This window comes from Streptomyces niveus (assembly GCF_001723055.1).
Taxonomy (GTDB): Bacteria; Actinomycetota; Actinomycetes; order Streptomycetales; family Streptomycetaceae; genus Streptomyces; species Streptomyces niveus.
Map to the genome: position 1 here is coordinate 1 of NZ_MDCR01000097.1, position 41,501 is coordinate 41,501.

The window sequence follows — 41,501 nt, forward strand, 5'->3', positions numbered from 1 at the left end:
GAAGCGGCCCAGGGTGTCGGGGCGGCGCGTGTGGACCGTTGCCACCGCCCAGGCGGCGTGGCGGCGGTGCATGGACGGGGGCGGGGACTCTTCCCAGGCCCGGTACAACTCCTGCACCAGCAGGTCGCGTTGGCCGGGGCCGACCTGGTCCGTGCAGCTGCGGACCGGGGCCGTCGGGGTCAGTACGGTGACGGGGGCGGGGGTGGCGGCAGGAGCGGCGTCCCCCGCACCGCCGACCGGGACGCGCCAGTCCCACGCCGCCCACGTGCCGAAGAAGTGCCGCAGCAGCTCCTCGCGTCCCAGCGCGCCGGCCTCCGCGACCGTGCGCGCCGCCAGGACCGCCCAGGCCAGGCCGGGCAGCCCGCCGAACGGTGCCGAGTCCAGGCCCCGCGCCGCCGCCCAGGTCTTCACGTCCCTCGCCAGCGCCGCGAAGGCGTCGTGGCGGTCGCCGACCGTGTCCCGTATCGCCGCCGCGTCGCTCACCGCGCTCAGCGCGACGGCAGCCGCCTCGCCCAGCTCCCCGCGACGGTCCACGGCCTGCGTCGGCGACATCGAACCGGTCGCGACCACGGCCAGGTCCACGCCCAACTCGCCCACCGTGAACCGGAGTCCGGGTACGCGTGCGCCGACCACCTCCCGCATGCGGGACACGGGCAGCGCGGCGCCCACCCGGCGCCGTAGCTCGCCCATGTCCACCGTCTCGCCCGGCAGCGCCGCCACCAGGTCCAGGTCCGCCCCGGCGGACGCGCAGCCCATGCGGCGGGAGCCCGCGACGTGTACGGCGCCTTCGGCGAAGGTACGGGCGAGAAGTCGCGCGGTGTCGCCCGCGTCGTCAGCCTCGGCATCGGACGGGCCCGCCGCCGTCTCCTCCGGCAGCCAGGTGACCTCGCCCGTACCGAGCGCGACCGTCGCCCGTACCCGCATCGGCTCGTCACCCCTGCGCGACAGCAGTGCCAACTCCCCCACAGCAGGGGACGCTTCGCCGAGCCGCGCCTCGATCCCGGCCGCGATCCGCTGCGGGTCCCGGCTCCGCCCCAGCGTCAGATGCGGTGTGAAGCCTTCGGCCCGCCGCCCACCGCAGCGCGGGAAGCGCCTCTCCAGCGCCCGCCGAAGCCCCGCCCACTCCGCGTCGCCGTCCGCCGCCGGGTCGAGCCAGAGCGTGGCGTCCTCGCGGTGCCCGAAGGTGTGCACGCCGGCCAGCCGCGCCGTGAAGGGCGCGGTCTCGGCTGCGGCAGCGGCGAGCAGCGGGGCCGCGCGGTCGAAGTCGGACTCCGGGACGAAGCCGAAGAGCAGGTTCACATGCGGCGGCCAGCGGTCGACCTGCGGGTCGTGCTCGCGCCGTACGGCCTGGAGCGGAGCCCACAGCTCAGGGGGCGGTAGCCAGGCGACAGCCGTACGTGCCGTGGCCTCCACCTCCAGCACGTCCGCAGGACCGTCCGCGGGAGCCTCCGCCCCATCGAGAGCGATCTCCGCCTCCACCCCGTAGTGGTCGGAGATGTACAGCCCGCTCCCGTCCGGCGTGTCCCCGCGCAGCACCGCCCCGGTCACCACCCCGCTCCCCCGCACCAGCACCCGGTCCAGCCGCGCGGCGCGGCCCGACAGCGAGGCCACCGCCGCCAGCGGATTGGTGACCGGATCGAAGGTGGGCGTGCTGTCCTCGGAGCCGTACACCTCGCTCCAGGCGTCCCGGAGCCCGAGCGCGGCGGCCGGTCCTTCGTCGCCACCGGAGCCGTCGTTGAAGTCGCCCAGCAGGATCACGTCGGCGTCGATCCCGCCCAACCCCTCGGCGAGGGCGGCCAGTTCGTCACGGCGCCGGTACGCGCCGTCCTTGGAGTGGTCGCTGCTCAGGTGCGTGGCGGCCACGACGAGCGGACCGGCGGCGGTCTCCACGGTGAACGCGGTGACGGCCTTGTGCGAGCCGAGGACATGGTGGCCCGACTCGCGGACGGGAAGCCGGCTGAGGAGCAGCAGTCCGTTGTCGTCCACCTCGCGCCCGCGCGGGTCACTGCTGACGGTGTAACTCGCCCGTACCCAGGGGGCGTTCAGCAGCATCGCGAGCAGGTCGAGTTCGACCTCCTGGAGGGCGATGACGTCGGCGTCGGACTCGGCGAGGGCGGCGAGCAGCATGGGGCGCCGCTCGGCGGTGCGGACGCGGTCGCTGTCGTAGCGGTCCCAGAGGGTGTTCCAGGTCAAGACGCGCGGCGAGCCGACGGGTGAAGGCGACGGCCCGCCCCGCGCCGGGCGCCAGCCTTCGGAGCCGTACGCGTGAGGAGTACCCGCGGTGAAGAACGGCGCCCGCAGCAACCGTGGTTGGCGCACCCGCCCCGCGTCCGTCGCGTCGATGCGGTCGACGCCCGTGGCCCGGTCCCAGACCACCTCACCGTCAGCCTCCACGAACAGCACGCGGTGCCACGGGATGTCGCCGCCGGGCACGAACGCGGGCAGCGGGATCCGCCCGGGACTCGTGCCGCGCCGGCTGACGCCGAGCACGAAGCGCGCCGGGTCGAAGCGCGGGTCCCAACGGACCTGGTGGTAGAGCTGATCGCTGGTCCGCATCACGTTCCCCCGCTCTCGATGCCGTCCGTGTCCTCGATGGCGCCGCTCGCCCCCACGTACCACGTACGGTGCGCGTCCCCCGGATACGGCGGTACGAAGCGGTGCAGCTGCCCCGTGAGTACGTCGGGCGGCACCGGGTGCTGCCGGACGCCGTTACGGCGCACCAGCTCCGCCTCGTCCACGAGCAGCACGGCGTGCGTGACGAACGCGTCCCGCCGGTGCGCTACCGCCCCTACGAGCGACCGCTGTTGGCGGTTGAGTGAGGTGGCGTCCCACACGACCGTCCCGCCGGCGGCGAGAGCCCGGTCGAGCCGGTCGAGGCCGTCGCGCAGGACGTCCCCGTTGGCGCGCTGGTCGGCGCGGGAGCCACGGGACTCCCGCAACTCGTCGAGCGAGACCCGCGTCCCGACCCCGGTCAGCCCTCCTACGAAGGTGCTCTTCCCGCTCCCCGAAGCGCCGACGAGGTGAATCAGCGACGGGAAGTTCCCGGCGCGCCACCGCCACGTCGCGGCCACCGCCTCCTCGACGGTCGTCAGACGCCCGTCGGCCCAGGCGTCACGGGCCTGCGCCCAGCAGCGCGCGACGGCGTCCGCCCCAAGCCCGTCGAGGGCGGCGCGCAGCCCCGTACGCAGCGCCGCCGGCGGCCCGCCGTCCAGCAGGCCCGCGTCCTCGGCGTGCAGCGCGGACCAGTCGACCTGCTCCCGCGCCCCGGCGTCCGCGGCGAGGGCGCCGGCGACGGCGTGCAGCACCCTGAGGTCGGCGGCGAGGGCCATCCGCGCGAGCCCGCTGCGGCGTTCGTCGTCGGGAAAGGGCCGGTGCAACGCCCCGTGCAGACCCACCAGGTCGGCGACCCGGCGCGCCTGCGCCATCCCGAGCGGCCCGGCGAGCGCGCCCGCGAGCCGCCCGCGCGGCACGTCGTGGAACAGCGCCGCGAGGACCCCGCCCAGCCGGTCGTCCCCGTGCCGCCCGCCGGCGTCGAGCCGCCCGACGACCTCGCCGACGGCCCCCTCGTTCCCCGCGACCCCAACGGCGCGTGCCACGGCCGCCGCGTCCACCGGTCCCCCCGACCGCACGTCCCACAACGCGGCACCCGCCCCGAGCCCGTTCTCCACGACGGCGGCGTGCATCCAGTGCGTGTCGGTCTGGACGTGCCGCGGCCGGACCCACTTGGCGAGCCGCCGCCCGAAGTCCTCGCGTACGAAGCCCTCGACGGTCCGTACGACGTACCCCTCCTGCCGCGCGGGGTCCAACTTCAGCCCCCGCAGGGCCCGTTCGTCGAAAGCACCCCGCCACAACACGACGGGCACCGGAATCCCCAGCCGCCGGAGCACCCGCACGGTCTCGTCCCACTCGAGGCACCACTCGCCGTCCCAGACGGAGAAGCCGTAGAACCAGCTCTCCAGGTCCTCGTACGCGATCGAGTGCCGCGCGTACAGGTTCTCCCCGCACACCCGCGTCCCGTCCGGGATCAACGCCCCGATCCGCCCCTGGAGCGCCTTCACCCAGGCCCGCGACGGATGATGCCCGGAATCCAGCGACCGGGCGTGCAGCCCGTCCCGGTACAGGGTCGTGTTCTCGCCGTCCATCTTCTCGGTGACGACGACTTCCCGCCCCCGCAGCCCGTCCAGATCCCCGCCCCGCACATCGTCCGAGGAGACGCCGGGCGACCAGGGCACATGCACGGTCCGCGGATACGCCGTACGCATGCCCCACACTCCCCCACTGCCCCCTGACGACCTGCCCGTCAACCCTAGAAGCGCGACGGAACCCGCCGCACCCGATTTCAGCTGGCGTCGGCAGCGTCGCCATCCGCGCCGTCGCGGAAACACTTGGACACGACGAAGATCGTGATCGACGAACTCCGTTCGGCGCCAGGCGGCTCCAGGAACAGCCGCATATCCGCACTCACCTGACCATCACCGGAGTTCGCCACGATCTGGGGCGCCTTGGACTGGCTGCGGTCGGGGCCGTCCTTGACGATCTTCCAGCCTTCGGCGGGCAGGGCCTTCCGAAGTCTCCCCATGGCCTCTTCGAGACTCTCGTCGGATACCCCGGAGAACGTCCAGGTGTGGTTCATATTGACCACGTTCTCCTCGGACGGATAGCCCGAGCACTTGACAGGAAAGGCATTCCAAGGTCGCGCCTTCCCCTCCAGCCCAATCGCGTCCCGGATCTCACTCGACGCGTCGAGGACTCTTTTCTCCACGACCTGCTCATCACGGACCGGCGCCGGTGCCTTGTCCTTCCCCTCCTCTTTCACTTGCGAACACCCTCCCAGGGAAAGACCCACTACCAGCGCCAAGACAATCGAGGCGCCCAGCCTATTCAACTTCTGTCCTTTCGTACTGGCCGGTGACCACGAACGCCTGCTGGCTCAGGCTCAGGCTGTTCTCGTTCCAGAACCCGCTGTGATCCGCGGAATCCGACTGGAGAACGTTCGAACCGAAAGCAGGGTCGGTCGGAATCGTCCACTTGTCCCCGAGGCCGGCCAACCATCTGCCACCCTCCCGTACGAACCCATCATTGCCGTCACCGGCCATCGCCCACATGTGCCCTTGCCTGATCCCGAGATCGGCCGCACGGTCCGCCTGCATGCCAGGGCTTCCCGCCACGAGAACGTCGTCGACCGGCAGGGGCCCCTCCGGCCAGCCCCCGGACTTGGCCGCGTCTCCGATGACGGTGCTGCCGTAGCTGTGACCAATGGCTGTGGTGTGCCCGGGATTTCCGCTGGCCTCGATGTGGGCGGCACTGCTGCCGTCGAGAAAGCCTCTGAGGATGGGTCCCCCCTCGGCCGCCTGCTCGTCGAACATGGCTTCCGGCAGAATGTCTCCCTTCTCACCGGGTTTCGCCGAGCGCGGGGCGTCGTAGTCGAACCAGGTGACGGTGGAGACGCTGTCACCGTTGCCCAGAGCGTCGCTCTGCCGCCACAGCACCTCCGAGCGGGCCAGGTCGCCATCGATATCGCTCAGTTTCGTCCCCGTGCCGGGCACATAGATCGCGGTGTGATCGGCGGTGTCCGGATTTCCGTTCGCCAGGATCACCCTGCCGTCGCCGCCCTTGCCCTCGGAGTCGAAGCCGAGCAAGTAAGCCTCCGGCAGGCCATCCTTACCCGTCGCGTCGAATCGTTCCTGAATGGTGTCCATCCCGTCGACACGCCCTTGCAGTATTTCCCTCTCCTTGTTCCACTTCTCCCACTCCTCCGTCTGGACCCTCGCCCCCGCACGACCGGAGACATGCGGCCGGAAGCGGGCCGGCTCGTTCCTGAGCAAGGTGTCGAGCTGGTGCTGTGTGGCGCCGCGCTGCTCCGCGAACACGACGCGGTTCGCCTCGTCACGCACATCGGCGGGAAGACCGTTGAGAGCTCCGACGCTCGCAGGGTTCATGGAGACGTAATCGGCACGCTCTTCCTGGGAAAGACTCTTCCACCACTGCGCGTTGGCCTCGCCGGTCGATTCCTTCGGAGGGCCCTTGATGGTGTCGAGAAACGCTTCGGCCGCCTTGCGTACGCCGGCAGTGTCCGAGGTGACATCCGTCCAGTCCCGCGCGGAGACGGTGAGGTCGTCATCAGCCTTCAGGGCCCGGAGCTTCGGCGCCCATTTCTCGTCGGCAGCCGTCGCCTCGTCCAGGGCGACGGCGATACGGTCGGCAATCGCCTGGCGCACGGGCGAAGTAGGGGTTCGGGTCGAAGAAGGCGGCCTGACGATTGATGTCTTGCGCCGACGGAGTCGTCACGCCGCTCGCCGTACCGCCCTGGGGAATCTTGCCGTCGACCTTGTCCGGTCCCGCCGGATAGGTCACCGAGCCACCGGGATTGACGGTGAAGTTCTCGGCACGCGCGTCCGCCACGGCCGCTTCGAGCTTCCGTTTTGCGGCTGCCAGATCGTACGCGAGTGCGTTGAGCGCGGTACTGATGACGCCGCACTCCGTCTGTGTGTACTGGAAGTTGGCCGCCAGCTCACGAAGCTCCTTGTGCGCCACATCCACCGCCACGCCTTCCAACGACTCACGCATCCCGGGGGCGACCACGTTCTCGATGTGATCCTTGGCCGCCTGCGCCATGTTCGCCGTACTGCGGTATCCCTCTGCGGCATCCTCGAAGGCGGACGGTTTGAGGGCCGTCAGCGTGCTGTAGTCCATGCCCGCGTCACCGGCCCTTCCCCGCGCCCGAGCCGCCCACGGCTTCCGTGTCCTGGTAGGACAGCTTCAGACTCTCGACCTCGGCCCGGACCGATTCGTCGGTCTTCAGCTGCTCATGGCCCACCTTCTCCAGGACTTCCTGAAGGGAGCCGCAGCGGCCGCTCACGGCCCGGGTATAGCGCTTCCAGGAGGAGAACACACTCCGCTGCGCTTCGGCACTCAGACAGCCGGACGGCGCTCCCAGCTCCGATTGGCCCTCCTCGAGCTGGGTCAGTGCCGTACTCACACCCTTACGGAGGGAGCCGACGCCCTCACCGGCCTTGAGCCACGCCTTCTTGCTGGACCTCAGACCGTCCGTCAGAGAGCTGCCAGACCCGTCCTGGCCGGCGGGATGCTGATTCAACCGCATCCCCGTGGATTCCCGAGCCGCCACATCCGCCTTGATCTGCTCCCACTCGTCCCAACTCACCTGCGCCCCCTCATCGTTCGCCTGAGCGGAGAATCGCGAACGTATGACGCGCTGCCCCCGGGCATCACAAACGGTACGACCTGCCTCACTCTCAGCACGCAGTGGTGGCACTTACGCCGTCTGAGTATCCGTACTCAGACGGAGCGCGGGGAGAACGCACAGAAGCCCCGCCCCAGCCCGAAAGCTGGTGCGGGGCCCCTGCGTTGACTCGGTTGCTCGTTGCGGAGCTACCAGATCACATGCAGATCGGCGATTACTTGCTGATCTTGGTGACCTGGCCGGCGCCCACCGTACGACCACCCTCGCGGATGGCGAACTTCAGGCCCTCCTCCATGGCGACCGGCTGAATCAGCGAGACCGTCATGAGGGTGTTGTCGCCCGGCATGACCATCTCGGTGCCCTCGGGGAGGGTAACGACGCCGGTCACGTCAGTCGTACGGAAGTAGAACTGCGGGCGGTAGTTGTTGAAGAAGGGGGTGTGACGACCACCCTCGTCCTTCGACAGGATGTAGGACTGGGCCTCGAACTCGGTGTGCGGCGTGACCGAACCGGGCTTGATGATGACCTGGCCGCGCTCGACATCCTCGCGCTTGATGCCACGGAGGAGCAGACCGACGTTCTCACCGGCCTGGCCCTCGTCGAGCAGCTTGCGGAACATCTCGATGCCGGTGACCGTGGTGGTGGTCTTCTCGGTCTTGATACCGACGATGTCGACGGTCTCGTTGACCTTGAGCACACCACGCTCGATACGACCGGTGACGACCGTGCCACGGCCGGTGATCGTGAAGACGTCCTCGATAGGCATGAGGAACGGCTTCTCGACGTCACGCTCAGGCTGCGGGATCGACTCGTCGACGGCCTTCATCAGGTCGAGGACGGTCTGGCCCCACTCCTTGTCGCCTTCGAGCGCCTTGAGCGCCGAGACCTTGACGACCGGCAGGTCGTCGCCCGGGAACTCGTACTCGGAGAGGAGCTCACGGACCTCGAGCTCGACGAGCTCGAGGATCTCCTCGTCGTCCACCATGTCGGCCTTGTTCAGCGCGACAACGATGTACGGCACGCCGACCTGGCGGGCCAGGAGCACGTGCTCCTTGGTCTGCGGCATCGGGCCGTCGGTCGCGGCGACCACGAGGATGGCGCCGTCCATCTGCGCCGCACCCGTGATCATGTTCTTGATGTAGTCCGCGTGACCGGGGCAGTCGACGTGCGCGTAGTGACGCGACTCCGTCTGGTACTCGACGTGCGCGATGGAGATGGTGATACCGCGCTGGCGCTCCTCGGGAGCCTTGTCGATCTGGTCGAAGGCCGAGGCCTCGTTCAGGTCCGGGTACGCGTCATGCAGCACCTTGGTAATGGCGGCCGTGAGGGTCGTCTTACCGTGGTCGATGTGACCGATGGTGCCGATGTTGACGTGCGGCTTAGTCCGCTCGAACTTCGCCTTCGCCACTGGGGTCCTCCTGGAGTGGTTCTGTACGCCTTACTCATCGGCGCCAGGTGATCTTTGCTGGGATGCCGGGGCCCGGGGCACCGGGCACCTCGCGCGGTTTCCCGCACGCGGTGTCCGGCGGCCCCAGGGCTTGCCGGTGACAAGCCTAAAGCGTGCTCGGGACGAGCTACTCGCCCTTGGCCTTCGCGATGATCTCCTCGGCGACGTTCCGGGGAACCTCGGCGTAGGAGTCGAACTGCATCGAGTAGCTTGCGCGACCCGAGGTCTTGCTGCGGAGGTCTCCGACGTAGCCGAACATCTCCGAGAGAGGCACGAGGCCCTTCACGAGACGAGCGCCGTGGCGCTCCTCCATGGCCTGGATCTGGCCACGGCGTGAGTTGAGGTCGCCGATGACATCGCCCATGTAGTCCTCGGGCGTGGTGACCTCGACGGACATCATCGGCTCGAGGAGTACGGGCGACGCCCTGCGGGCACCATCCTTGAACGCCTGCGAACCGGCGATCTTGAAGGCGAGCTCCGAGGAGTCGACCTCGTGGTAGCCACCGTCGAGAAGGGTGACGCGCACGCCCACCATCTCGTAGCCGGCCAGGATGCCGAACTGCATGGCCTCCTGCGCGCCCGCGTCCACCGAGGGGATGTACTCACGGGGGATACGGCCACCGGTCACCTTGTTCACGAACTCGTAGGTCGCGTCGCCGCCCTCGATGGGCTCCAACGCGATCTGCACCTTCGCGAACTGGCCGGTACCACCGGTCTGCTTCTTGTGCGTGTAGTCGATACGCTCGACGGTCTTGCGGATCGTCTCACGGTAAGCGACCTGCGGCTTACCGACATTCGCCTCCACGCGGAACTCGCGCTTCATGCGGTCGACAAGCACTTCGAGGTGAAGCTCGCCCATACCACCGATGATGGTCTGGCCGGTCTCCTCGTCCGAGTGAACCTGGAAGGAGGGGTCCTCCTCCGCGAGGCGCTGGATGGCTACACCCAGACGCTCCTGGTCACCCTTGGACTTGGGCTCGATCGCGACCTCGATCACCGGCGCCGGGAAGTCCATGGACTCCAGGATCACCGGGTTCTTGTCGTCGCTCAGCGTCTCACCGGTGGTGGTCTGCTTCAGGCCCATGACGGCGACGATGTCGCCGGCGCCCACCGACTCGATCTCCTCACGCTTGTTCGCGTGCATACGGTAGATCTTGCCGATGCGCTCCTTCTTGCCCTTCACGGAGTTCAGCACCGCGGTGCCGGCCGTCAGGCGACCGGAGTAGATCCGGACGAAGGTGAGCTTGCCCAGGTGCGGGTCGCTCGCGATCTTGAACGCGAGCCCGGCGAAGGGCTCGTCGTCGGACGGGCGGCGCTTGATGACCGTCTCCGGGTCCTTGACGTCGTGGCCTTCGATGGCGTCGACGTCGAGGGGGGAGGGCAGGTAGCGCACGACCGCGTCGAGCAGGGGCTGAACGCCCTTGTTCTTGAACGCGGTGCCACAGAAGACGGGGGTGACGGTGACGGAGTCGGCCGCACCCTTGGAGGCGAGCGTGATACGGCGGATCGCCGCGTGCAGCTGCTCCTCGGTGGGCTCCTGGCCCTCCAGGTACAGCTCCATCATCTCGTCGTCGTTCTCGGACACGACCTCAAGGAGCTTGCCGCGCCATTCCTCGGCGGCCTCCGTGTGGGTGTCCGGGATGTCGACGACGTCGTACATCTCGCCCTTGGTGGCCTCGGCGGACCAGACGAAGGCCTTCATCGACACGAGGTCGACGACGCCCTTGAAGTCCATCTCGGCACCGATCGGAAGCTGCATGACGATCGGAACCGCGCCGAGGCGGTCCGAGATCATGTCGACGCAGCGGTGGAACTCCGCGCCGGTCCGGTCGAGCTTGTTGACGAAGCAGATACGCGGCACGCCGTAGCGGTCCGCCTGACGCCATACGGTCTCGGACTGCGGTTCGACGCCAGCCACTCCGTCGAACACGGTGACGGCGCCGTCGAGGACGCGGAGCGAACGCTCCACCTCGACGGTGAAGTCGACGTGACCCGGGGTGTCGATGATGTTGATCGTGTGATCGACATCGTCGAGCGGCCAGTGGCAGGTCGTCGCGGCAGACGTGATCGTGATGCCGCGCTCCTGCTCCTGCTCCATCCAGTCCATCGTGGCTGCGCCGTCGTGGACTTCACCGATCTTGTAGCTCACACCGGTGTAGAACAGGATCCGCTCGGTGGTGGTCGTCTTGCCCGCGTCGATGTGGGCCATGATCCCAATGTTGCGGACCTTGGCCAGGTCAAGCGAAGTGGTGGCCATAAGGCTCAATCTTCTCTCGGTCTCGATGTGGGCGCTGACTACCAGCGGTAGTGCGCGAAGGCCTTGTTGGACTCGGCCATCTTGTGCGTGTCCTCACGCTTCTTGACCGAAGCGCCGAGGCCGTTGGAGGCGTCGAGCAGTTCGTTCATGAGGCGCTCGGTCATGGTCTTCTCGCGACGGGCGCGGGAGTAACCGACCAGCCAGCGCAGCGCGAGGGTGGAGGCGCGACCGGGCTTGACCTCGATCGGCACCTGGTAGGTGGCGCCGCCGACGCGGCGGGACTTGACCTCGAGCGACGGCTTGACGTTCTCAAGCGCGCGCTTCAGCGTGATGACCGGGTCGTTGCCGGTCTTCTCGCGGAGGCCTTCCATGGCGCCGTAGACGATCCGCTCAGCGGTGGAACGCTTGCCGTTGAGCAGAAGCTTGTTGATGAGCGAGGTGACAAGAGGAGAACCGTAGACCGGGTCGATGATGACCGGGCGCTTCGGGGCAGGGCCCTTACGAGGCATTGTTTACTTCTCCTTCTTGGCGCCGTAGCGGCTGCGGGCCTGCTTGCGGTTCTTGACGCCCTGGGTGTCCAGGGAACCGCGGATGATCTTGTAGCGAACACCCGGCAGGTCCTTCACACGGCCACCACGCACGAGCACGATGGAGTGCTCCTGCAAGTTGTGTCCCTCACCCGGAATGTAGGCCGTGACCTCGATGCCGGAGGTCAGACGCACACGCGCGACCTTCCGCAGCGCGGAGTTGGGCTTCTTCGGGGTGGTCGTGAACACACGCGTGCAGACGCCGCGGCGCTGAGGGGAACCCTCAAGGGCGGGCGTCTTGTTCTTCTCGACCTTGTCCTGCCGGCCCTTCCGGACCAGCTGCTGGATCGTAGGCACTACTTCTCCGGTTTCTGTGTGCCGTTAGTAAAACTAACCTGGAACACTCGCCGACCCACGCGGTCGGGTGTGTCGGATACTGCAAGATCCCGCTGGAGGCGGGAGAAGCGCAGATCGCGGTGGCCTCTGTACGGACTCGCCATGCGGTTGAGGACACGCACAGGAGCCCAGGCACACCCCAGGCACAAGGTCTGAGCGTACCTACCTCATCGACTCCGGTCAAAAAAGATGCGCCGTACCTGGTTTCAGCCACCCCACACACGGCCGACGGGCGGCCACCCCGGTGAGGGTGACCGCCCGTCGGACGCACTCGGTTCCTACTGGTTGTACGGACCGTAGTCGTAGTCCTCCAGCGGGACGGCCTGGCCGGAGCCCGTGCCGAACGGCGAGTAGTCGATGTCGTCGTAGCCGACGGCCGAGTACATCGCGGCCTTGGCCTCCTCGGTCGGCTCCACCCGGATGTTGCGGTAGCGGGAGAGACCCGTACCCGCCGGGATGAGCTTTCCGATGATGACGTTCTCCTTGAGGCCGATCAGGGAGTCCGACTTGGCGTTGATCGCCGCGTCGGTCAGGACCCTGGTCGTCTCCTGGAAGGACGCCGCCGACAGCCACGACTCGGTGGCCAGCGAGGCCTTGGTGATACCCATCAGCTGCGGACGGCCGGAGGCCGGGTGGCCGCCTTCCGTGACCACACGACGGTTCTCGGTCTCGAACTTCGAGCGCTCGACGAGCTCGCCCGGCAGCAGTTCCGCGTCGCCGGACTCGATGATCGTCACGCGGCGCAGCATCTGCCGGATGATGATCTCGATGTGCTTGTCGTGGATCGACACACCCTGCGAGTTGTAGACCTTCTGGACCTCGCCGACCAGGTGGACCTGGACCGCGCGCTGACCGAGGATCCGCAGCACGTCGTGCGGGTTGGTGGCACCCACGGTGAGCTTCTGGCCCACCTCGACGCGGTCACCGTCGCCCACGAGCAGACGGGCGCGCTTGGAGATCGGGAACGGCGTCTCCTCGCTTCCGTCGTCCGGGGTGACGACGAGCTTCTTCGTCTTCTCGGTCTCCTCGATGCGGACGGAGCCCGCGGCCTCGGAGATCGGCGCGACACCCTTGGGCGTACGGGCCTCGAAGAGCTCGACGACACGCGGCAGACCCTGCGTGATGTCGTCGCCCGCCACACCACCGGTGTGGAAGGTACGCATCGTCAGCTGGGTGCCGGGCTCACCGATGGACTGGGCGGCGATGATACCGACCGCCTCACCGATGTCGACCAGCTTGCCGGTGGCCAGCGAACGGCCGTAGCAGAAGGCGCAGGTACCGACCGCGGACTCACAGGTCAGGACCGAGCGGGTCTTGACCTCCTCGACGCCCGCGGCGACGACCGCGTCGATCAGGACATCGCCCAGGTCGACGTTGGCCGGCGCGATGACCTTGCCGTCCACGACGACGTCCTCGGCGAGCATCCGTGCGTACACGGACGTCTCGACGTCCTCCGCCTTGCGCAGGACACCGTCGGCGCCGCGCTCGGCGATCCGCAGCTTGAGGCCGCGGTCGGTGCCGCAGTCCTCCTCGCGGATGATGACGTCCTGCGAGACGTCCACCAGACGACGGGTGAGGTAACCCGAGTCGGCGGTACGCAGGGCGGTGTCGGCCAGACCCTTACGGGCACCGTGCGTGGAGATGAAGTACTCCAGCACGGACAGGCCTTCACGGAACGACGCCTTGATGGGACGGGGAATCGTCTCGTTCTTGGCGTTGGACACCAGACCACGCATACCGGCGATCTGACGCATCTGCATCATGTTTCCGCGAGCGCCCGAATTCACCATCATGAAGATGGGGTTGGTCTTCGGGAAGTTCGCGTTCATCGCCTCGGCGACCTCGTTGGTCGCCTTGGTCCAGATCGCGATGAGCTCCTGCGTGCGCTCGTCCTTGGTGATCAGACCGCGCTCGTACTGCTTCTGGACCTTCTCGTCCTGCTCCTCGTAGCCCTTGACGATGGCCTTCTTGGCCTCGGGCACGACGACGTCGGAGATGGCGACGGTCACGCCGGAGCGCGTCGCCCAGAAGAAGCCGGCCGCCTTCAGGTTGTCGAGCGTCGCCGCCACGATGACCTTGGGGTAGCGCTCGGCCAGGTCGTTGACGATCTCGGAGAGCTGCTTCTTGCCCACCGAGTAGTCGACGAACGGGTAGTCCTCGGGCAGCAGCTCGTTGAAGAGCGCGCGGCCCAGGGTCGTACGCAGCCGGAACGGGTCGCCCTGCTGCCACTCGGCGTTCGTCTCGCCGTCCTCGCCGACCGGCGGGGTCCAGCCGCGCGGCGGGATGGTGCCCACCGGGAAGCGGATGTCGACCTTCGCCTGGAGCGAGAGCTCGCGGTTGTCGAACGCCATCGTGGCCTCGGCGCTGGAGCCGAAGGACCGGCCCTCGCCGATGACTTCGCGCTCCTCCTCGTCCGTGGTGAGGAAGAAGAGGCCGAGCACCATGTCCTGGGTGGGCATGGTGACGGGACGGCCGTCGGCCGGCTTGAGGATGTTGTTCGAGGACAGCATCAGGATGCGGGCCTCGGCCTGCGCCTCCGCGGAGAGCGGCAGGTGCACGGCCATCTGGTCACCGTCGAAGTCCGCGTTGAACGCGGTGCAGACGAGCGGGTGGATCTGGATGGCCTTGCCCTCGACCAGCTGGGGCTCGAAGGCCTGGATGCCGAGGCGGTGCAGGGTCGGGGCACGGTTCAGCAGCACCGGGTGCTCGGCGATGACCTCTTCGAGGACGTCGTACACGACGGTGCGGCCACGCTCGACCATGCGCTTGGCCGACTTGATGTTCTGCGCGTGGTTCAGGTCCACCAGGCGCTTCATCACGAACGGCTTGAAGAGCTCCAGCGCCATGGCCTTCGGCAGACCGCACTGGTGCAGCTTGAGCTGCGGTCCGACGACGATCACGGAACGGGCCGAGTAGTCGACTCGCTTGCCGAGCAGGTTCTGGCGGAAACGGCCCTGCTTGCCCTTCAGCATGTCGCTGAGGGACTTCAGGGGCCGGTTGCCGGGACCGGTGACCGGGCGACCGCGGCGGCCGTTGTCGAACAGCGCGTCGACGGCCTCCTGCAGCATCCGCTTCTCGTTGTTCACGATGATCTCGGGGGCACCGAGGTCAAGGAGACGCTTGAGGCGGTTGTTGCGGTTGATCACACGGCGGTACAGGTCGTTCAGGTCGGAGGTCGCGAAGCGGCCACCGTCCAGCTGCACCATCGGACGCAGGTCCGGCGGGATCACCGGCACGCAGTCCAGCACCATGCCCTTGGGGCTGTTGCTGGTCTGGAGGAACGCGGAGACGACCTTGAGGCGCTTGAGCGCGCGGGTCTTCTTCTGGCCCTTGCCGGTACGGATGATCTCGCGGAGCCGCTCGGCCTCTTCGTTCAGGTCGAAGGACTCCAGGCGCTTCTGGAGCGCCGCGGCGCCCATCGAGCCGTCGAAGTACGTGCCGAAGCGGTCACGCAGCTCGCGGTAGAGCAGCTCGTCGCCCTCCAGGTCCTGGACCTTGAGGTTCTTGAAGCGGCTCCACACCTCGTCGAGGCGGTCGATCTCGCGCTGCGCGCGGTCGCGCAGCTGCTTCATCTCCCGCTCGGCGCCTTCGCGCACCTTGCGGCGCACGTCGGCCTTGGCGCCCTCGGCCTCCAGCTCGGCCAGGTCGGTCTCGAGCTTCTTGGCGCGGGCCTCAAGGTCGGAGTCGCGACGGTTCTCGACCTGCTGACGCTCGACGGAGACATGCGCCTCCAGCGACGGCAGGTCGCGCGTACGGCGCTCCTCGTCCACGAACGTGATCATGTACGCGGCGAAGTAGATGACCTTCTCGAGGTCCTTCGGCGCGAGGTCGAGCAGGTACCCCAGCCGGGACGGAACGCCCTTGAAGTACCAGATGTGGGTGACGGGAGCGGCAAGCTCGATGTGGCCCATCCGCTCACGGCGCACCTTGGCGCGCGTGACTTCGACGCCACAGCGCTCACAGATGATGCCCTTGAAGCGGACACGCTTGTACTTGCCGCAGTAGCACTCCCAGTCCCGGGTCGGACCGAAGATCTTCTCGCAGAAGAGTCCGTCCTTCTCGGGCTTGAGCGTGCGGTAGTTGATGGTCTCCGGCTTCTTCACTTCGCCGTGGGACCAGGTCCGGATGTCGTCCGCGGTGGCGAGGCCAATCCGCAGCTCGTCGAAGAAGTTGACGTCGAGCACTTGTCGTCAATCCCTCTTTCGGGGTCGAGTCTCAAATCATGGTCTGTACGGGTCCGGGAGGAGCCGGCCGCTCTGAGAACAGGAGCGGCCGGACTACCCGTCAGACCTCTTCGACGCTGCTCGGCTCTCGCCGGGACAGGTCGATACCGAGCTCCTCCGCCGCACGGAAGACGTCCTCGTCGGTGTCGCGCATCTCGATGGACATGCCGTCCGAGGACAGCACCTCCACGTTGAGGCAGAGCGACTGCATTTCCTTGATGAGCACCTTGAAGGACTCGGGAATGCCGGGCTCGGGGATGTTCTCGCCCTTGACGATGGCCTCGTAGACCTTCACGCGGCCGGTCACGTCGTCGGACTTGATGGTCAGCAGCTCCTGGAGGGCGTAAGCGGCGCCGTACGCCTCCAGCGCCCACACCTCCATCTCGCCGAATCGCTGGCCACCGAACTGGGCCTTACCACCCAGCGGCTGCTGGGTGATCATCGAGTACGGACCGGTCGAGCGGGCGTGGAGCTTGTCGTCGACCAGGTGGTGGAGCTTGAGGATGTACATGTAGCCGATGGACACGGCCTCGGGGAACGGCTCGCCGGAGCGGCCGTCGAAGAGGTGCGCCTTGCCGGAGCCCTTGACCATCCGCTCGCCGTCGCGGTTCGGGATCGTGGACTCGAAGAGTCCGGAGATCTCGTCCTCGCGGGCACCGTCGAACACCGGGGTGGCGACGTTGGTGCCGGGTGCGACCTCGTCGGCGCCGATGGTCTTGAGGCGCTCCATCCACTCCTCGTTGCCCTCGACCTTCCAGCCCTGGCTGGCGAGCCAGCCGAGGTGGATCTCCAGGACCTGTCCCGGGTTCATTCGGGACGGGACGCCGAGCGGGTTGAGGATGATGTCGACGGGGGTGCCGTCCTCGAGGAACGGCATGTCCTCGATCGGCAGGATCTTGGAGATGACGCCCTTGTTGCCGTGGCGGCCGGCGAGCTTGTCACCGTCGGTGATCTTGCGCTTCTGGGCGACGTAGACGCGGACCAGCTGGTTCACGCCCGGAGGAAGCTCGTCGCCCTCCTCACGGTCGAAGACGCGGACACCGATGATCTTGCCGGTCTCGCCGTGCGGCACCTTCAGCGAGGTGTCGCGGACCTCACGGGCCTTCTCACCGAAGATCGCGCGGAGCAGACGCTCCTCCGGCGTCAGCTCGGTCTCACCCTTGGGCGTGACCTTGCCGACGAGGATGTCCCCGGCCGTGACCTCGGCACCGATACGGATGATGCCGCGCTCGTCGAGGTCCGCGAGGACCTCTTCGGAGACGTTCGGGATGTCCCGGGTGATCTCCTCGGGGCCGAGCTTGGTGTCCCGGGCGTCGACCTCGTGCTCCTCGATGTGGATCGAGGAGAGGACGTCGTCCTGGACCAGCCGCTGGCTGAGGATGATCGCGTCTTCGTAGTTGTGGCCCTCCCAGGGCATGAACGCCACGAGGAGGTTCTTGCCGAGCGCCATCTCGCCACGCTCGGTGGCGGGACCGTCGGCGAGCACCTGGTTCTCGACGACCCGGTCACCCTCGGAGACGATGACCTTCTGGTTGACGGAGGTGCCCTGGTTGGAGCGGGAGAACTTGGCGATGCGGTACGTGGTGTACGTGCCGTCGTCGTTGGCGATGGTGATGTAGTCCGCGGAGACCTCCTGGACCACACCCTCCTTCTCCGCCTTGATGACGTCACCGGCGTCGACCGCGCAGCGGTACTCCATGCCGGTGCCGACGAGCGGCGCCTCGGAGGTGATCAGCGGCACGGCCTGACGCATCATGTTCGCGCCCATGAGGGCACGGTTGGCGTCGTCGTGCTCCAGGAACGGGATCATCGCGGTCGCGACCGACACCATCTGGCGCGGCGAGACGTCCATGTAGTCGACGTCGTCGCCGGGGATGTAGTCGACCTCGCCGCCACGACGACGGACGAGGACGCGCGGCTCGGTGAACCGCATCTCCTCGGACAGCGTCGCGTTGGCCTGCGCGATGACGAAGCGGTCTTCCTCGTCGGCGGTCAGGTAGTCGACGTCGTCGGTGACGACACCGCTGACGACCTTGCGGTACGGGGTCTCGACGAACCCGAACGCGTTGACCCGGCCGTACGACGCGAGCGAACCGATCAGGCCGATGTTCGGGCCTTCGGGGGTCTCGATCGGACACATGCGGCCGTAGTGCGAGGGGTGCACGTCACGGACCTCGAAGCCGGCCCGCTCACGCGAGAGACCACCGGGGCCGAGCGCGTTGAGTCGGCGCTTGTGCGTCAGACCCGACAGCGGGTTGTTCTGGTCCATGAACTGCGACAGCTGGCTGGTGCCGAAGAACTCCTTGATGGAGGCGACGACCGGCCGGATGTTGATCAGGGTCTGCGGCGTGATCGCCTCGACGTCCTGGGTCGTCATGCGCTCACGCACGACGCGCTCCATCCTCGCCAGACCCGTACGGACCTGGTTCTGGATGAGCTCGCCGACGTTGCGCAGACGGCGGTTGCCGAAGTGGTCGATGTCGTCGGTCTCGACCAGGATCTGGGTGCCGCTCTCGCCGACCGTCTCGGTCTCACCGGCGTGCAGCTTCACCAGGTACTTGATGGTGGCGATGATGTCGTCGGTGGTGAGCACACCGGCGTCCAGCGGCTCCGCCGCGCCGAGCTTCTTGTTCACCTTGTAGCGGCCGACCTTCGCGAGGTCGTAGCGCTTGGGGTTGAAGTAGAGGTTCTCGAGCAGGGTCTGGGCCGCCTCGCGGGTCGGGGGCTCGCCCGGACGCAGCTTGCGGTAGATGTCCAGCAGCGCGTCGTCCTGGCCCTGGGTGTGGTCCTTCTCCAGGGTGGCGCGCATCGACTCGTACTCGCCGAACTCCTCCAGGATCTGCTCGGTCGTCCAACCGAGAGCCTTGAGCAGAACGGTGACCGACTGCTTGCGCTTGCGGTCGATACGGACACCGACCATGTCGCGCTTGTCGATCTCCATCTCCAGCCAGGCACCCCGGGACGGGATGATCTTGGAGGAGAAGATGTCCTTGTCGGACGTCTTGTCGATCGAGGAATCGAAGTACACACCCGGCGAGCGCACCAGCTGGGTCACCACGACACGCTCGGTGCCGTTGATGACGAAGGTGCCCTTGTCCGTCATGAGCGGGAAGTCGCCCATGAAGACCGTTTGAGACTTGATCTCGCCGGTCTCGTTGTTGGTGAACTCGGCGGTGACGAAGAGCGGGGCCGCGTACGTGAAGTCGCGCTCCTTGCACTCGTCGATCGAGTTCTTGGGCGGCTCGAAGCGGTGGTCGCGGAAGGTCAGCGACATCGACCCGGAGAAGTCCTCGATCGGAGAGATCTCCTCGAAGATCTCCTCCAGACCCGACTTCCTGGGGACGTCCTGGCCGCTCTCAAGAGCTGCCTCGACACGCGCCTTCCAGATGGCATTGCCGAGCAGCCAGTCGAAGCTCTCGGTCTGCAGCGCGAGAAGGTTCGGAACCTCAAGAGGCTCCTTGATCTTTGCAAAGGAGATGCGCAGCGGGGCGGTGCTGGCGCCGTTGTTCGTATTCGTGGTCGAGGCGTTGCGCGAGGCGGCCAAGAGGGGGTCCTTCCGAGGGCTCGGACTCACTACGCGCGTACCGGTCCCGAGCTGGACACACCGGATGACAGGCCCTGAAAGGCCAGGTCAGCCGACGATGTCATGCATGGGGGTGCCCCTGGTGACGGGCAGGGAGCAGCTAACAGGCAGCGCAAAGGGTCAGTGTAGCCACTAGGCACACTGATGTCCAGGCCGGGTTTTGCGAGACCCTCGTTGTTCTCAACACCTTGTCTCAACTGCGTTCGGACCCACGCCGTAGGCGCACATCGATCCTGCCCTCTTCGTCGCCGATCCATGCCTCGGAATCGGATCGATATGGCGACGCGTCCTGAGAATTGCGCGCCTCGTGCGGTTCGTCAAGGCCCCCCGCCCCGTACGGATCGTCACCGGTCGTACGGAGGCACGGCGATGATCACCATACTCGCAGCCCGGCGAAGAGCAAGGAAGCCCTCCCGGAGACGGAGCAGGGCGGTCACCCGTACGGGGGACCGCCCTGCTCGTCAACGCTGTGCGCCTGGTCGGCGCGGTGCCGGCACCCGTCTGCGTGAGCCGGGTGCCTGCGGGGTACTACGAGGTCACTTGACCTCGACGGAGGCGCCGGCGCCCTTGAGGGACTCGGCAGCCTTCTCGGCGGCCTCCTTGGCGACCTTCTCCAGGACGGGCTTCGGGGCGCCGTCCACGAGGTCCTTGGCCTCCTTGAGGCCCAGCGAGGTCAGCTCACGCACGACCTTGATGACCTGGATCTTCTTCTCACCGGCGCCGGTGAGGATGACGTCGAACTCGTCCTGCTCGGCCTCGGCCTCGACGGCGGCGGCAGCGCCACCGGCGGCGGCGACGGCGACCGGAGCGGCGGCCTTGACGTCGAACTTCTCCTCGAACGCCTTGACGAAGTCAGAGAGCTCGATGAGGGTCAGGTCTTCGAACTGCTTGAGCAGGTCGTCCTGGGACAGCTTCGCCATGATGGCGTCCTTCCACTAATTCGGCAGGTGCCGGATGTTTATGTGACGGCGGGCGTACGGGGCCCGCTGCGACGCGGCGCCGAACTACTCGGCGTCGGCCTCGGCGGGAGCCGGCGTACCGGCACCGCCCTGCTCGACCTTGGCGCGAAGGGCGTCCGCGGTGCGGACGAACTCCGACAGCGGGGCCTGGAACGTCGCCGCGGCCTTGGCCATCGACGCCTTGATCCCACCGGCCACCTTGGCGAGCAGCACCTCGCGGGACTCGAGGTCCGCGAGCTTCTTGAACTCGTCGGCGGACAGCGCCTTGCCGTCAAGGACACCGCCCTTGATGACGAGGTTGGGGTTGTCCTTGGCGAAGTCACGAAGACCCTTCGCCGACTCCACCGGGTCACCGGTGACGAAGGCAACCGCCGTCGGACCCGCGAACAGGTCGTCCAGCGTGTTGATCCCGGCCTCGTTGGCCGCGATCTTGGTCAGCGTGTTCTTCACCACGGCGTACTGGGCGTTCGCACCGAGGGAACGGCGCAGCTCCTTGAGCTGCGCCACGGTGAGACCCCGGTACTCGGTCAGCACTGCGGCGTTCGAGCTGCGGAACTGTTCCGTCAGCTCGGCCACCGCGGCAGCCTTGTCGGGCCTTGCCATGAGCGTCGGCCTCCTTCCGGGTGATGAGGACCGCTCAGAAGGGCCGAGAAAAGACGAAACGCCCCTGCGCAGGCGCGCGGGGCGTGGCTCGACCGGGACGAACCCGGGAACTCTTCCTCGAACACCTACGCGGGTCGTCCGCTTCCAGCGGATCCTTCGGTCGCCCCACCCTCTTGCGAGAGCACAGCAACGACCAGCGGTCTTTGGCTTCAGGTGAAGAGTACGTGACGTGCTGACCGGCAGGCAAATCCGGTCGCCGGGGCCGTAAACCCGCCCCGGTGACCGGATTTGTGGATCAGATACTTCCGGATCGCTTCCGGGTCAGATCCCGGAGCCGTCCGCGCCGGCGCCGGACTCCTCGCCGAGGCCGCCCAGCATCTCGAACAGGTCGACGGTGTCCCCGGCCGGCGGCGTCTGGACGGATGCCTTGGCCCCGTAGTCGCTGTAGTTCGCGCTGATCTTCACCTCGCCCTGCGGGGTGTCCATCCCGACGATCATCTTCACCGGGTAGTCGTCCTCGTTGACCCAGACCTCGGTGTCGTACCCCTTGATGCCGGACTTCTCGACGGTGGCGAGGAGGTCCTTGCGCTCCTTGGCGCTGAGGACGTCGAGTCCTTCGTTCGACTCAAGCATCTCGTCGACCGTGAGCGTGCCCTTGTAGTGCCGCGCCTCGACCCCGTCGACCTTCTCGGAGCCGACGTGCTTCACGTTCGGCGAGTCCAGCAGCAGCGCGAGTTGCTGGGCCGGGTCCTGGTTCATGTTCTCCATGCCGCCGGTCAGCTCCTTCATGGCCGCCGGGTCGCCCGAGGCCTCCGCAGCCGCCGCCAGGTCCAGCTTCATCCAGCGCTTGCCGTCCATGTCCTTGGCCGCCTCGGCGCCCATGTCCATGTACATCGCGTTCTTGACCCACAGCATCCGGATCTCGTCCGGTGCGTCGGGCTCGGCCTGCATCATCGAGCCGGTCATGGTCATGTCCATCACCATGGGGTCCCAGCCCATGACGCCGGACATCTCCATGTCGCCGCCCCCCGCGGCACCCGCCATGCCCTGCGGCATCGACATCGTCATGCTGACCTTGGCGGACTTGGCCGCCGCCGTCTTCTCGTACGCCGCCGTCAGAACCTCGGTGACCGACGAACCTCCGGCCTTCTTCGAGCCCGAGTCTCCGCCCTGACAACCCGCGACACCTGCCACAACGGCCACAGCCGTCAGCGAAACGCCAACGCGCCCCCATGCCGACATGGTCATACCCCACCCCTTTTTTCGATGTTCCTTGTTGAACGGTAACGCACACATGTGACAGTCCGCGCACGCGAAAACCGGCCCCAACGCCTCAACAGAGGTGCCGGGACCGGCTCTTGACACGCGATGACGCGAACTGCCGTCCAGGATCAGACGGAGGCCGGGTCCTCCTCGACGAGGAGGTTACGAGTGCGGTTGGCGTCCAGCGGGATGCCGGGGCCCATCGTCGTCGCGAGGGTCGCCTTCTTGATGTAACGGCCCTTGGCGGCCGACGGCTTGAGACGGAGGACTTCCTCCAGCGCCGCGGCGTAGTTCTCGACCAGCTTCGTCTCGTCGAAGGAGACCTTGCCGATGATGAAGTGCAGGTTCGAGTGCTTGTCGACGCGGAACTCGATCTTGCCGCCCTTGATGTCGTTCACGGCCTTCGTGACATCGGGGGTGACGGTGCCGGTCTTCGGGTTCGGCATCAGACCACGCGGGCCGAGGACGCGGCCGAGGCGGCCGACCTTGCCCATGAGGTCCGGGGTGGCGACGACGGCGTCGAAGTCGAGACGGCCCTTCTGGACCTCTTCGATCAGCTCGTCGGAGCCGACGATGTCGGCGCCCGCGGCGCGCGCTGCCTCGGCACGGTCACCGGTCGCGAAGACCAGGACCCGGGCGGTCTTGCCGGTGCCGTGCGGGAGGTTCACGGTGCCACGGACCATCTGGTCCGCCTTGCGCGGGTCGACGCCCAGACGCATGGCGACCTCGACGGTGCCGTCGAACTTGGTGGTGTTGGTGTCCTTGGCGAGACGGACAGCCTCGAGCGGAGGGTACGTACGCTCCGCGTCGATCTTCGCGTCCGCGCTGCGGAGTGCCTTGCTGCGCTTCACTTCTTCTCCTGGTGGTTCATTCAGGTGTGGAGTTCGTGGTGCGGGCCGCGCATGGCCCTTCCACTTGGCGTGCCCGAGGGGGCTCGCCGGGCGGGACTCAGCCCTCGACCGTGATGCCCATGGAACGGGCGGTGCCGGCGATGATCTTCTCGGCGGCGTCCAGGTCGTTGGCGTTCAGGTCGGGCATCTTGGTCGTGGCGATGTCACGGACCTGGTCGCGGGTGAGCTTGGCGACCTTCTTGACGTGCGGCTCGCCTGAGCCCTTGTCCACACCGGCGGCCTTGAGGATCAGCTTCGCGGCCGGCGGAGTCTTGGTGATGAAGGTGAAGGAGCGGTCCTCGTAGACCGTGATCTCCACCGGCACGACCATGCCACGCTGCGACTCGGTCGCGGCGTTGTAGGCCTTGCAGAACTCCATGATGTTGACGCCGTGCTGGCCCAGCGCGGGGCCGACCGGCGGAGCCGGGTTGGCCGCGCCGGCCGAGATCTGGAGCTTGATGAGCCCCGTGACCTTCTTCTTCTTGGGAGGCATGTGCTCTCTCCGGGTCCTAGTGAGAGTGTTCCGGCCCGGTCATCCGGTCATCCGGATGCGGGCATACCGCGCAACGATAACGGGTACAGCTGCACGGCCAAAAACCGAGCAGGTCAGACCCTCTCCCGCGAGTGGGGGGCAACCCCCTGCGAGAGCCTGTCTGACCTGGTCGGAAGTGGCTGGACGAGCGCGCGTGAGCGCGCGTCAGTTCTTCTGGATCTGGTCGAAGCTCAGCTCGACCGGAGTCTCGCGGCCGAAGATCTCGACGAGGCCCTTGACCTTCTTCGAGTCGGCGTTGATCTCGTTGATCGTCGCCTGGAGCGTCGCGAACGGGCCGTCGGTGACGGTGACCGAGTCGCCGACCTCGAAGTCCAGCACCTGGACCTCGACCTTGCGGGACGGGACCGGCTTGCCCTCGGCCTCGGCCGCCTCGCGCGCGGCCTTCTCCTCGGCCTCGGGGGCGAGCATCTTGACGATCTCGTCCAGGGTCAGCGGGTACGGGTCGTAGGCGTTGCCGACGAAGCCGGTGACGCCCGGTGTGTTCCGTACGACACCCCAGGACTCGTTCGTCAGGTCCATCCGCACCAGGACGTAGCCCGGGAGCTTGTTCTGGCGGACGTTCTTGCGCTCGCCGTTCTTGATCTGGACGATCTCTTCCTCGGGCACCTCGGCCGAGTAGATGAAGTCCTCGACGTTGAGCGAGACGGCGCGCTGTTCCAGGTTGGCCTTCACGCGCTTCTCGTAGCCCGCGTACGTGTGGATGACGTACCACTCGCCGGGCAGGGTGCGCAGCTCCTCGCGGAGCGCGGCGACGGGGTCGGCAGCGGCGGCGGGCTCTTCGACGAGCTCGACGTCGTCGCCGTCGTCCTCGGTGGCCTCGTCAGCGGCTTCGGCTTCGGCGGTCTCGGCCTCGTCCGTGTCCTCGACGTGCAGCGCCGACTCCTCGGCCGGCTCGCCGGCCTCGGCGTCAGCGGCTTCGGCCTGGTCTGGCTCGACAGCGTCCGCCGCCTCGACGATGTCGGTCTCGTCCTTGCGGGACGCGGCCGACTCGTTGGCGTCGTTCAGGTTCGGGTCAGACACGTTGGCTGCTTCTTCCTGGCTTCACGATGGGTGGAACATGCGGAAAGGGACGCCTGTGGGCGCCCTCCGCCTCCGCGGCTCTAGCCGAAGACGTACTTGACTACTCTCTGGAAGCCGTAGTCCATCACGGTCACCAGACCGATCATGACGACGACGAAGACGATCACAACAGTCGTGTAGGTCGTCAGCTGGTTGCGAGTCGGCCAGACGACCTTGCGCAGCTCCGCGACGATCTGACGGTAGAAGAGCGCGAGACGGCCCAGGGGGCCCTTCTTCCCGCGCTTGCCGCCCTTGCGGCTCTTCTTGTTCGACTCGGGGGTCTCGTCATCGTCAGCATCAGGCTTGTCGATGGAGCCCACGGCGTCCGTCACGCTCTCTCACCTGATTCCGGGTCGTGGCCGTGCCGCGCCCGGTGGAGCCGCACGGCAGTGCTTTTGAAGTACGTACATGCGCACGCATCCTGGCGAAGGATGTGTGTAGCAGGGCCGGAGGGACTTGAACCCCCAACCGCTGGTTTTGGAGACCAGTGCTCTACCAATTGAGCTACGACCCTTTGCGTTTTCCCCAACCTACCGCATCCGACCCGGAGCACGGTGTGTGCGGATCGGCGGTGGCGGGTGAGGGCCAACGACCAGTGAGTGTACGTGCTCGGGGGCCATGCGTCGAACAGGTAACACCGGACCGGCTCTTGTCCGAACCTGTCCACTCTCCGACCGTGGGCTGTCCAGTCGGCGAAACCCCGGTGCCCGGCTCTCGGGGGGTCTGGGACCATGGCCCGCATGAGCGCTGCAATTCCTCCGACCGAGCGCCGGGTCTCCGCCCGAGTCGGCGCAATCTCCGAGTCCGCCACCCTCGCAGTCGATGCCAAGGCCAAGGCCCTCAAGGCGGCGGGCCGGCCGGTGATCGGCTTCGGTGCGGGTGAGCCCGACTTCCCGACGCCCGGCTACATCGTCGAGGCCGCGAGTGACGCCTGCCACAACCCGAAGTACCACCGCTACACGCCGGCCGGCGGGCTCCCCGAGCTCAAGGCCGCCATCGTCGCGAAGACGCTGCGTGACTCCGGGTACGAGATCGACCCCGCCCAGGTCCTGGTGACCAACGGCGGCAAGCAGGCGATCTACGAGGCGTTCGCCGCGATCCTCGACCCGGGCGACGAGGTCATCGTCCCGGCCCCGTACTGGACGACGTACCCCGAGTCGATCCGGCTGGCCGGCGGTGTCCCGGTGGAGATCGTGGCCGACGAGACCACGGGCTACCGGGTCTCCGTCGAGCAGTTGGAGGCGGCGCGCACGGAGCGTACGAAGGTCGTGCTCTTCGTCTCCCCCTCCAACCCGACCGGCGCCGTCTACAGCCGCGAGGACACGGAGGCCGTGGGCCGCTGGGCCGTCGAGCACGGGCTGTGGGTGCTGACGGACGAGATCTACGAGCACCTGGTGTACGGGGACGCCGAGTTCACCTCGCTGCCCGCGGTCGTCCCGGAGCTGCGCGACAAGTGCGTCGTGGTCAACGGTGTCGCCAAGACGTACGCGATGACCGGCTGGCGGGTGGGCTGGGTCATCGGCCCCAAGGACGTGGTGAAGGCCGCGACGAACCTGCAGTCGCACGCGACGTCGAACGTGGCCAACGTGTCGCAGGCCGCCGCTCTCGCCGCGCTCACCGGCGGCCTGGAGGCGGTGGCCGAGATGCGGACCGCGTTCGACCGGCGCCGGGGCACGATCGTGCGGATGCTCAACGAGATCGACGGTGTGGTCTGCCCGGAGCCCGAGGGCGCCTTCTACGTGTACCCGTCGGTGAAGGCGCTGCTCGGCAAGGAGATCCGCGGCAAGCGCCCGGAGTCCTCGGTCGACCTGGCCACCCTGATCCTCGAAGAGGCCGAGGTCGCGGTCGTGCCGGGTGAGGCGTTCGGTACGCCGGGGTATCTGCGGCTGTCGTACGCGCTGGGCGACGAGGACCTGGTGGAGGGTGTGGCACGGCTCCAGAAGCTGCTGGCGGAGGCCCGCGACTGAGTGTCGTCCGACGAGAACGGGTCCCCGGCGCGACGTCCGGGGGCCCGTTCTTTCGTTCGGGATTTCGTTCGGGCGGCGACCCGAAGGGAGAAAGGGACTCCCGCACTCCGGCTGAGTACGGCAAGATCCATGGATGGAGAACGTTTCCGGCCCCCCGACTGACGACCGCGCCATCCGCGACATCCGTCTGCTGCCCAAGGCCCATCTGCATCTGCACTTCACCGGCTCGATGCGGCCCACGACCTTGCTGGAGCTGGCCGACAAGTACGGCGTCCATCTGCCCGACGCGCTGACCGGCGGTGAGCCGCCCCAGCTACGGGCCACCGACGAGCGGGGCTGGTTCCGCTTCCAGCGGCTCTACGACATCGCCCGGTCGTGCCTGCGCTCCCCCGAGGACATCCAGCGGCTGGTGCGCGAGGCGGCCGAGGAGGACGTCCGGGACGGGTCCGAGTGGCTGGAGATCCAGGTCGACCCCACCTCGTACGCCCCGCTGCTCGGCGGGCTGATCCCGGCGCTGGAGATCATCCTGGACGCCGTGGACTCGGCGGCCAGGGACACCGGGCTCGGGATGCGCGTCGTGGTGGCGGCGAACCGGATGAAGCACCCGCTGGACGCCCGCACGCTGGCGCGGCTCGCCGTGCGGTACGCGGACCGGGGTGTGGTCGGGTTCGGGCTGTCGAACGACGAACGCCGGGGCATGGCGCGGGACTTCGACCGGGCCTTCGCGATCGCGCGGGAGGGCGGGCTGCTCGCGGCGCCGCACGGCGGTGAGCTGAGCGGGCCCTCGTCGGTACGGGACTGCCTGGACGATCTGCGCGCGACCCGGGTCGGGCACGGCGTACGGGCGGCCGAGGATCCGCGGCTGCTGCGGAAGCTGGCGGAGCGCGGGGTGACGTGCGAGGTGTGCCCGGCGTCGAACGTGGCGCTGGGCGTCTACGAGAAGCCCGCCGACGTACCCCTGCGGACTCTGTTCGACGCGGGGGTGCCGATGGCGCTGGGCGCCGACGATCCGCTGCTCTTCGGGGCACGGCTGGCCGCGCAGTACGAGCTCGTGCGCAAGCACCACGGCTTCACGGACGTCGAACTGGCGGAGCTGGCACGGCAGTCGGTACGCGGGTCGGCGGCGCCCGCCGGGGCGCGGGACAAGATGCTCGCCGGGATCGACGGGTGGCTGGCGGACACGCCCTAGGGGTTGAGGCCGGTGAGGGCCGTCCGTACGAGTGCCGGGGCGAACTCGTCGAGTGGGGTGACCTGTTCGCCGTCCGGGAAGGCCTTCAGGAAGGCCCGCTGGAGGCACGCGCCGAGTAGCAGCGAGGCCACCGCGTCCGCGTCGGTGTCGGCCCGTACGCGGCCGGCCTCGCGTTCGGCGCGCAGGTAGGCGGCGAGCGCGCGCAGCGGCCGGTGCGGGCCCGCTCCCAGGGCGTGGACCCCCTCGGCGTGGCGGCGCAGCAGCGCGGGCTCGGCGAAGAGTGAGGCGCCGATCGGGAAGGTCGCCTCGTAGAAGAGGGCCGCCTTGCGGACGACCTCGGTGAGGTTGTCCTCGACGCTGCGGCCGGCGCTCGCGTCGAAGGGGCCTTCCGCGAGTTCGGAGAGCAGCGGGCCGAGGCGGGGCAGCCGTTCCTCCAGCACGCGCAGGAAGAGTTCCTCCTTGCCGGAGAAGTACTTGTAGAGGGCGGCCTCCGAGCAGCCGGCGGCGCGGGCGATCTCCTTCGTGGTGGCGCGCGCCAGCCCGATGGTGCCCATCAGCTGGGCGGCGGCGTCGAGAATGCGGGCCCGCGCGGGCTTCATAGGTGCTCTCCGATCGCCATGACGACGCTTGACGTGAGGTGGGTGAGTACTCACCATAGAGGTGAGTGAATACTCACCCACCAGAGAGCGGAAGAGGCGAGGACGATGAAGCTCACCGTGTTCGGGGCGACCGGCGGCGTCGGCCGGGAGATCGTGCGGCAGGGCCTGGCGACGGGTCATCAGGTCACGGCGGTGGTGCGGGACCCGGCGCGGCTGGACGTCACCGGGGACGGCCTCGAGGTGTTCACCGCGACCGCGTTCGACGACCCGGAGTCGTTGCGGCCCGCCGTGGCGGGGCGGGACGCGGTGCTGTCGGGCGTCGGCCCGCGCGGTCGCAAGGACGCGGGGCTGGCGGCGCCGGTGACCCGCTCGATCCTGCGGGCGATGGACGCGGAGGGGGTGCGCCGGCTGGTGGTGGTGAGCGCGGCCCCGGTCGGCGAAGTACCGCCCGGCGAGCCGCTGTTGGGGCGGCTGGCCATGGGCGTGGTCAAGATCGTGCTGAAGCCCGTCTACACCGACCTGGCCCACATGGAGGAGGAGTTGGCCCGCAGCGGCACGGACTGGACCTCCGCCCGGCCCCCGCAGCTCGTGGACAGGCCGGTGACGGGCGTCTACCGGGCCGTGGTGGGCGCGAATCCGCGCGGCGGCAGCAAGATCGGCCGCCCGGACCTGGCCCACGCGATGCTGGCGATGCTCGACGACCCGGCGACGGTGCGGCAGCCGGTGGGGGTCGCGTACTAGGGCGTGTCCGCGAAGTCCCGTACGGACGACGGCGCCTCTTTAGGAGGAGGTCAGTTGGTGAAGCGGCGTACCTCCTCCGGGTGGATCACGAGACGCACCTGGTCGGTGGCCATCATCGCGGCGAGTTCGTCCGCGCGGGCGGGGTCGTCCAGGTCCCAGTAGCGGGCGGCCAGACGGGCGCAGAGGTCATGGGCCCCGTCGGGTTCCACCGTGGTGCGCCCGGCGACCGACAGCCAGCGCTCGCGTTCGCCCACCGGGGCGGCGACGACGATCGAGGCCCGGGGGTCGCCGCGCAGGCGCCGTACCTTGACCGTCTCCGGGCCCGTGAACAGCTGGATCGTGCCCTCGGCGGTGGCTTCGAACCACACGGGCCGGGGCTGTGGCGGGACCGGTCCCCCGGCCACGGACAGGAAGCCGTGCAGGGGGCGGCGGAGGAATTCGAGGTCCCCGGGGGTCAGCGACGTGGCGTCGGTGCTCATCACAGTCCTTCCGGTGGGCGAATGGGCTGGTGCCAGGCTCCCGCCGCGGCGGCCCGTACGACGTACTCCTCGAAGGTGCGCGGCGCCCGTCCCAGTACGGAGGCGAGGTCGTCCGTCGTCTCGGCGAACAGCCCGCGTTCCATGAGCGTGAACATCTCGGCGACGTGCCGGGCGTCGTCCTCGCCCACGCCCTCGGCGACGAGCGCCTCGACGTACTCGGCGGACGGGATCCGCCGGTAGGCGATGGGCCGCCCGGACGCCCGGGAGATCAGCTCGACGGCCTCACCGAAGGTGAGGGCACGGGGCCCGGTCAGCTCGTAGATCCGTCCGGCGTGCCGGCCGGGCTCGGTCAGCACCTTGACTGCGGTGTCGGCGATGTCCTCGATGTCGATGAACGGCTCGGGCACCGTGTCGGCCGGGAGCGCCAGTTCACCGGCGACGAGCGGGGCGTGGAAGACGTCCTCGTCGAAGTTCTGGTTGAAGTTCGACGCCCGCAGGACGGTCCACTCCAGCGCCGAGCCGCGTACGGCGTCCTCGGCCGAGCGCATGTCCAGACCGAAGGCGGAGTCGCCCCAGGTGTCGGCGCCGCGCCCGGAGAGCAGGACCAGGCGCCGTACGCCGGCGGCCTCGGCCCGCTTCACGAACTCGTGCGCCGGGCCCGGCACGCCCGGTGGCACGACATAGGCGACGGTGATGTCCCGCAGGGCCGCGTCCCAGCCGCCGGGGTCCGACCAGTCGAAGCGGGTCGCGCTCGACCGGGAGGCGGCGCGTACGGGCGTGCCGCGAAGGCGCAGCCGGGCGAGGACCCGTCGGCCGGTCTTGCCGGTCGCGCCGAGGACAAGGGTGTTTTCGGTGTTCATGGGTCGATTGAACAAGGCCCGATCGGACGATTCCATGGGTGAGGAGCCGGATCGCATGTCCATTCGTCTAGCCTCGGCGGTGTGGATGTCTTCAGCGATCTGATCCGCGGCGTACGGGCCCACGGCTCGTTGTTCGCCAGCTCGACCCTGTCCCCGCCCTGGGCGCTCCACTTCGTGGACGGCGCGCCGCTGACCCTGTGCACCGTCATCGACGGGGCGGGGTGGCTCGTACCGGAGGGCCGGCCGCCCGAGTTGCTGCGCGCCCGCGAGACGATCGTCGTACGCGGCCCGGGGACGTTCACCTTCGTGGACGAGGTCGGCACCACGGCCGAGCCGATCGAGTGCGGCGAGGACTGCGCGACGCCCGAGCAGGGCGGGACCCGGCACCGGCTCGGCTGGCACGACCCCGGTGGGGACGCCGGTGGCTGCGGGGGCGGTCAGGTGTACGGCGGAGACGGCCAGGGGTACGGCCGGGGGAACGGCCCGGGGGCGACGACGCTGATCGTCGGCGCCTATCCGGTACGCGGCGAGATCAGCCGCCGGCTGCTGGAGGCGCTGCCCGTCGTCCTGCGCGCGGACGACGGGGGCGCGAGTGACGCCGTGCTGGACCATCTCGCCGCCGAGGTCGCCGTCGATACGCCGGGCCAGCAGGTCGTGCTCGACCGGCTGCTGGACTGGATGCTGGTCTGCACGCTGCGCGAGTGGTTCGACCGGCCGGGCGGCGAACGCCCGGCCTGGTGGGCCGCCCAGCGGGACCCGGTGGTCGGCGACGCGCTGCGGCTGCTGCACGCCGAACCGGCGGCGCCGTGGACGGTCGCGGCGCTGGCCGGGCGTACGGGGGTGTCGCGTTCGACGCTGGCCAAGCGGTTCGCGGACCTGGTCGGCGAACCTCCGCTGACCTATCTGACCCGCTGGCGCATGACGCTCGCGGCCGATCTGCTGGTCGAGCAGGACGACGCGACCGTCGCGGATGTCGCCCGCGCCGTGGGCTACTCGGACCCGTTCGGGTTCAGCGCGGCGTTCAAACGGGTCCGGGGCGCCAACCCGAGCGAGTTCAGAGGCTCACGCCGACCGTCACCGGCTCGTTGACCAGGGTGATCCCGAACGCGTCCCGCACCCCCGCGACGACCTCCCTGGCGAGGGCCAGCAGGTCCTCGGTGGTGGCGTCGCCCCGGTTGGTCAGGGCGAGCGTGTGCTTCGTGGAGATGCGCGCCGGGCCCGCCCCGTACCCCTTCGTGAAGCCCGCGCGGTCGATCAGCCACGCCGCCGACGTCTTCGTACGGCCCTCCCCCGCCGGGAACGCGGGCGGGGTGACGTCCGGGCCCAGCCGCTCAGCCGCGCGGGCGAGGAAGGCCGCGTACTGCGCGTCGTCGAGGATCGGGTTGGTGAAGAACGAGCCGGCCGACCAGGTGTCGTGGTCCGCCGGATCGAGCACCATGCCCTTGCCGGCGCGCAGTTCGAGCACGGTCAGACGGGCGGTGGCCGCCGGGACCCGGTCGCCGGGTTCGACGCCGAGCGCGCGGGCCGTCTCCGCGTACTTGACCGGGGCGGAGAGCCCGCCCGCGTCCTCCAGCGCGAACCGGACGCGCAGGACGACGTAACGCTCGGGGTGCTCTTTGAAGCGGCTGTGGCGGTACGAGAACTCGCACTCGGCGTTGGTGAGGGTCCGGGTCTCGCCGGTGGCCCTGTCGTACGCGACGACCTCGGTGATGGTGCTGGAGACCTCCTGGCCGTACGCGCCCACGTTCTGGATCGGTGTGGCGCCGGCCGAGCCGGGGATGCCGGCCAGGCACTCGATGCCCGCCAGACCGGCGTCGACGGTGCGGGCGACGGCGTCGGTCCAGATCTCGCCGGCGGCCAGTTCCAGCGTCGTACCCGTGAGGTCGAAGCCGCGCGTCGCGATCCGCAGGGCGGTGCCGTCGAAGCCCTTGTCGCCGATGACCAGGTTGCTGCCGCCGCCGATGATCAGCAGCGGCGTGCCCGCGTCGTCCGCCTCGCGCACGGCCGCGACGACCTCGGCGTCGGTGGTCGCGGTGATCAGCCGGGCGACGGGGCCGCCGAGGCGGAAGGTGGTCAGGGGGGCGAGGGGGGCGTCGTGGAGTTCCTGCACGGCACAAGACTACGGTCCGGCCCGGGGACGGTGCGTCCCCGGCCGGACCGTGCGGTGTGGCGGTGTGCTGCGTGCTGCGGACCGTGTGGCGCTCAGACCAGCTGGACGACGGCGCGGGACATCCCCAGCACCTTCTTGCCCTCGCTGGTCGCCGTCAGGTCCACGCGTACGCGGTTGTCATCGAGCTTGGCGGCGACCTTGGCGGTCACCTCGATGACCGCGCCCGTCCCGTCGTTGGGGACCACGACGGGTCTGGTGAATCGGACGCCGTACTCGACGACGGCCCCCGGGTCCCCGACCCAGTCGGTCACCACCCGGGCCGCCTCGGCCATGGTGAACATGCCGTGCGCGATGACGTCGGGCAGCCCGACCTCCAGGGCGAACTTCTCGTTCCAGTGGATCGGGTTGAAGTCGCCGGACGCGCCCGCGTACCGCACCAGGGTGTCGCGGGTCACCGGGAAGGTCGCCGCCGGCAGCTCCGTACCGACCTCGACGTCCGCGTAGGCGATCTGCGTGGCCACCGTCATCACTCCTCCTCGGCGCCGCGCGCCACCAGCTTGGTCCACGCGGTCACGACGTGCGCGCCCGCCTCGTCGTGCACCTCGCCGCGGACGTCGAGGATGTCGTTCCCGGCCATGGACTTGATGCCCTCGATGGTCGAGGTGACGGTCAGCCGGTCACCGGCCCGTACGGGGCGGGTGTACGCGAACTTCTGGTCGCCGTGCACGACCCGGCTGTAGTCGAGACCGAGTTGCGGGTCGGCGATGACCTCGCGTGCCGCCTTGAAGGTGATCGCGAACACGAAGGTCGGCGGGGCGATCACATCGAGGTGGCCGAGCGCCTTCGCCGCGTCCGGATCGGCGTACGCGGGATTGGCGTCGCCCACCGCCTCGGCGAACTCGCGGATCTTCTCCCGGCCGACCTCGTACGGCTCGGTGGGCGGATAGGTCCGCCCGACGAAGGACTGGTCGAGCGCCATGGACTCGTTCCCTCCTGATGAGACTGCCCTGATGAATGGTGCACAACTATGGATCGGGCACGTTAAACGACACGAGGCCGCCCCCCGTTAAGGGGGCGGCCTCGGGTACGAGCCTGGTTCAGCGCGTTTCGCGGTGAGCTGTGTGCGAGTTGCAACGAGGGCAGTGCTTCTTCATCTCAAGACGGTCCGGGTTGTTGCGCCGGTTCTTCTTGGTGATGTAGTTCCGCTCCTTGCACTCCACGCAGGCCAGCGTGATCTTCGGGCGGACGTCGGTGGCAGCCACGTGAGTGCTCCTGGACAGATTGACGGGTTAACGCATAAAAGAGTAGCCGATCGAAGGATCGCCCCCACCATCGGCTACCGTGTGTAGCGGTGACCGGACTTGAACCGGTGACACAGCGATTATGAGCCGCTTGCTCTACCGACTGAGCTACACCGCTGCGATGTCGGATCTCCTCGCCCGGAGGCGAGGAGCGCCGTACACCTGAGCCCCAATACGGAATCGAACCGTAGACCTTCTCCTTACCATGGAGACGCTCTACCGACTGAGCTATTGGGGCGAGCGATGAAGACATTACACGGTCCGTCGCCGATCGCCCAAATCCGTTTCGCGGCCTACCGCCCGCCTCTCGTCCCACCTGTCCCTTCCGTCTCGGGAAGCTGCCGGGCGGGTGTGGGGAACGGCGCGGGGACAGCGCGATGACGGCGTGGGGAAAGGCTCGGGGACGGGCTCGGAGGGCGTTCCGTACACCAGGAGAAGCCACGCCGGTATGACTATTCCTCTCCTCCTCGAAGCCCGCCCGGGGCGCCTCTAGGCTCGACGCGCGCTGCGTGATCTTGCCTGCGAAGCGCCAGACCACAGCCCCAGGAGCCCCACCAGGAGCGCGATGCCCGACAGCCAGCCGCAGCCGTCACACGGCGCCACGGCGAACGCCACCGCGCTGCTGCTGCGCGGGGCCCGGCTCACCGACGGCCGCGTCGTCGACGTACGGCTCGGCGGCGGCCGTATCGAGGCCGTCGGCACCGCCGGCAGTCTCACCGCGGCCGGCTCGTGCGTGGACCTGGACGGGCATCTGCTCCTGCCCGCGCCCGCCGAGCCGCACGCGCACAGTGACACCGCGCTGAGCGCCGTCGCGTCGGACGGGCCCGTCTCGTACGACCCCGACGACGTCCAGCGCCGCGCGACCGAGGCGGCGCTGCTCCAGGTCGGACACGGGGCGACCGCGCTGCGTACCCACGTGCGGATCGGTGCCGCGCAGGAGCTGGCTCCTATGGAGGCGGTGCTCCAGGCACGGCGTTCACTGCGCGGGCTCGGCGATCTGACGGTCGTCGCCGTGCCGCGTCTGCTGACCGGGGTGGCCGGCGCCGACGGGCTCGCGATGCTGCGGGACGCGGTGAAGATGGGCGCCGGGGTGGTGGGCGGCTGCCCCGATACCGACCCCGACCCGACCGGATACGTGGAGGCGGTGCTGACGGTCGCCGCCGAGCACGGCTGCTGCGTCGACCTCCATACGGACGGCGGCGACCCGGCCCGGCTCGCGCGCCTCGCGGTGATGGCGGGCGGGCTGCGGCCCGGCGTCTCGATCGGGCCCTGTGCCGGGCTGTCCCGGCTGCCGGCGGACGCGGCGGGCCGGGCGGCCGACCAGTTGGCGGCGGCCGGTGTGGCGGTCGTCTCGCTGCCCCAGGGCGGCTGTGGCGGTGTCGAGCAGCGGGGGGTGGCGCCCGTACGGCTGCTGCGTGCCGCCGGGGTGCGGGTGGCCGCGGGCAGCGGGGCCGTACGCGACGTGGCGAACCCGGTGGGACGCGGGGATCCGCTGGAGGCGGCATATCTGCTCGCCTCCCAAGGAGGACTGCGGGCGTCGGAGGCGTACGAGACGGTGAGCACGGCCGCGCGGGAGGCCATGGGGCTGCCGGAGGTGCGGGTGGAGGCGGGCTTTCCCGCCGAGCTGCTCGCGGTGCGCGGGGAGCAACTGGAGGGCGTGCTGTCGCTGGCGTACAGCCGGATCGTGATTCACCGGGGCCGGGTGGTGGCGCGGACGAACGCCGTGCGGGAGTACTGCGATTCGGCGGTGGCGGTGGCGCTGGACCTGCCGCGACAGGGACGGCAAGGGCGGGAGGGGCGCGAGGGCCGGCCGGAGTCGGCGCCGTGAACACCGTCACCCGCCGGAATCGGTCCAATCGCTCCTCCTACGGAGGTGGTGCGTGCGCGCTGACGGCTCGTCGGACGTACGGTCGGGAGCATGCGAATTGTCATCGCCGGAGGACACGGTCAGATCGCGCTGCGGCTGGAGCGGTTGCTCGCCGCGCGCGAACACGAGGTCGCGGGCATCATCCGCAAACCCGAACAGGCTGCCGACCTGAGGGAGGCGGGCGCCGAGGCCGTCGTGCTCGACCTGGAGACGGCCTCACCCGAGGAGGCCGCCGCCGCGCTGGAGGGCGCGGACGCGGCGGTCTTCGCCGCCGGGGCGGGACCGGGCAGCACCACGGAACGCAAGGACACCGTCGACCGGGGCGCGGCGGTCCTGTTCGCCGACGCGGCGGTACGGGCGGGCGTACGGCGCTACGTGATCGTCTCGTCCCTGGGCGCCGACCCGCACCACGAGGGCGACGAGATCTTCGACCACTACCTGCGGGCCAAGGGCGCGGCGGACGCGTACGTACTGGCGAAGCAGGGGCTCGACACGACGGTGCTGCGTCCGGGAATGCTCACCAACGACGCGGGCACGGGGCTGGTGAACCTCGCCGCGTCGACCGGCCGCGGCCCGGTGCCGAGGGACGATGTGGCAGCGACGCTCGCGGAGTTGGTGGAGTCACCGGCGACGGCGGGCCTGACGCTGGAACTGATCAGCGGGGCGGTGCCGGTCGCGGAGGCGGTGAGCAACGCCGCGTCCGCGACCTGAAGGACACCTTGCAGGGACAAGAAGATGGCCCCTGGTCCGCGTCTCCGCGGGCCAGGGGCCATCTCTTCCGTGTGGCGGCGCCAGGATTCGAACCTGGGAAGGCTAAGCCGGCGGATTTACAGTCCGCTCCCATTGGCCACTCGGGCACACCGCCATGGGATGTCGCCGGGAGACGGTCGCTGTGTGCGCCGCTCCGTGGCAACGACGTAAACGATACCCGATGGGTGGGGGTGCTCCGCCACCGCATTGATCAGGCCGGGAGGGGGCGGAGATGACTAGGCTTTGCGGGAGCGGGCCGGGAGCCCGGCCGTACTTTCCGCAGCAGTCGCGCGAGAGTCGCGGCACTCTTTCCAGTACCCGATACAAGGAGCCACAGGACATGGCCGACTCCAGTTTCGACATCGTCTCGAAGGTCGAGCGGCAGGAGGTCGACAACGCCCTCAACCAGACCGCGAAGGAGGTCTCCCAGCGGTACGACTTCAAGAACGTCGGAGCCTCGATCGCCTGGTCCGGCGAGAAGATCCTTATGCAGGCCAACACCGAGGAGCGGGTCAGCGCCATCCTCGACGTCTTCCAGTCGAAGCTCATCAAGCGGGGCATCTCGCTGAAGGCGCTGGACGCGGGCGAGCCGCAGCAGTCCGGCAGGGAGTACAAGATCTTCGCCTCCATCGAAGAGGGCATCACCCAGGAGAACGCGAAGAAGGTCGCCAAGATCATCCGCGATGAGGGCCCCAAGGGCGTCAAGGCGCTCGTGCAGGGCGACGAGCTGCGGGTCAGCTCGAAGAGCCGGGACGATCTCCAGGCCGTACAGGCGCTGTTGAAGGGGCAGGACTTCGACTTCGCGTTGCAGTACGTGAACTACCGCTGACCGGCGGGTCGGTGGGCGCGGCGGGGGCGGTGGCCGGGAGCGTTCCCGGCCGCGGCCTTCGCCGCGTTCCGTTCGACGGGGACACGGGAGTGGGGTGCGGGCATGGGTGAGGCGTTGTTTCCGCGGGCGCGGTCCGTCGTCGCCGACGGGGCCGTGCATGTGCCGGGATGGCTGGACGGCGCGCGGCAGCGGGAGTTGGTGGAGGCGTGCCGGGGATGGGCGCGGGGGCCCGTCCCCATGCGGCACACCGTCCTTCCCAACGGGGGCGTGATGTCCGTACGGACGGTCTGTCTGGGGTGGCACTGGCAGCCGTACCGCTACACGCGGACCGCCGGGGACGTGAACGGCGCGCGGGTCGCGCCGTTTCCCGGGTGGCTCGCGGAGTTGGGGCGCGCGGCGGTCGACGAGGCGTACGGGGCGGGGGCCGGGGCCGGCTACGCGCCGGACACCGCGCTGGTCAACTTCTACGAAGGCGACGCCAGGATGGGCATGCACCAGGACAAGGACGAGAGGTCCGGGGCGCCCGTGGTGTCGCTGAGCATCGGTGACAGCTGTGTCTTCCGCTTCGGCAACACGCGGACGAGGACGCGTCCTTATACGGATGTCGAGTTGGGGTCCGGCGATCTCTTCGTCTTCGGCGGGGCGTCCCGGCTCGCGTTCCACGGCGTCCCGAAGGTGCGTCCGGGGACCGCCGACCCGGCGAGCGGGATGCGCGCCGGGCGGCTGAACATCACGCTGCGCGAGACCGGGTTCGGCGGTCGTGCCGGTGGCGGCCGGGACCCGTCAGCGGGAGCGGGAGTGGCCGAAGAGGATGCGGTAGATGATCAGCAGCACCAGTGAGCCGCCGATCGCCGCCGCCCAGGTGGCGCCGTCGTAGAAGTCGCTGGTGATCGGGCGGTCCAGCCAGCGGGACGATATCCAGCCGCCGATGAAGGCGCCCGCGATACCGATGAGGGTCGTACCGACCAGGCCGCCCGGGTCGCGGCCGGGCAGCAGGATCTTGGCGACGGCTCCGGCGAGGAGTCCGAGGACGAGCCAGCCGATGATGGTCATGCCGTGAACCTGCCTTTCATGCGGTGTTGTCCCGGAGGACGTTCCCGGGACGGGCCGCGGTTGCGGAGATCGGTAGCGTGCGGCGTATGACACAGGAGCTGCGGCGCACGCTGGGCGTCTTCGACGCCGTGGTGGTCGGACTGGGGGCGATGCTCGGGGCCGGGGTCTTCGTCGCGCTCGGACCGGCGGCCGGGGCGGCCGGGAGCGGCCTGTTGTGGGGGCTGGCGGTGGCCGCCCTGGTGGCCTACTGCAACGCGATGTCGTCGGCCCGGCTGGCGGTCGACTACCCGGCTTCGGGCGGGACATACGTGTACGGCCGAGAACGCCTGGGACCGTTCTGGGGCTGGCTGGCGGGGTGGGCCTTCGTGGTCGGCAAGACCGCCTCGTGTGCGGCGATGGCGCTGACGGTGGGGGCGTACGTGTGGCCGGGACAGGCGCACGCGGTGGCGGTCGGGTCGGTGGTGGTGCTGACCGCCGTGAACTACGGGGGCGTACAGAAGTCGGCGACGCTGACGCGGGTGATCGTGGCGGTGGTGCTGGGGGTCCTGGCGGCCGTCGTGGTGGTGTCGCTCGGTTCGGACGCGGCCGACGCGGGGCGGCTCGGCCTCGGTACTGAGGCGGGGTCGGAGGGCGGCCCGGCTTCGGCGCACGGGGTGTTGCAGGCCGCCGGGCTGCTGTTCTTCGCCTTCGCCGGATACGCCCGCATCACCACGCTCGGCGAGGAGGTGCGTGACCCGGCCCGTACGATCCCGCGCGCCGTCCCGCTGGCCCTCGGCCTCGTGCTGGCCGTGTACGCGTGTGTGGCGGTGGCGGTGCTCTCGGTCCTCGGCGCCGGTGAGTTGGGGCGCTCAGCGGCTCCCCTGGCCGATGCCGTACGGGCCGCGGGAGCGTCCTGGCTGGTGCCCGTGGTGCGTGTCGGGGCCGCCGCCGCAGCGCTCGGGGCGCTGCTGGCCCTGATCCTGGGAATCTCCCGTACGACGCTGGCGATGGCGCGGGACGGGCATCTGCCGCGCGCCCTGGCCGCCGTGCATCCGCGCTTCCGGGTGCCGCACCGGGCGGAGCTGGCGGTGGGCGCGGTGGTGGCCGTGCTGGCGGCGACGGCGGACGTGCGTGGGGCGATCGGCTTCTCGTCGTTCGGGGTGCTGGCGTACTACGCCATCGCGAACGCGTCCGCGTGGACGGTCGGTGCGGTCGGTGCGGTCTGGGTGCGGATACGGGCGGCCGTGGGGCTTGTCGGCTGTGTGGTGCTGGCCTTCGCGCTGCCCGTCCCGTCCGTCGTCACGGGAGCCGCCGTGCTCCTGCTGGGAGCGGCCCTGTACGCCGTACGGCGCCGCTGAGCCGACGGCACCGGACTGGCGCCGCCGGACACCGCCGGAGTCACCAGCCGGCGAACGCCTCGTCCGTACGGACGATCTCGCGGCCGAAGGGCATCAGCGAGACCGGGATCAGCTTGAAGTTGGCGAAGCCCAGCGGAATGCCGATGATCGTCACACAGAGCGCGATCCCGGTGAAGATGTGGCCGAGTGCCAGCCACCAGCCCGCGAGGACCAGCCACAGCACGTTCGCGACGAAGGACGGCGAACCCGCGTCGGTGCGCTCGCGCGCCGTGTAGCCGAACGGCCACAGCGCGTAGACGCCGATCCGGAACGCGGCGAACCCGAAGGGGATGCCGATGATCGTGATGCACAGGAGCACGCCGGCGAGCATGTAGCCGAGGAACAGCCAGAAGCCGCTCACAACCAGCCAGATGATGTTGAGGATTGTCTTCATGGGCGGCCACCTGCCATCTGTTCTAGTCGGGCGATCCGCTCCGCCATCGGCGGATGCGTGGAGAACATTCTCGATACACCCTGCCCAGGACGGAACGGATTAGCGATCATCAGATGGCTCGCCGTCTCGATCCGTGGCTCGGGCGGCAACGGGAGCTGTTTCGTACCTGCTTCAAGTTTACGCAAGGCGCTCGCGAGGGCCAACGGATCACCGGTGAGCTGCGCGCCGGACGCGTCCGCCTCGTACTCCCGGGAACGGCTCACGGCCAGCTGGATCACGGAGGCGGCCAGCGGGCCCAGGAGCATCACCAGCAGCATGCCGACGATGCCGGGGCCCTCGTCGTCGTCGGAGCGGCCGATGGGGATGAGCCAGGCGAAATTCACCAGGAACATCACGACCGAGGCGAGGGCGCCGGCGACCGAGGAGATGAGGATGTCGCGGTTGTAGACATGGCTCAGCTCGTGGCCGAGGACTCCGCGCAGCTCCTGCTCGTTCAGGATCTGGAGGATGCCGTCCGTACAACAGACGGCCGCGTTGCGCGGGTTGCGTCCGGTGGCGAACGCGTTGGGCGCCTGGGTCGGTGAGATGTAGAGCCGTGGCATCGGCTGGCGCGCGGTCGTGGAGAGCTCGCGGACGATGCGGTACAGCCCCGGGGCCTCGAACTCGCTGACCGGGCGTGCGCGCATGGCGCGCAGGGCGAGCTTGTCGCTGTTCCAGTACGCGTACGCGTTCGTACCGAGCGCGACGACGACCGCGATGATCAGCCCCGTCCGGCCGAAGACGCTGCCGATGACGATGATGAGTGCGGACAGTCCCCCGAGGAGTGCGGCGGTCCTCAACCCGTTGTGCCGGCGGTGCACGGAACGCCCTCCAAATCGTGCGGCAGGGGAACCCTCTACGTGATGCTGCTCCACTCTCCAGTGGACCCTTCCTCACTGGTCAACGCCAGGCGGGGGTCACGGGTTCCCTGGCTCGCCCGCACGGAGACGTACGCCGTACGGGTGGCGGCGGGGGCGGTCCGGGCG

At 69.0% G+C, this 41,501-nt stretch carries 38 protein-coding genes and 4 tRNA genes; 9 read left to right on the plus strand and 33 right to left on the minus strand.

What is annotated here, in order from left to right:
• From BHU15_RS13095 to BHU15_RS13185, 20 genes are all read right to left on the minus strand, one after another.
• A partial coding sequence (locus BHU15_RS13095) for a poly(A) polymerase (RefSeq protein WP_069627349.1) occupies positions 1-2,556 on the minus strand: 2,556 nt, incomplete at its 3' end.
• Positions 2,556-4,262 (minus strand): RNA ligase family protein, encoded by a 1,707-nt coding sequence (locus BHU15_RS13100; protein WP_069627350.1) that lies wholly within the window; start codon positions 4,260-4,262, stop codon positions 2,556-2,558. The genes BHU15_RS13100 and BHU15_RS13095, both read right to left, overlap by 1 nt.
• Before the next feature lie 77 nt (positions 4,263-4,339).
• The gene (locus tag BHU15_RS13105) at positions 4,340-4,816 is read right to left on the minus strand and encodes a hypothetical protein (RefSeq protein ID WP_069627351.1); all 477 of its coding nucleotides are present in this window, start codon (positions 4,814-4,816) and stop codon (positions 4,340-4,342) included.
• A gap of 61 nt (positions 4,817-4,877) precedes the next feature.
• Positions 4,878-6,218, minus strand: a complete 1,341-nt coding sequence (locus tag BHU15_RS13110; protein ID WP_368483200.1) for an alpha/beta hydrolase — start codon at positions 6,216-6,218, stop codon at positions 4,878-4,880.
• Entirely contained in the window at positions 6,121-6,693 is a 573-nt protein-coding gene (locus tag BHU15_RS42130; RefSeq protein ID WP_368483201.1) for a hypothetical protein, read from the minus strand. Before BHU15_RS42130 ends, BHU15_RS13110 begins: the two co-directional genes overlap by 98 nt.
• A 7-nt stretch (positions 6,694-6,700) precedes the next feature.
• Entirely contained in the window at positions 6,701-7,162 is a 462-nt protein-coding gene (locus tag BHU15_RS13115) for a hypothetical protein (RefSeq protein WP_069627352.1), read from the minus strand.
• Positions 7,163-7,415: 253 nt separating this feature from the next.
• Positions 7,416-8,609: an elongation factor Tu gene (gene tuf / locus BHU15_RS13120; protein WP_069627353.1), complete on the minus strand. Its 1,194-nt coding sequence runs from the start codon at positions 8,607-8,609 to the stop codon at positions 7,416-7,418.
• 166 nt (positions 8,610-8,775) lie between these two features.
• Entirely contained in the window at positions 8,776-10,905 is a 2,130-nt protein-coding gene (gene fusA / locus BHU15_RS13125; RefSeq protein WP_023539363.1) for an elongation factor G, read from the minus strand.
• 38 nt (positions 10,906-10,943) lie between these two features.
• Positions 10,944-11,414, minus strand: coding sequence for a 30S ribosomal protein S7 (rpsG, locus tag BHU15_RS13130; RefSeq protein ID WP_023539364.1), 471 nt, complete (start codon positions 11,412-11,414; stop codon positions 10,944-10,946).
• A gap of 3 nt (positions 11,415-11,417) precedes the next feature.
• Entirely contained in the window at positions 11,418-11,789 is a 372-nt protein-coding gene (gene rpsL, locus BHU15_RS13135) for a 30S ribosomal protein S12 (RefSeq protein ID WP_003948652.1), read from the minus strand.
• Positions 11,790-12,106: 317 nt separating this feature from the next.
• On the minus strand, positions 12,107-16,012 hold the full coding sequence (locus BHU15_RS13140) for a DNA-directed RNA polymerase subunit beta' (RefSeq protein ID WP_023539365.1): 3,906 nt from the start codon (positions 16,010-16,012) through the stop codon (positions 12,107-12,109).
• Positions 16,013-16,112: 100 nt separating this feature from the next.
• Positions 16,113-19,595: a DNA-directed RNA polymerase subunit beta gene (gene rpoB / locus BHU15_RS13145; protein WP_023539366.1), complete on the minus strand. Its 3,483-nt coding sequence runs from the start codon at positions 19,593-19,595 to the stop codon at positions 16,113-16,115.
• A 575-nt stretch (positions 19,596-20,170) separates the two neighbouring features.
• Positions 20,171-20,554: a 50S ribosomal protein L7/L12 gene (gene rplL / locus BHU15_RS13150; protein WP_069627354.1), complete on the minus strand. Its 384-nt coding sequence runs from the start codon at positions 20,552-20,554 to the stop codon at positions 20,171-20,173.
• Positions 20,555-20,638: 84 nt separating this feature from the next.
• The gene (gene rplJ / locus BHU15_RS13155) at positions 20,639-21,196 is read right to left on the minus strand and encodes a 50S ribosomal protein L10 (protein ID WP_023539368.1); all 558 of its coding nucleotides are present in this window, start codon (positions 21,194-21,196) and stop codon (positions 20,639-20,641) included.
• A 321-nt stretch (positions 21,197-21,517) separates the two neighbouring features.
• Complete coding sequence (locus tag BHU15_RS13160) at positions 21,518-22,444, minus strand: SCO4651 family lipoprotein (RefSeq protein ID WP_069627355.1); 927 nt, start codon at positions 22,442-22,444, stop codon at positions 21,518-21,520.
• Positions 22,445-22,587: 143 nt separating this feature from the next.
• Complete coding sequence (rplA, locus tag BHU15_RS13165; protein WP_023539371.1) at positions 22,588-23,310, minus strand: 50S ribosomal protein L1; 723 nt, start codon at positions 23,308-23,310, stop codon at positions 22,588-22,590.
• Between the two features lie 97 nt (positions 23,311-23,407).
• Positions 23,408-23,842 (minus strand): 50S ribosomal protein L11, encoded by a 435-nt coding sequence (rplK, locus tag BHU15_RS13170; RefSeq protein ID WP_023539372.1) that lies wholly within the window; start codon positions 23,840-23,842, stop codon positions 23,408-23,410.
• Positions 23,843-24,046: 204 nt separating this feature from the next.
• Positions 24,047-24,922: a transcription termination/antitermination protein NusG gene (nusG, locus tag BHU15_RS13175; RefSeq protein WP_069627356.1), complete on the minus strand. Its 876-nt coding sequence runs from the start codon at positions 24,920-24,922 to the stop codon at positions 24,047-24,049.
• Between the two features lie 80 nt (positions 24,923-25,002).
• Positions 25,003-25,293 carry a preprotein translocase subunit SecE gene (gene secE, locus BHU15_RS13180; RefSeq protein WP_023539374.1) on the minus strand — a complete coding sequence of 97 codons (291 nt, stop codon included), beginning with the start codon at positions 25,291-25,293 and terminating at the stop codon, positions 25,003-25,005.
• Positions 25,294-25,402: 109 nt separating this feature from the next.
• Positions 25,403-25,475: transfer RNA gene (locus BHU15_RS13185), tRNA-Trp, on the minus strand.
• A 226-nt stretch (positions 25,476-25,701) separates the two neighbouring features.
• Between BHU15_RS13185 and BHU15_RS13190 the strand changes: the two genes are divergently transcribed.
• Both BHU15_RS13190 and BHU15_RS13195 read left to right on the plus strand, forming a co-directional pair.
• The gene (locus BHU15_RS13190) at positions 25,702-26,928 is read left to right on the plus strand and encodes a pyridoxal phosphate-dependent aminotransferase (protein ID WP_069627357.1); all 1,227 of its coding nucleotides are present in this window, start codon (positions 25,702-25,704) and stop codon (positions 26,926-26,928) included.
• 133 nt (positions 26,929-27,061) lie between these two features.
• A complete protein-coding gene (locus BHU15_RS13195) occupies positions 27,062-28,117 on the plus strand; it encodes an adenosine deaminase (RefSeq protein WP_069627358.1) in 1,056 nt (351 codons plus the stop codon).
• Here BHU15_RS13195 and BHU15_RS13200 read toward each other — a convergent pair.
• The gene (locus tag BHU15_RS13200; protein ID WP_069627359.1) at positions 28,114-28,716 is read right to left on the minus strand and encodes a TetR/AcrR family transcriptional regulator; all 603 of its coding nucleotides are present in this window, start codon (positions 28,714-28,716) and stop codon (positions 28,114-28,116) included. The genes BHU15_RS13195 and BHU15_RS13200 overlap by 4 nt on opposite strands.
• 105 nt (positions 28,717-28,821) lie before the next feature.
• On the opposite strand from BHU15_RS13200, the gene BHU15_RS13205 reads away from it, so the two are divergent.
• Positions 28,822-29,457, plus strand: a complete 636-nt coding sequence (locus tag BHU15_RS13205) for an NAD(P)-dependent oxidoreductase (protein WP_069627360.1) — start codon at positions 28,822-28,824, stop codon at positions 29,455-29,457.
• 50 nt (positions 29,458-29,507) lie between these two features.
• Here the strand turns inward: BHU15_RS13205 and BHU15_RS13210 are convergent, their stop codons facing one another.
• Positions 29,508-29,936 (minus strand): pyridoxamine 5'-phosphate oxidase family protein, encoded by a 429-nt coding sequence (locus tag BHU15_RS13210; protein WP_069627361.1) that lies wholly within the window; start codon positions 29,934-29,936, stop codon positions 29,508-29,510.
• Positions 29,936-30,796, minus strand: coding sequence for an NmrA family NAD(P)-binding protein (locus BHU15_RS13215; protein ID WP_069627362.1), 861 nt, complete (start codon positions 30,794-30,796; stop codon positions 29,936-29,938). Before BHU15_RS13215 ends, BHU15_RS13210 begins: the two co-directional genes overlap by 1 nt.
• A gap of 81 nt (positions 30,797-30,877) precedes the next feature.
• Here BHU15_RS13215 and BHU15_RS13220 point away from each other — a divergent pair, with 81 nt between their 5' ends.
• Entirely contained in the window at positions 30,878-31,885 is a 1,008-nt protein-coding gene (locus BHU15_RS13220; protein ID WP_069627363.1) for an AraC family transcriptional regulator, read from the plus strand.
• Here the strand turns inward: BHU15_RS13220 and BHU15_RS13225 are convergent.
• The 6 genes from BHU15_RS13225 to BHU15_RS13250 all read right to left on the minus strand — a co-directional run bounded on the left by BHU15_RS13225 (position 31,851) and on the right by BHU15_RS13250 (position 34,445).
• The gene (locus BHU15_RS13225; protein ID WP_069627364.1) at positions 31,851-32,906 is read right to left on the minus strand and encodes a UDP-N-acetylmuramate dehydrogenase; all 1,056 of its coding nucleotides are present in this window, start codon (positions 32,904-32,906) and stop codon (positions 31,851-31,853) included. The two genes, BHU15_RS13220 and BHU15_RS13225, sit on opposite strands and share 35 nt — an antisense overlap.
• A gap of 92 nt (positions 32,907-32,998) precedes the next feature.
• Positions 32,999-33,433 (minus strand): MaoC family dehydratase, encoded by a 435-nt coding sequence (locus tag BHU15_RS13230; RefSeq protein WP_069627365.1) that lies wholly within the window; start codon positions 33,431-33,433, stop codon positions 32,999-33,001.
• Positions 33,433-33,885: a MaoC family dehydratase N-terminal domain-containing protein gene (locus BHU15_RS13235; RefSeq protein WP_023539384.1), complete on the minus strand. Its 453-nt coding sequence runs from the start codon at positions 33,883-33,885 to the stop codon at positions 33,433-33,435. The genes BHU15_RS13230 and BHU15_RS13235 overlap by 1 nt, the downstream gene beginning before the upstream one ends.
• 118 nt (positions 33,886-34,003) lie before the next feature.
• A complete protein-coding gene (gene rpmG / locus BHU15_RS13240) occupies positions 34,004-34,168 on the minus strand; it encodes a 50S ribosomal protein L33 (RefSeq protein WP_003956487.1) in 165 nt (54 codons plus the stop codon).
• 84 nt (positions 34,169-34,252) lie between these two features.
• Positions 34,253-34,325: transfer RNA gene (locus BHU15_RS13245), tRNA-Met, on the minus strand.
• Between the two features lie 47 nt (positions 34,326-34,372).
• Positions 34,373-34,445: transfer RNA gene (locus tag BHU15_RS13250), tRNA-Thr, on the minus strand.
• Positions 34,446-34,772: 327 nt separating this feature from the next.
• On the opposite strand from BHU15_RS13250, the gene BHU15_RS13255 reads away from it, so the two are divergent.
• Together BHU15_RS13255 and BHU15_RS13260 are read left to right on the plus strand one after the other, a co-directional pair.
• The gene (locus tag BHU15_RS13255) at positions 34,773-36,035 is read left to right on the plus strand and encodes an amidohydrolase family protein (protein ID WP_069627366.1); all 1,263 of its coding nucleotides are present in this window, start codon (positions 34,773-34,775) and stop codon (positions 36,033-36,035) included.
• A 90-nt stretch (positions 36,036-36,125) separates the two neighbouring features.
• On the plus strand, positions 36,126-36,785 hold the full coding sequence (locus tag BHU15_RS13260) for an NAD(P)H-binding protein (RefSeq protein ID WP_069627367.1): 660 nt from the start codon (positions 36,126-36,128) through the stop codon (positions 36,783-36,785).
• Between the two features lie 72 nt (positions 36,786-36,857).
• Here the strand turns inward: BHU15_RS13260 and BHU15_RS13265 are convergent.
• A tRNA-Tyr gene (locus BHU15_RS13265) sits at positions 36,858-36,939 on the minus strand.
• 225 nt (positions 36,940-37,164) lie between these two features.
• Between BHU15_RS13265 and BHU15_RS13270 the strand changes: the two genes are divergently transcribed.
• Both BHU15_RS13270 and BHU15_RS13275 read left to right on the plus strand, forming a co-directional pair.
• Positions 37,165-37,653 carry a YajQ family cyclic di-GMP-binding protein gene (locus BHU15_RS13270; protein WP_023539388.1) on the plus strand — a complete coding sequence of 163 codons (489 nt, stop codon included), beginning with the start codon at positions 37,165-37,167 and terminating at the stop codon, positions 37,651-37,653.
• A 102-nt stretch (positions 37,654-37,755) separates the two neighbouring features.
• Positions 37,756-38,493: an alpha-ketoglutarate-dependent dioxygenase AlkB family protein gene (locus tag BHU15_RS13275; protein ID WP_079128113.1), complete on the plus strand. Its 738-nt coding sequence runs from the start codon at positions 37,756-37,758 to the stop codon at positions 38,491-38,493.
• Here the strand turns inward: BHU15_RS13275 and BHU15_RS13280 are convergent.
• The gene (locus BHU15_RS13280) at positions 38,437-38,706 is read right to left on the minus strand and encodes a GlsB/YeaQ/YmgE family stress response membrane protein (protein WP_069627368.1); all 270 of its coding nucleotides are present in this window, start codon (positions 38,704-38,706) and stop codon (positions 38,437-38,439) included. The genes BHU15_RS13275 and BHU15_RS13280 overlap by 57 nt on opposite strands.
• A gap of 86 nt (positions 38,707-38,792) precedes the next feature.
• On the opposite strand from BHU15_RS13280, the gene BHU15_RS13285 reads away from it, so the two are divergent.
• Positions 38,793-40,043 (plus strand): APC family permease, encoded by a 1,251-nt coding sequence (locus BHU15_RS13285; protein WP_069627369.1) that lies wholly within the window; start codon positions 38,793-38,795, stop codon positions 40,041-40,043.
• Between the two features lie 40 nt (positions 40,044-40,083).
• Here BHU15_RS13285 and BHU15_RS13290 read toward each other — a convergent pair whose 3' ends face one another.
• Positions 40,084-40,476: a YccF domain-containing protein gene (locus BHU15_RS13290; protein WP_069627370.1), complete on the minus strand. Its 393-nt coding sequence runs from the start codon at positions 40,474-40,476 to the stop codon at positions 40,084-40,086.
• The gene (gene htpX, locus BHU15_RS13295) at positions 40,473-41,336 is read right to left on the minus strand and encodes a zinc metalloprotease HtpX (RefSeq protein WP_069627371.1); all 864 of its coding nucleotides are present in this window, start codon (positions 41,334-41,336) and stop codon (positions 40,473-40,475) included. Before htpX ends, BHU15_RS13290 begins: the two co-directional genes overlap by 4 nt.
• Positions 41,337-41,501 lie beyond the last annotated feature (165 nt).

Bases quoted from the DNA above. Each gene is read 5' to 3' on its own strand.
- BHU15_RS13100 (WP_069627350.1), bottom strand. From the start codon at position 4,262: ATGCGTACGGCGTATCCGCGGACCGTGCATGTGCCCTGGTCGCCCGGC.
- BHU15_RS42130 (WP_368483201.1), bottom strand. From the start codon at position 6,693: ATGGACTACAGCACGCTGACGGCCCTCAAACCGTCCGCCTTCGAGGAT.
- fusA (WP_023539363.1), bottom strand. From the start codon at position 10,905: ATGGCCACCACTTCGCTTGACCTGGCCAAGGTCCGCAACATTGGGATC.
- rpsG (WP_023539364.1), bottom strand. From the start codon at position 11,414: ATGCCTCGTAAGGGCCCTGCCCCGAAGCGCCCGGTCATCATCGACCCG.
- rplL (WP_069627354.1), bottom strand. From the start codon at position 20,554: ATGGCGAAGCTGTCCCAGGACGACCTGCTCAAGCAGTTCGAAGACCTG.
- rplJ (WP_023539368.1), bottom strand. From the start codon at position 21,196: ATGGCAAGGCCCGACAAGGCTGCCGCGGTGGCCGAGCTGACGGAACAG.
- BHU15_RS13160 (WP_069627355.1), bottom strand. From the start codon at position 22,444: ATGACCATGTCGGCATGGGGGCGCGTTGGCGTTTCGCTGACGGCTGTG.
- rplK (WP_023539372.1), bottom strand. From the start codon at position 23,842: ATGCCTCCCAAGAAGAAGAAGGTCACGGGGCTCATCAAGCTCCAGATC.
- BHU15_RS13190 (WP_069627357.1), top strand. From the start codon at position 25,702: ATGAGCGCTGCAATTCCTCCGACCGAGCGCCGGGTCTCCGCCCGAGTC.
- BHU15_RS13195 (WP_069627358.1), top strand. From the start codon at position 27,062: ATGGAGAACGTTTCCGGCCCCCCGACTGACGACCGCGCCATCCGCGAC.
- BHU15_RS13200 (WP_069627359.1), bottom strand. From the start codon at position 28,716: ATGAAGCCCGCGCGGGCCCGCATTCTCGACGCCGCCGCCCAGCTGATG.
- BHU15_RS13205 (WP_069627360.1), top strand. From the start codon at position 28,822: ATGAAGCTCACCGTGTTCGGGGCGACCGGCGGCGTCGGCCGGGAGATC.
- BHU15_RS13210 (WP_069627361.1), bottom strand. From the start codon at position 29,936: ATGAGCACCGACGCCACGTCGCTGACCCCCGGGGACCTCGAATTCCTC.
- BHU15_RS13215 (WP_069627362.1), bottom strand. From the start codon at position 30,796: ATGAACACCGAAAACACCCTTGTCCTCGGCGCGACCGGCAAGACCGGC.
- BHU15_RS13230 (WP_069627365.1), bottom strand. From the start codon at position 33,433: ATGACGGTGGCCACGCAGATCGCCTACGCGGACGTCGAGGTCGGTACG.
- BHU15_RS13235 (WP_023539384.1), bottom strand. From the start codon at position 33,885: ATGGCGCTCGACCAGTCCTTCGTCGGGCGGACCTATCCGCCCACCGAG.
- BHU15_RS13255 (WP_069627366.1), top strand. From the start codon at position 34,773: ATGCCCGACAGCCAGCCGCAGCCGTCACACGGCGCCACGGCGAACGCC.
- BHU15_RS13260 (WP_069627367.1), top strand. From the start codon at position 36,126: ATGCGAATTGTCATCGCCGGAGGACACGGTCAGATCGCGCTGCGGCTG.
- BHU15_RS13270 (WP_023539388.1), top strand. From the start codon at position 37,165: ATGGCCGACTCCAGTTTCGACATCGTCTCGAAGGTCGAGCGGCAGGAG.
- BHU15_RS13275 (WP_079128113.1), top strand. From the start codon at position 37,756: ATGGGTGAGGCGTTGTTTCCGCGGGCGCGGTCCGTCGTCGCCGACGGG.
- BHU15_RS13280 (WP_069627368.1), bottom strand. From the start codon at position 38,706: ATGACCATCATCGGCTGGCTCGTCCTCGGACTCCTCGCCGGAGCCGTC.
- BHU15_RS13285 (WP_069627369.1), top strand. From the start codon at position 38,793: ATGACACAGGAGCTGCGGCGCACGCTGGGCGTCTTCGACGCCGTGGTG.
- BHU15_RS13290 (WP_069627370.1), bottom strand. From the start codon at position 40,476: ATGAAGACAATCCTCAACATCATCTGGCTGGTTGTGAGCGGCTTCTGG.